Origin of the sequence: Magnetospirillum fulvum (genome assembly GCF_900108475.1) — a bacterium.
Classification (GTDB): Bacteria; Pseudomonadota; Alphaproteobacteria; order Rhodospirillales; family Magnetospirillaceae; genus Phaeospirillum; species Phaeospirillum fulvum_A.
Genome location: NZ_FNWO01000005.1, coordinates 111,859 through 166,878 on the forward strand (window position 1 = coordinate 111,859; position 55,020 = coordinate 166,878).

Below are 55,020 nucleotides of genomic sequence, written 5' to 3' on the forward strand. Positions count from 1 at the left end.
GTCAAGCAGGGCGGGAAATGCTTCCTCGCCCTCGCCCCGGATCACGTAATCGACGCTGGGATGGGCGATCACGCTCTCGGGGTCGAGGGTGGGGTGAACTCCGCCCAGAACGGTGCGGGCGGTGGGCAGGACTGCCTTGGTCAGATCGGCAACCCGCAACGCCTCGGGCAGGGTCGGGGTCATCGCGGTAATGCCGACCACGTCGGGCGTCTCGGCTGCCAAGATCGTCGCCAGCGCTTCGGAATCCATCATCAGACCCTGCATGTCGAGCAAGATCACCTGATGTCCCAGGCTTTTGACGGTGGCGGTCAGGTAGGCCAGTCCCAGCGGCGGCTCGAACGGAGCGACGTACAGATTGCCGCCCCTGATCCAGTCGACATAATCGGTGAAGCGGTTGCGAAAGGCGTTGCCGTCGAAAAAAGCGGGGTTGATCAGCAAGATCTTCATCGCCGCGTTCCTTTCGGATCAGACCGCCAGACGGTCGAGATGGATGAAGGCCGGATGGAGCGCGTCCTCGACCTCCTTGCGGGCGCCGAAACTCTGATCGATCACCGCCTCGGGCTCGATCTCCCACACCGCCGCCAGATCGATGTCGCCGTGGCGGGCGCGCACCTCCTGATAATGCTTCAGGAACAGCGGCCCGGTGATGTGGGTCTTGACCGGCTGTCCCTTGATCTGGACCGAACGGCCGTCGGGCGCGGACAGCAGGATGGCGACGCGGCCGCCGAACCACAGGGCGCGCAGCAGGTTGCGGTTGGACGAGGAGGATTCCAGCAGTTCAAGCGAGTGAATCCGCCCGTTCTCGCCGAGATGAAGCGAGTGCTTGACGACGGCATGGGGGCGGCCCTGCGCGTCGGTGGTGGCGAGGACCTTCACGGTCAGGGAATCGGCGAGGAGGTCGCGGACTTCCGCAGTCAGAATCTCGGTCATGGTGTTCTGGGCTCCGGGGAGGCTATTGCAGGCGGGCGAGGTCGGAATCCGGGTGATTGCCGCAACGGCGGTAATCGTCGAAATCGACCGTCAGGCCATGGCGGGCGCGGATGTCCTGAAGCCCCTGGGCGAGGCGGATGTAGTAATCGAGCGACGGGGCTTTCTGATCGCGGAAATCCGATCCGGGACGGGGAACCCAGACGATGTAGACGGTGGTGACGCCGCGCTCGGCCAGCCACTCGGCCTCGGCCAGCGTCGCGGCCAGGGCGTCGGTCTCGGAGGTGAAGCCGTGGGGCCGGGCCAGTTCGACCCCGCCGACCAGCCCGGTGCCGACATTGCCGCGACCGAAGATGTCGACGGCGCGGACCAGCCGGTTCTTCCATTCCTGATAGCCGACCTGACGCGCCTTGCCGGGGCAGACCCAGTTGAAGATGTCCTCGTTCAGCACTTCAAGGTCGCTGGTATAGCTGGACAGCCCGGTTTCCTCGTACAGCCGGGCGAGCTGGCGTTCGTTGAAGGCCGAGCCGATCAACTGGCTGGGGAATTTGCGGGTCTTGAACAGGGTGCCGATCGATTGCAGCAGTTCGATATAGAACTCGACTTCCTGATCGAAGATTTCCTTGCCCTTGGTCACCGACCCCGCGGTGAAGCAGAAGTTGGTGAAGCGGCCGGGTTCCTTGATCGCCTCGGCGATGGTCTCGCGGACGTCTTCGGGACGAAGCCGGGTCGGAACCCCCATCTCAGTCCGTTGTTGCTTGGTGTGGGTGACGATGTCGCAGAACCGGCAGCCCTCGTTATCGGCCCAGAAATAGCAATAACTCGACTGGAAGACGTTCAGCCGCTGCGGCCGGGCGGTAACCAGCAGGCTCATCTTGATCCCGCTTGAGGTGGTCTTGTCGTAGAAGGCGGGCTTGGGCCACAACTCGACCTCCTCGACCTCGGTTCCGTCATCGAGCAGAACGAACCGCCCGTCGCGGTGATCGACGATATAGGGGTCCTGCTCCAGCGGGGTGGGATCGACCAGGATGGTGGTGCCGTCGCGCAGCAGCAGCGATTCCGGCAGCGGTTTGATCTCGCCGTCGCGCGATCCGAAGATATAAGGGCTGCGCAGTTGATGAATCGCCGGGTCCAGCGCCGCTTCGGCCTGGAGGGTGTAATGGACCCCGCGCCGCTGCACGTCGATCTTGCGGGCGATCAGGCGGGGGAAGCCCGGATGGTTCGCCACCACATCGTCGAACGGGGCTTCGGTACGGAAACGGTCCTTCAATAGGGCAACCACGGCTTCATCCTCCGGACAGGTTCAAGCCACTTATCTAGTAATCTTATTCTTTTCATGATAGCAATTAATTGCCCTGGATTGCCGGGTAGCCCGTCCGCCCTTCCTTTCTGTGCTCCGAGACCACCGATGCCCCTCCCCTCGCCGCTTCCCAGCGCTTTCCTGTCGCCGTCGCTGCACCTCAGCGAGGATATGGCCGCCACCGACGGTTCGAATCTGCTGGCGGCTCTCAGCGAGGAGGAATTGGCCGGGCTGCGCGCGGTGTCCGGCACCCGTCGCATTCCCGCCGGGTCGCTGGTGTTCCGCCAGGGCGACCATCACGAGGGGATCTTCATCATCCTGAGCGGGCGGGTGCGGATCTTCTACACCGGCCCGGTCGGTCGCGAGATCACCCTGGCCTATTGGTCCCCCGGCAATTTCATCGGCGGACCAGAGATGTTCGGCGGCAGCCAGCATATGTGGTCGGGGATCGCGATCCGGCAGACCGAGGTGATGGCGGTGCGCGGGACCGATCTGCGCCGCCTGATCGAGCGCTCGTCCCGCCTGGGGCTGGCGATGGTCGATGCGATGGTCCACAAGGGCAAGTGCATGTCGGCTCTGATCCACATGCTGGGGACGCGCTCTGCGTCGGAACGGCTGGCCCGTCTGCTGGTGCTGATGGGGGAAATGGACGGTCGGCGACACGAAGGCGGCATCGCGATCGGCCGCTCGCTGACCCAGGAGGATCTGGCCCGGATGGTCGGATCGACCCGGCAATGGGTCGGCTCGACCCTCGACAAATTCCGCCGTACCGGGTTGGTCGAGGTCACGCCCAACCGCATCCTGATCCGCGACGAAGTCGGATTGCGTCACTTCACCCAGTGACCGGGTCGTGCTCTCTCGCCGTGACGTGACAGATTCCAGGGCAGACGCTCCGTCAAAGGGCTTGGCCCTGACGTCGCACGTGCGGAAACGTAAAAGCCCCGCACCAGGGTGTGGCGTGCGGGGCTTTGGACTTTGGATCGATCCGATCTTGGGGCGGGGAGTTCAAGTCCGCCGGTCAATCGGGTGGTCATACCTGTCTGGACAAGAGGATGATGCCCCCGCCGGGGTTACGGCAGGATGGCGGGCGGATGATATTTCTGTAATGGTTCAAAGGTGGTGTGTCAGTCTGGAGACTCGTCCGGCCCGGGCAGCAGGTTCCAGGCTCTGACCGCGATAGAGGCGGTCTCGACCATCCGCTGGGGGGCGTGATGGGCATAGCGGGCGGTGGTGGAGAGTTGGCTGTGGCCGAGGATCACGCCTCCCAGCGGATGGTCGGAACCGGGCCGCGGTTTTGCCGCCTGCCCCACAAGCTGGTCCGTTATAGGGCTGCGGACGTCAACGCGTTCGTGGCTGATCGGGTGGTGCCCAGCACCGCCCAGTAGGGTGAATCACGATACCGGGACCGTGGGAACCCGTTCCCGGTATCAATTTTGATCGGCACCGTTTCCAGCCCAAATTCTTGATTTTTGCTTCCTGCCCTTTGGGTCATCTAATCGGATTGCTGCTTTGGCAGGAGGGGGCAATTCCGCTACCCTAATTCCCTTCTTGGTGGGGGGGTGGGAATCATGGGCGACGATAGCGGGATTGGTGCGGCGGCGGTGCGGATCGAGGCGGCGGTGATGCCGCGGCTAAATCTCGCGTTTCACCATAATTCCGTGCCGTTCCTGCATGAATTGGTCATCGTCAACGAGACAGAGGCTCCGCTCCAGGAGGTAGAACTCGTTCTCTCGTCCGACCCCGCCTTTCTCGCGTCGCGCGTCTGGCACATCGACGCGATCGGGCCGGGGGGACGGCACGTCCTTACCGAACTCGACGTCGCCCTTGATCCCGGTTTGCTGACGCGTCTGACCGAGGCCGAACCAGCCGAAATCCATCTTGTTCTGCGTGCCGCCGGTGCCGAGGTGGCGACACTGGCGCGCGCGATCGAACTTCTGCCCCGCACCCAGTGGACCGGACTCGACCACGTTCCCGAGATGGTGACCGCCTTTGTTCAGCCCAACGATCCGGCAATCGACCCGTTGCTCAAACAGACCGCCGAACTGTTGCGCCGCAACGGACGCGATGGCGCGCTTAATGGCTATGAGGGCGAACCGGCGCGGGCCTGGGAATTGGCCTCGGCGCTGTGGAGCGCGGTGGCGGCGCTCGGACTCGATTACAGCCTGCCGCCCGCCGGGTTCGAGAAGAGTGGCCAAAAGGTGCGCGGACCGGGGCAGGTGATCGACGTTCGCCTCGCCACCTGTCTCGACAGCACACTGCTCTTCTGCGCCGCGTTGGAGCAGTTGCATCTGAACCCGCTGCTGGTGTTCACCAAAGGTCATGTCTTCGCCGGGCTGTGGCTGCGGCCGGAAGAATTCACCACCTCGGTGATCGACGACATCACCTCGCTGCGCAAGCGGATCAAGCTCGACGAGATGCTGGTCTTCGAGACGACCCTGGTCGCCCAGCGTCCCGTGGCGACGTTCGGTCAGGCGGTGGAACGGGGAAGCCGCCTCCTGTCCGAAGCCGAGACGGACAATTTCATTCTTGCGGTCGATGTGCGCCGCGCCCGCCTGCAACGCATCCGGCCGTTGGCCTCGGCCGATGGCGTGGCTGGCTCACTCGGCGAGCCCGTTGCCTTTGAGGACCCGCGCGAGGTGCCATTTGAGGCGGCACCGGTTCTTGCCTCCGATCGAAGCTGGGCGGCCGACGTTGTGCCAACCACGCCCCAGGGGCGGTTGGCCCGCTGGCAACGCAAGCTGCTAGACCTGTCGCTGCGCAACAGCCTGCTGAATTTCAAGGTCGGCAAAAAGGCGATCAGGCTGGTTACCCCCGATCCCGGCGGGCTGGAGGATTTGCTCGCCGATAACCGGCGGATACGCTTGCTGCCGCATCCCGATCTAATGGAAGGCAACGATCCGCGCAGCCGAATGATCCATGAGACGCGTCATCACGAGGATGCCCGCCGCGCCCACGCCATCGACGCCCTGTCGCGCGATCAGGTGCTGGTCGAGTTGTCTGCCGACGATCTCGATGGTCGTCTCACCGAATTGTACCGTCAGGCGCGATCGACGCTCCAGGAAGGCGGCGCCAACACCCTGTTCCTCGCCTATGGATTCCTGGTCTGGAACCGCAAGGAGGACGAGACCAAGAGTTACCGCGCGCCCTTGATCCTGTTGCCGGTCAGTTTGGAGCGCAAAAGCGTCCGCAGCGGCTTCAGTCTGGTGTTGCACGAGGACGAACCGCGCTTCAACCCGACCCTGGTCGAGATGCTGCGTGTCGATTTTTCTCTGACCCTGCCGTTTGCCGACGGCGACCTGCCCAAGGACGAGCACGGTCTTGATATCGACGGCATCTGGCGGGCGGTCGAACAGGCGGTGAAGGAAGACCGGGGCTGGGAAGTCGCCGAAGAGGTGGTGCTATCCTCTTTTTCCTTCGCCAAACATCTGATGTGGAAGGATCTGGTCGAACGGACCGATCAGCTTCGCCAGAATCCGGTGGTGCGTCATCTGCTCGACAGCCCGCGCGATCCCTATCCCGGCGATCATCGTTTCGCCGATCCGCGCACCCTCGACCGCACCCATGGGCCAGAGCAGGTGTTCTGCCCACTGCCTGCGGATTCATCGCAATTATCGGCGGTGATGGCGGCGGCAAAGGGGAAAGATTTCGTGCTGATCGGGCCGCCCGGTACCGGCAAGAGCCAGACCATCGCCAACCTGATCGCCCAATGCCTCGCCGAACGCAAAACCGTGCTGTTCGTCTCCGAAAAGATCGCGGCGCTCGATGTGGTCTATCGCCGCCTGCGTGAAGTGGGGTTGGGCGATTTCTGCCTGGAACTCCATTCGAGCAAGGCGCGCAAACTCGATGTTCTCGACCAGTTGCGCACTGCTTGGGAAGCCAAAGGTGTTCTGAATGCCGAGGAATGGGCACGCGAGGCCCGGCGACTCAGGAGTCTGCGCGATGAGTTGAACCTTTATGTCGAGCATCTTCACCGCGACTACCGCAACGGACTGACCCCACGCACGGCTATCGGCCTGGTGCTGGCCGGGCGCGAGCGGCCCCGTCTCGGACTCTCATGGCCGAGCCTCGACGCTCACAACCGCGATCAGCGCGAGGATTTGGCCGCGATGGCCGGACGGCTCGACATCCTTGCCGCCCAGGTCGGCGGGATAAAGGACAGCCCACTCGCCCCGATTGTGCACGGGACATGGTCGCCGCTGTGGCAGCAGCGGTTGCTGGCCGCCGCCGAGGCGGTTCCGCAGGCCGCGACTGCGCTCGATCAGGCTCTGGCGGCGTTCCGCGCGGCAACCTCTTTGCCCGAATTCCCCCTCAACCGAATGGGGCGGGAGGCGATCAGAGCCTTGGCGGACCTCCTGCCGCGGGCCGCAGGGCACGATTGGCGTTTCCTCTTCCGCCCCGATGCCCGTGCCCTGATCGAGTCCCTTCGCGACGGACTTTCCCTGCTCGCACGGCACCGGGAATTCTTCACGACTCTTCCCGTACCGTGGCCGGGCGAGGTGACCGGGGCGGTGCGGCGGGCGGGCGATCTGCTCCGCCGCCATCACGAGATCACGGCCCAGCTTGGTCTGCCGATCGGAACCTCGCTGGTGGACAACGATCCCGAGGCATTGAAGACCGGCTGGGATCAGGCGGCGGGGTCCTGGTGGCTGAAACGCAAGCTCGGGCAGCGCAAGGTCGCCAAGGCGGTCCTCGCCCTCGTGCCGCCGGGGCGTGAGGTGCCGCCGGCCGAGGACCTTGACCGTCTGGTTGCCCTGGTCGGGATCGAACGCGATCTTGCCGCTCTGGTCCCACGGATCGAGGAGAGCGGAATCGCCTGGGCCGGTCTCGCCACCACGCCCGGCATTGTCGATGAGTCCGTGCGGTTCAACGCCGTGCTGGCCGCCGTTCAACAGCGGCAGGGCTGGACCGAGGACGGGCTGGATTCTGTCGCCGAAGGGGCCTGCGGTTTCGCTTTGGCCAAGGGACTGGATCGTCTGCGCCGTCTGCGCACGTTGGAGTCCGAAATCGCCGGGTTCGATGATCTGACCGCCCACACCAACGGGCTATGGTCCGGTCTGCGGTCTCGCCCCGACGAGATCGCGGCAGCGTTGGCGTTCCATACCGATCTTGACACCATCCTCCCCCGCCTCGCGGCCACCGCCGAGGCCCTGGGGACGCTGAAGAGCGGGCTTGAACGGTTGCTGGGCGACGGTAACGCCCTGCTTGCCGCCGCCGGTCCTGCCGCCCAGGCGGGGACGGCGCTGATCCTGGCGCTGGACCGGTTCGAGGAGACGCTGGCCACCTTTGCCACCGAGGCGGGGGCACCGCTGCCCGACGAGAGACCGATGGGTCTGGCCGAACTATGCCGGGCGATCGCGCCGCTTGGCCCCCGGCTCAAGGATTGGTGCGCCTGGCGCGGAGCCAGGGCCGAGGCGATCACCGTCGGCTTGGGGCCACTGGTCGAGGGCATCGAAAGCGGGGCGGTGGCCGAGGGGCAGGTCCGGGCCGCTTTCGAGACCGATTACGCCCGCTGGTGGCTTGATCTGGTGATCGAGGAGGATGCGGTGCTGCGCCAGTTCTCTTCGGCGCTGCACGAAGACCGTATCCAGGCGTTCCGCGACCTAGACGACCACTTTACCACGCTGACCCGCGATTATCTGCGCGCCAACCTGTGCGCGGGGCTGCCCGATATCGACAGTTCCGACGTGCCGTCGGACTGGGGGCTGTTGCGGCGGGAAATGCACAAGCAGCGCAATCACCTGCCACTGCGGATGCTGTTGCAGGGGCTGACCGAGGCTTTGCCCCGGCTGACGCCATGCCTTTTGATGAGCCCGCTGTCGATTGCCCAGTATCTGGCCGCCGACGCGCCGCCCTTCGATGTGGTGGTGTTCGACGAGGCGTCGCAAATCGCGGTGTGGGACGCCATCGGCGCGATTGCACGCGGACGCCAAGTGGTGATGGTCGGCGACCCCAAGCAACTGCCGCCCACCGACTTCTTCGCCCGGGGCCAGTCGGACGAGGAAGAAGACGGCGACACCGATCCCGACATGGAAAGCATTCTCGATGAATGCATGGGGGCCTGCCTACCCACCCTCGACCTCTCCTGGCACTACCGCTCGCGCCATGAAAGCCTGATCGCCTTCTCCAACCATCGTTATTACGGCGGGTCGCTGGTCACCTTCCCCTCGCCGGTCACCGACGACCGGGCCGTCAGTTTCCAGTTCGTCGAGAACGGTGTTTACGAAAAAGGCGGTGCCCGGACCAACCCGGCCGAGGCCAAGGCGCTGGTCGCCGATCTGGTCCGCCATCTGAAAGACCCGGATTTCGTCGCCGCAGAGCGCACCATCGGTGTTGTCACCTTCAATGCCGAGCAGCAGAAACTGATCGAGGATCTGCTCGATCGGGAACGGCGCCTGGATCCCTCGCTCGATCCCTTCTTCGCCGAGGACGCGCTGGAACCGGTGATGGTGAAGAACCTCGAAAACGTCCAGGGCGACGAACGCGACCTGATCTATTTCTCGATCACCTACGGCCCCGACCGCACTGGCGCGGTGTCGATGAATTTCGGGCCGATGAACAAAAGCGGCGGTGGGCGGCGGCTCAACGTCGCGGTGACCCGGGCACGCCATGCGCTGAAGGTATTCTCGACCCTGCATCCCGACCAGATCGACCTCAGCCGCACTCAGGCCGAGGGAGTGCGCGACCTCAAGCACTTCCTCGAATTCGCCCAACGCGGCCCGCGTGCCCTGGGCGAGGCAGTGATGGGCAGCATCGGCGGTTTCGAATCGCCGTTCGAGAAAATGGTGGCCGAGTCCCTCGCGGCGCGGGGTTGGCGGGTCCATTCCCAGATCGGCGTTTCGTCGAACTTCCGCATCGACCTCGGGATCGTCGATCCCGATGCGCCGGGCCGCTACCTCGTCGGGATCGAATGCGACGGGGCCACCTATCACCGTGCCGCGACGGCGCGGGACCGCGACAAGTTGCGCGAATCGGTGCTGCGCGGCCTGGGGTGGGAGATCGTGCGGATCTGGTCGACCGATTGGTGGGTTGATTCCCAAGGGGCGCTGGACAAGGTCGATGCTCGTCTCAACGTCCTATTGGAACAGGCGCGCACCCGTCGGGCCGAGGCGAAAACCGCCGAAGTCGAGCCCACGCCTCAATTGGCCGAAGCCGCTTCCCTGGTCCGCCCCCGTGCCGCCGACGACTTGTTCGTCGGACAGGATTTTGCCCTGACCCCATCGGGCGGCGCGAGACGGGCTGAACCTGACCCCACGTCCGAGGCCGCGTCCCGGTTCTCCGAAGCCGACCCCACCCAAGTCGCTCGTCCCAATCCCGATCTGTTCTTCGACCTGGAGTATGATTCGACCCTGCGTGCGATGATCCGGCTGGTGATCGAGGCTGAAGGCCCGGTGCGCGACGACGTGTTGGCACGGCGCATCGCTCGCGCCCATGGCTGGACCCGCACCGGTTCGAGGATTCAAGAGCGGGTCTCCCGATTGGCCCGGCAAGACGGAGCCTTTGTTGCCGAGGGCGAGGCGACCTTCGTCTGGCCGAAAGACAGCGATCCGTCGTGCTTCCCCGCTTTCCGCCGTCCGTCCGGCGATCAGCTCCGCCCGGTCGACGAGATCGCGTTGCCCGAACTGGTTGCCCTCGCCCGCGAGGTCCAGGCCACAGGGCGGGACGGAGAGGCCGCGCTGACGGCGATGGCCCGTTTGGCTGGCCTGCACCAGCTTCGCCATGCCAGCCGCGAACGGTTAACCCAGGCCTGGACCCGGATGGAGACGGAGGGGTGACGCTGCCGATCCGGTTGCCGACCGAGCTTCTCAGCGCCCACGACAAAGGGCGGCTGGTGTTCTTTTGCGGCGCGGGAATTTCGCGTTACACCGGACTGGGCGATTTCAAGGGGTTGGTTGAAGACATCTTCGCGATGTGCGGCTTGCCGCTATTCCCCGAGGCAAGCTGCGCCACCTGTGGCCAACCTCATCCTTCCGTGATCGGGACGCGGAGCCCGGAGGAAGACGCCTTCCACCGAGGTGCCTATGATCGCGCCCTGCATCTGCTGGAAGCGAAAAGCGACTACATGCGCCCGGCGGCGGTCGAGGTGCTCGGCGCTCCCTCCTCGGATCCGGACCTCAAAACCCACAAGGCGCTGCTCGCCCTCTCGCGCCACCCCGAAGGCGGTCACCGGCTGGTCACCACCAATTTCGACCGGCGGTTCGAGGAGGCCGAACCGAACCTCGAGTTCCAGGCCGGACCGTATTTGACACTGCCGCGACCGGAAAGTTGGCGGCGTCTGACCTACCTTCACGGTCGCCTTGATCCGCTCGATGACCCTGGCGGAAACGGGCTGGTCCTCACCAGCGGCGATTTCAGCCGCGCCTATCTTCAGGACGGTTGGGCTGCGCGCTTCGCCCTGCATTTGTTCGAGACCTACACGATCTTGTTCGTCGGCTACAGCCTGAACGACCCGGTAGTCAGCTATCTGATCGACGGCTTGGCCGCCGACATGCGTCGCCGGGGTGAATCTCTCAATGCCTATATCCTCGCCGACCATGACGGAACGGAAGCGGGGCGTCGAACCGTCGAGATGACGTGGGAATCGCGCGGGCTGATACCGATCCCATTTGACCGAAAGGACGATTTCGTCGCCCTGCATCAGACCCTGCATTGTTGGGCCGAGATCGACACCGCGAAGCGGGACCGACGGTTCGAGACATTGCTGGAGCCTTTCCTCCACCCTTACGATCCGAAAACGACCGGCACAGCGGACCTTGAACTGCTGCTGTGGCTGCTGTCGGCAGACAATGGTGCAATCGCCGACGCCTTCGCCGACGCCGATCCGCCGCCGGACATTTCGTGGCTGAAGCCCATCGCCGAAACAAAGCTGAATCTGCCGATTGCCAAGGGATCGGTGTCACTGCTCAACCTACCGTCGCCCGGCGTTCACGTCGCCCCTCTGGCTGGTCCTGGAGCCGCCAACCTGCCTGGACTGACCTTGTCGCCGGTGACATTGTACTTGGGCCGCTGGCTGGCGAAGCACCGCGACAAAACCGAACTGGTCGATTGGGTAATCGAGCGGGGTGGACGTATCCACCCCCAATGGGCCGATTCTCTCGAACGTGACCTGGACACGGTCGATAAACCGTTTGCCGCGTTCTGGAGACTTGTTATTGATCCGATCATCCCTGTGTTCCAGGAAGAAGGCCGCTATTTCCTGGGGCCGATCTCGGATGGACGATGGCCGGAAAACGGTGACGAATGGCTCTTCCGGGCCTGTCAGCCACGCCTCAAATTATCGAAGACCTTTTCCCGGATATACGGGGAGCCCCGGCCCCCCGAAAAATTGTCGGACATCGTTGCCGTCGGGCTAAAACTGACAGAGCCCTCCTTCCTTGACGATGTCTGGAAGAGCAGGCAATCCCCAGAGATTCGCGCGGCGTTGATTCGGAACGTCGATGTCTTGACGTCGGCGCTTGCTGACGGGGCTCGCTTGATTCGACAAACGGACCACGACTTATTTTTTGACATCAATTGCCGGTCGTTGACACAGGGAAGCGATTTTGACCGGATGAGTTTTCCTCTGCTCGTTCGTCTGTGTGTTGCTGCGTTCGATATGGCACGGGACGACCGTCCTGTTCTCGCCGATGCTTTGCTGCTGCGCTGGCTTATGCTGGGTCGAGTTGAATCCCTGTCGATTTTTCGGCGTATGGCGCTTCATGCGTTGTGCTTCGTCCATCCCGCCCCGCCGGATGAGGAACTTGACCTCCTGCTGGACGATCATGCGACGGTGCTATGGCGCTACGAATACAATTGCGAGGTCGGCCAATATCTCCGCCTCCGCGCCCGCACACTTCCCCAGGAATCATTGGATCGTCTTCTCGCGGTGATCGCCCGGGGACCCTCGCGGGGACTGTTCCCCAATTACTCTACCGAGACCTCACAGCGGGAAGTGGCATTGCGATTGGCAAAACTGCGGATGGGTGGGGTGGCGTTGCCCGCCGAATTGGCGCAGCAAGCGGACAATGCGGTCGGCATTTTGGAAAAGGAACGAAATAGGAGATTCGAATTCGGTTGGAGAAAGCGCGAGACAGCGGACCAGTTGATCGATTTGCCTCCAGACAAAATTGCCGATCACCTCGTCAACGAACCCGACAGTGATAATCGGCGGGATCGCTTGCTAGACCTCTGTCGAAATCACTGTGACTTGGCAATGAAGGTTGTTTCCGAGCTTACCGATCGGATTCACGGTCCCGATCCGTTGTGGTCTGGACTTACAGGTTTTGGTGACGTCGAGGATGAATCCAAGCGGCTTCTGATCCTTCGCACTCTGCACGACCTATTTAGGCCACGTCCGGACAACTTCATCGACGTCCTTTGTTGGACCTTGGCCAGCGTGATCGTGAAGCTCTTCCCATCGCTTCCCGTCGAGGGCGAGGATCGAGCAATGGCCTTGGATTTCTGGCAGATGGTTTGGCAACGCGCGCTACCCTTCGATGCGGGAAAAAAGCAGAACTTTGACACGGCGATCAGCACTGCTAGCGGTGAACTCGCCACGGCCGCGATCGACCTTGCCCTGCGACACGACGGACCGATACCCGTTGATGTGATGCACCTCCTTGACCAGATCGTCGCGGGGGAAACGGATTCGCATCGCTTCGGTCGGATCATCCTGGCCTCGCGTCTGCTCTGGCTCCACCACCGGGATCAAGATTGGGCGAACCGGCACCTGATTGCCCGCATGAAGTGGCCGCATCCCGAGGCCGTGCCGATGTGGCAAGGCTTCTGCTGGTACTGGCGTCTCAGCATTCCTTTGATGAGCGATCTGCGCGACGCGTTGCTGTCCGTCGCGGGTCATATCGAAGATGTCCATGCTCGTGAAGTCTGGAACCATCTGTTCGTCGAAACGCTGATCGAGCTGCCGAAGACCTTCACGTCTGACGAGATCGGCCCAGTGATGCGACAAGCGAACGGGGACGATCTCGCTCAGATGGCGGAGCACCTCGCTCTATGGCTGGGACAGACGGAGGACGAGGCTCCCATTCGGTGGGGGAACACCATCCGGCCAATCATTTGCCAGCACTGGCCTTCAGTCAAAACGCAACGGACCTCCGCAAACATCGAAAGTTTGGTCAAACTGGCAATTTCAGCGGGATCGGCCTTCCCCGACGCCATCGCACTGATGCTTAAACGCAAACTGCTGGGGCCTGTCGATGAGCGGACGAGACTGTTTTATCGCCTCAGCACCCCCAAAGAAAATGCGCCCGATCCCTGCTCCAAATACCCGGACACAGCCTTGTCGTTGCTCGACGCGATCGTCGGCGAGACTCTGCCGCCGTATGAATCTGGTTGGATATCCCAAAGCCTCGACCGTATCGTCGCCGCCGATCCCACGCTTGCCGAAGACACACGGATGAAGCGCCTGCGCCGCCGTCTGTCCTGATGCGGCCCCGGAGAAAACGATGAGCCAGATATTTGTTCTCAGCTCCGAAAATCGTCTGACCCGCTTGGATCAGGCCGACTACGACAGCGAGGACCTGTTGCAGCGGTTGCTCGCCGACCATCCCGACCTGATCGCGGCGGCATTCGGAATCGACTCTCTGTTGCTGGTCCGCCGCGAGGCCGGGGTGCCCGATGGCCAGGGTGGGGTCGATCGCTGGTCGCTCGACCATTTATTCCTCGACACCGCCGGGGTGCCGATTCTGGTCGAGGTAAAGCGCGCCAGCGACACCCGGGCACGGCGCGAGGTGGTGGCGCAGATGCTCGACTATGCCGCCAATGGCGTCGCCTATTGGCCGATCAGCAAGATCGTCGAGGCGTTCAAAGCGACCTGTGCCGAGGCCGGGGAGCCATACGAGGAACGACTTGCCGCATTTCTGCCCGAGGGTGCCGACGAAGAGGGGTTCTGGCGTCAGGTCGAATCCAACCTTACTGCCGGACGGATTCGCATGGTGTTTCTCGCCGACCGCATCCCCAAGGAATTGCGGCGAATCGTCGAGTTTCTGAATGAGCAGATGCGACCGGCCGAAGTACTGGCAATCGAGATCGAGCAGTACCTGTCGCGGGATGGTCTGCGCACCCTGGTGCCGCGCGTGCTGGGCGCCACCGAACGCGCCCAGGCAGTGAAGGCGGTGAACGACCGCCCCGAGGAAACAGAAGAGGAATGGCTGGCGGCGTTGCAGGAACGCCATGGCCCTGAAGCCCGGACAGGGGCGGATCAGGTACTGGCTTGGTTTCGCACGGCGGGCTTCCTGATTGATATCACCCCCAGCCGAGACGCCATCACGTTCTCGCAACAACGCCCCTCGGGGAAACGATCCTGGCCGTTCTTCATCCGCCGTAGTTCGGGCAAGTTCGAGACCTCCCTTCAATACCTGCAATCCGATCCCGCCTTCGCCGCCCCGGAACGCCGCCAAGAGATCCTCGACGAGATCCGCGCCTTGGTTCCCGGAAAGATCACCACGACCAAGCCGACCGGCTGGCCAGCGATTCCCTTGGCCGATCTCGGCCGACTCGAAGTCTGGGATGGGATGCGTGCCGTGGTGCTGCGGATCAAAGAGACGATCGAACGGGAGTGAACACCAGCCGCACTGTTTGGATCGGACTTGAAGCGTGGGCATGAAATGCCTACGTTACATGTAACAGCCCTGTGCAGGAGAACCACCATGGCCACACCGATCGCCCGTCGGGTCGGAAGGCACCGCGAGGGGCTTCGCGCTGCCGGATTGCGCCCTGTCCAGATCTGGGTGCCCGATGCTCGACGCCCCGGCTTTACTGAGGAATGCCGTCGGCAGTCGCATGTCCTGGCGGGTGATCCGCACGAGCGCGAGACGTTGGATTGGATCGAGGCAACCTCCGACACCGAGGGCTGGCGGTGAGGCGTGGCGACTTGGTTCTCATCGCTCTTCAGGGCGATTACGGCAAGCCGCGCCCGGCTCTGGTGATCCAGTCGGACTTGTTCGACGAGCATCCCTCCGTCACCGTACTGCCGATCACCAGCGACCTTCGGCCGACCCCGCTGTTTCGGATCGGTCTCGATCCGACTCCAGAGAATGGCCTTCGCCTGCCGTCTCAGGTGATGGTCGACAAAACGATGACGGTGGCCCGCGACAAGGTCGGCGGGGTGATCGGCCATCTCGACGACGCGACGATGGTCGCGGTCAACCGGGCGTTGGTTCTGTTCCTCGGCTTTGCTTGACGGGAAGCCGCTTTGGCTCGGGCCGCTATGTCGGGGCCTCGGCCTTGATCCGACTCCAGAGACGGGATGGGCGTTGTCATCCGGGCACCGATACGCCCTGGTGCTGTCATGGTTTGGCGCTTGCGCGGCAGATCGGGTCCGGGCATAGTCCGCGGCCCCACGATACCGACGAAAGGTATAGAGCATGAGCGGTTGGCGCACCCACGAGGGCCAACATTCGGACCGGCAGCCGATCAAGCGGTCAAAGGACGAAAAGTTGCGCCTGTTGCAGCGTTTAAAAGAAGAGCAGGCCGCGTTCAAGCCCTGGGCCGCCGCCTCGGTCAAGGCCGCGCTGGCCAAGCGTATCGCCGATCTCGAATTCGAACTGGCCGCCGCGCGCTGAAAGACTGCCGCTAGTCCGGATGGCATTCCCGGTCGTTGAGGCGGGTTTGGATCAGTTCGGAATAATCGGGCAGCATCACCCCCGTATGCTGGTAGATCGTCGCGGCAGTTCCGCCCTCGCTGCGGACAAGGTCGGTGACGAGGAACACTTCGGCATGAAACACCGCCTCTAGCGTTCCAGTCAGAACGGCGCGGCTGTTATCCGCCGCGATCACGCAGCGGTAATGATAATTGGGGCCGTTGGCGCACCAAGACATGACCCGAGCCAGCCGGGGGCAAGCGGCGGCGGGCGACAGGCCGAGGTGGATCGTCTTGATCGCCTCGGCGTTGGCCCGGAGCGCATCGGGACTGTGATCGGGACTAACCACCGAGCAGCCCGACAGAACCAGCGCAAGGGCGACCAGAGCAAACGGAGCCCGCCCCGGCGCGGCCCGCTCCAACAAAACGACAGACACAGCGTTTCCCCATCCCAACAGGCGACAGATTCGGGTCAGACCCGAACGCAGTTCAGCAGATCATCGACGGTGCGGCACAGCCGCTCCAGATCCTCGGGCCGCGACAGGCGATGGTCGCCATCCTTGACCAGACAGATCTCGACCGTGTCCGACGCCAGCATCTCGGCGAAATGCAGCGAGGTCCGCCACGGCACATCGCTGTCGCGTTGACCGTGGATCAGCCGCACCGGGCAATACAGATTGACGAAGTCGCGCAGCAGCAGGTGGTTGCGTCCGTCATCAATCAAGGCGCGGCGGAAGCGCCAGTGCGGCTCGTCCCCGCCGCTGTCGTCGGCCAGGGTGATCTCGCCGGTTTCAAGCAAGGTCCGCCGCTGATCGACATCGAGATCGGCCCAGATCAGATCCTCGGTGAAATCGAGCGCGGCGGCGATGGCGACCAGCCCGACCACCCGCGACCGCAAGTCCAGCGCCGCCAAGGTCGCGATCCAGCCGCCAAAGCTGGAGCCGACCAGGATTTGCGGCCCCGATGTCAGCGCCTCGATCACCGCGACCGCGTCGGCGGCCCAACGGCCAATCGTGCCGTCGAAGACGTCGCCCGAGGATTCGCCATGGCCGAAGGCATCGAAGCGCAGGAACGCCTGCCCCCGGGCACGGCACAGTTCTTCGAGCGCCAGCGCCTTGCCGCCGCTCATGTCCGAGCGATAGCCATGCAGAAAGACCACCCCCGGGTTTTTTCCCTCTAGCCTGCTGTAGGAGATTGTCGCGCCGTCGGGGCGTGATAATATCCCGCGCCCGGTGAGACCAACCTCGCCGTCCCTGATCGCCGTCATGGCTTTTGCTCTCGTTTCCGGATGTCCATGGACCACGCAGTCCCCTTTGTCGCGCCCCCGTCGGGCTCCCGTCCGCCCGTGGTGTTGCAGGTGCTGCCCGCTTTGGTCACTGGCGGCGTCGAACGCGGCACCATTGATGTCGCTGCCGCTTTGGCCGAAGCCGGGTGGACCCCCATCGTCGCCTCGGAAGGGGGGCCGATGGCGCGCGAACTGTCCCGCGTCGGGGCAGAGCATATCACCCTGCCGCTCGCCAGCAAGAACCCGTTGACGATCAGGCGCAATGTCGATCGCCTGTCCGATCTGATCGAACAGCGCGGAGTCGATCTCGTCCACGCCCGCTCGCGCGCTCCGGCCTGGAGCGCCTGGATGGCGGCGGCCCGTACCAACCGTCATTTCGTCACCACGTTCCACGGCACCTACAATCTGGGCTGGTTCGGGCTGAAGAACCGTTACAATTCGGTGATGACGCGCGGCGAGCGGGTGATCGCGATTTCCGAATTCATCGCCGAGCATGTCTGGCGCGTCTATGGGGTCGATCCCGACCGCATCCGGGTGGTGCCGCGCGGCATCGACCTCAGCCGGTTCGACCCGGCCCGGGTCAGCCCCGAGCGGATCATTCAATTGGCGCAGAAATGGCGGCTGCCCGATGGGTACAAAGTCATCATGCTGCCGGGCCGCCTCACCCGCTGGAAGGGTCAGGCGGTGCTGATCGAGGCGATGGCCCTGCTCGACCGTCGCGACTTGCGCTGCCTGCTGGTCGGCTCGGACCAGGGACGCACCGATTACAGCGAGTATCTGGTCGATCTGGTCCGCCGCCGCCGTCTGGGCGACATCGTCCATCTCGCCGGGGAATGCAACGACATGCCAGCGGCCTACATGCTGACCGACGTCGTGGTGTCGGCCTCGACCGATCCCGAGGCGTTCGGCCGGGTCGCCGTCGAGGGCCAGGCGATGGGCCGCGCCGTGATCGCCACCGAGCACGGTGCCAGCGCCGAAACTGTGCTACCGGGCCAGACCGGATGGTTGACGCCCCCCGGCGATGCCGAGGCGCTGGCCAAAGCGCTCGACCGCGTCCTGGCGCTGGGATCCGAGGAGCGCGAGGTGATGGCCCGTCAGGCGATGGACCATGTCCGCGCCAATTTCACCAAGGAAACGATGTGTTCCCGCACCTTGGCCGTCTATGACGAGGTGTTGAGCCAGCCCGTACCCCCGCCCCTGCCGTGACGCCCCGGCGCATCCTGGTCATCAAGCTGGGAGCGCTGGGCGACTTCGTCCAGGCGTTGGGGCCGTTCGCGGCGATCCGCGCCCGCTTTCCCGACGCCTCGATCACCCTGCTGACCACCCGCCCCTTCGTCGGGCTGGCCCGGGCCTGTCCGTGGTTCGACGAGGTGTGGATCGACGACAAACCCCGGTTCTGGCAGGTCCGCCGCCTGCTCTCGCTTCGGCGACGGCTGCGCGGCGGCGGCTTCGACCGGGTCTACGATCTCCAGACCTCCGACCGGTCGTCCAGCTATTTCCGCCTGCTCGGCGGCGGGGTCGAATGGTCGGGAATCGCCCGCTGCTGCTCGCACCCCCACGCCAACCCCCACCGCGACCGGATGCACACGATCGAGCGCCAGCGCGAGCAACTGGCGATGGCCGACATTCCCGAGGTTCCGCCGCCCGATTTGTCGTGGGTTGCAGGCGGAACCGCAGCCGAGTTCGGCCTGTCGGCGCCGTTCGTGCTGATCTGCCCCGGCGGAGCCCCCCACCGGCCGGGCAAGCGCTGGCCCGCCGAACGGTTCGGCGCGGTCGCGGCACGGCTGGCCAAACGCGGGCTTATTCCGGTTTTGCTCGGCACCGAGGCCGAGGCCGAGGCAATCGCCGCGATCCGCGCCGCTTGCCCCGAGGCGATCGACCTCGCCGGGCGCACCGGGTTCCTTGATATCCTTAGCCTCGGCCGCGACGCCGTCGCCGCGATCGGCAACGATACCGGGCCGATGCACCTGATCGCCGCCACCGGGTGCCCCTCGGTGGTGCTGTTCTCGGCGGAGTCCAATCCCGATCTGTGCGCCCCGCGCGGTCGGGTAACGATTCTGCGTCGCCCGGTCCTCGCCGATCTCGGCGAGGCGGAAGCCTCGGCGGCGCTGATCCGGCTGCTGCCGAACTGACACGCCCCATTCCTCACAAAAAACCCTCTCCCACGGTGGTGGAAGAGGGTGATCTGCGACATTGAGCGTCGGAGCGGGCGTGTTACAGCACCCGGCCAGCGACCGCGTCGAGGTTGGCGACCAGCGACGGATCGCGGCCTTCGCCATGGGTGATGATCGCGTTGTCGAGGGCGGTGTGACAGCCCTTGGCGCACGGAGCCGACCGACCGGTGACCTTGGGAGCCACGGTCTTGACCAGCAGGCGGGCGCGGTCGGCGTTTTCCAGCAACACCTTGACGATCGCATCGACGGTGACGGCATCGTGATCGGGATGCCAGCAATCGTAATCGGTGACCATCGCGACGCTGGCGTAGCAGATCTCGGCCTCACGGGCGAGCTTGGCCTCGGGCATGTTGGTCATGCCAATGACGTCGCAACCCCACTGCCGATACATCTCGCTTTCGGCCTTGGTCGAGAATTGCGGACCTTCCATCACCAGATAGGTGCCGCCGCGCACGGCGATGATTCCGGCTTCGGCCGCCGCCTGCTCGACGAGGTCGGACAGACGCTCGCAGGTCGGATGGGCCATGCTGACATGGGCGACCAGACCGGTTCCGAAGAAGCTCTTGGCGCGGGCGAAGGTGCGGTCGATGAACTGATCGACGATGACGAAGGTGCCGGGCGGCAGATCTTCCTTCAGCGAGCCGACCGCCGACACCGACAAAATCTCGGTGACGCCCGCCCGCTTCATCGCGTCGATATTGGCGCGGAAGTTCAGTTCAGAGGGGGGAATGCGGTGGCCACGGCCATGGCGCGGCAGGAACACCAGCTTTTGCCCGTCGAGATCGCCGAACAGCAACTGGTCGGAGACCGCGCCGAACGGGCTTTCGACCGTGCGCCATTCCTTGTTGGTCAGTCCGTCGATGTCGTAAACGCCGCTGCCGCCGATAATGCCGAGCACCGGCGTCGAAGTACCGTCCGCCATGAAACCACCCTTTCCGAAACGAAGAACGATCGAGGCGGTGTTAGGACAAAACCGCCGCCGATGCAACCCACCCCGCGCGGCATTGATCCACAGCCGCGCGCACCACGCTCCACAGACTTATCCACAGCCACAGCCGGTCTGTGGAGCAAACATCACAAAACCGTCACTTTTCGTTCAATGCGTGCCGGGCCTCGGCGACGAGACGGTCGCTGGCGGTCTCGATCCGGTTCTCCAGTTCGGCCATGAAGGTCTTGCGGTCGAGACCGGGCGGAATCACGGGAAGAACCTCGATCACGATCTTACCCGGCCGCTTCAAAAAGCCGCCGCGCGGCCAGAAAACCCCTGAATTCAAAGCGATCGGCACCACCGGAAGATTCTGCGAGCCGTACAGCATCGCCACCCCGGAATGATAGGGCAGCTTCGTCCCCGGCGCGGCGCGGGTGCCTTCGGGGAAGATGATGATCTGGCGCCGCTTCGTCGCGGCGACCGAGGCCCCCTTCACCATCTCTTTCAACGCCCGCGTGCCAGCCGAGCGGTCGATCGCGATCACCCCGGACTTGAACAGATACCAGCCGAAAAAAGGTATCCACAGCAATTCCTTCTTCAAAATGAAGGCAGGATCGGGAAAGACCCGGCGAAACGCGAAGGTTTCAAAGGTCGATTGGTGCTTCGACGCGACGATGATCGCACCCTCGGGGATGGTTTCGGCCCCGCGCAACTCCCAGGTCAGCCCGATCAGCACCCGCAGACCCACCATGACACCCGACAGCCAGAATCGCGCCGCGACCACCGTCCAATGCCGCGGCATCACCAGCAGCGGGATGTAGAGGGTCGAGAGCAGCACCGTCCAGCTACACAGATAGACGAAAAACAGGGCGGACCGAACAACGCTCACGGTTTCTTCTCCGGGATAAGGGAGGTGACCAGGGGGCGAACCATCGCCACCAGATATTTACTATATTCCAGCGCCAGCAGATGGATCGTACCGGGCCAGCGCCACCACTGATCCTGCTTGAACGCATCGGGAAAGACCGGATGCGGCACGATCGCCAGCCCCGGCATCGCGCGGTGGAATTCCAGCAACGAGCGCGGCATGTGATAGGCCGCCGTCACCAGACGCAACGAGCCGAACCCGCCCGCCCGCATCCAGGCGGCAGTCTCGACCGCATTGCCGACAGTGTCGTCGGCAGCATGACCAAGCGCGATACAGCGCCCGCCGCAGGACGGCGGCGACGACAGCGGATGAGTCTGGCGCAGCAGATCAGAGAGATCGACACCGCGATGGACGCCCGACACGAACAGCATCCGCGCCTTGCCCGCTTCGAGCAGGGCCAACCCGCCCGCGACCCGCTCGGCCCCGCCGGTCAGCACCACAATGGCATCGGTGACGGTGTCGGGATCCTCGACAGTATCGGGCAACGCGGCGGCGAACCACAGCAGGCCGCCCAGCCACAACGCCGCCACAACCGCCGCCAGCGCGGCGGCGCGGCCGATCGCGGCGAAAATGCCTCGCCCCGTCATCATGGCATCCGCGCCAAGGCGCCGTGGACGGTCAGCCGGGCCGTCAGCATCGCCAGCCCCGCCGCCAGCACCGGCAGCAAACCAAGCACGACATAACCGGCGATCGGCATCCCGATGCTGGGAAGGAAGCCGCCTTCCAGCCGCCGCGCCGCCCAACCCAGCGCCGACAGCGCCGGAACCGCCATCGCCAACCCGAACAGCCCGCCGCCCAGACCCAGGACGAAGGCGCGGTCGGCGAACTGGCGGGCGATATAATCGTCATGCGCGCCGATCAGGTGAAGAACCTCGATGATATCGTGATGGACTGCCATCCCGGTTCGGGTGGCATAGACCACCGTTGCCGAGGTGACAAGGCCGATCAGACCGACCACGACGATCGCCAGCCATTCCATCGTCCGCGACAGGTTGACCAGCCGCGACAGCCACACCCGGTGATCGTCGAGCGAGGCGCCGGGAACGGTGCGCGACAATCGGTCGGCGATTTCGGCCAGATCGATGCGGGCGTCGGGATCAATGGTGACGTCGATCAGGCGCGGTAGCGGCAGATCGCGAACGACGTCGGTGCCGCCCAGCCAGGGTTCGAGCAGGGCCAGGGTCCGGGCCTTGTCCATCGCCCGCACCGCCAGCACGCCGGGAACCAGACGCATCAGATCGACCGCCTGGCGGACCCTGTCCTCGGTGGCGGCCTCGGCCCGATCACCGCCCGCGGGCAGCACCTGGACCGTCACCGTCCCCGAGACATCGTGGTCCCAGCGGCTCATCACCTCATCGACGGCAAAGGCTCCCGACACCGCCATCGCGGCCAGGAACACCATCAGCGCCACCAGCCAGGGCAAAAAGCGGCTGGTCGCGTCTCCCGCCAGGGGAAGATCGGAATGTCGCCCGAACATCGGCTCAGTTCACCCTGGTCACCTGGCCGTGCTCCAGATGCAGGCGCGGATTGTGGGAGAAGCGCGAGACCAGCGATTCGTTATGGGTGGCGACGACGATGGTGGTTCCCAGCTTGTTCAACTCCTCGAACAGATACATCAGCCGCATCGCGATATGGTCATCGACATTGCCGGTCGGTTCGTCGGCCAGCAGAAGATCGGGCCGCCCGATCACCGCCCGGGCGATCGCCACCCGCTGCTTCTGCCCCCCCGACAGGGTCGAGGGCTTGGCCCCCAATTGATCAGCCAGCCCGACCCAGGACAGCAATTCGGGAACGTGCTTCCTGATCTCGGACTCGCGCACGCCGCGGACGCGGAGCGGCAGCGCGACATTGTCGAGCGCGGTGAGGTGGTCGAGCAGGCGGAATTCCTGGAACACGACCCCGATCCGCCGCCGCAGCGCGGGCAATTCATAGCGCCGGGTGGTGGCGATGTCGCGGTCGAACAGCACCACCCGCCCCCGCGTCGGCCGCAGCCCCAGATACATCAGGCGCAGCAACGAGGATTTGCCGGCACCCGAGGGGCCGGTCAGAAAATGGAACGATCCCGACGGCAGGGCGAAGGTGACGTCGCGCAACACTTCCGGCCCCAGGCCGTAGCGCAGCCCCACGCTGTCGAAGCGAATGATGTTTTCCCCACGAGGGCGATGCCGCACGGCGTCTTACTCCCGGTCGGGCCAAAGGATGACACGGCGGGCGGGCGATGGTCCAGAGAGTCGCACGCCGTCCCTGCTCTTTCGGCCGGAACTTATAACTTCTTGCTCAAGAGCAGCAAATCGCGCCACGCCTCGCGCTTGGCTTCGGGCGTGCGCAGCAGATAGGCCGGGTGAAAGGTGGCCAGGGTCGGCACCGGGCGCTGCAATCCGGGCGAGCCGACTTCGAACCAATGCCCGCGCAGCCGGTTGATCCCCTCGGCCCGCGCCAGCAGCGCCGAGGCGGCGGCCCCCCCCAGCAGCAGCAGCAGCGGCGGATCGACCAGTTCGATATGACGAACGACGAAGGGCAGACACACCGCGACTTCGTCATGGGTCGGCTTGCGATTGGCGGGCGGCCGCCACGGCAGAATATTGGTGATGTAGACCTCGGAGCGGTCGAGCCCGATCGAGGCCAGCATCCGGTCGAGCAGCTTTCCGCTCGCCCCGACGAACGGCACCCCCTGACGGTCCTCCTCGTGACCGGGGGCCTCGCCGATGCACATCAGCCGGGGCTGGGCGGCTCCGTCGGCGAACACCGTCGAGGTCGCCGCCTGTTTCAGCGGCAACCCCTCGAACGCTTCCAAGGCCCGGTGCAGTTCGGTCAGGCTGGCGCAGGCGCTGGCGATCTGGCTCGCGGTCCCCGAAGCGGGCGGCGGGCTCCCCGCCCGCCCCGGCGCGACGGATCGCGGGGCAGCGGGAGCATAAGCCGACGCGGACGGAGCGACCGCCGGACGCGGGACCGGTGGCGGCACGGCATAGCGGTCGATCGCGATGTCGCCGATGCATTCATCGACCCCGGCATCGAGATACCAGCGCAGCAGATCGAGCGGATGGGGCAGACCGGACGACCGGTCCGCCGCCTCGCCAGCGAGGCTCATCCCTTACGGCCGGGGATCGACGGGCCGATCCACCGGCGGCGCCTTGGGATCGACCTCGTGAAAGTCGCCGTCGATGATGACCGGACCGGAACCGGACCGCGCACCGCCGCCTGGTCCCGCGCCTGTCCCCGCCCCGCCCTGAGCAACGACGATGGTCGAGGCATTGCGCTCGATCCACAGCCACAACGCGGCACGGACCGGAGCGAGCAGCAGCGCCACCGCCAGGATGTCGGTGAGAAAGCCGGGCAGCACCAGCAGGAAGCCCGCCGCCGACAGACACAATCCCTCGAACGCCGCAGCGACCGGCATTTCGCCCAGCTCCAGCCGCGAGCGGGCGTCCAGCAGCACCGCCAGCCCCTGGCGGCGCAAAATCGAGAGACCAACGAGAACGGCCAACACGGACAGCAGGATCGTCGCGCCGGCGCCAATCACCGCCGACATCTTGACCCACACCATGATCTCGGCGACCGGCAGGGCGATTAGGCCCGCGAACAGCATCCAACCCATGCTTGCTCTTTCCCCCTTCACGGCTTATGTCTTGGACTAAGCCGGTGTTGCACTTCGCCGCATCCCCCCCGTCCCATCTGGGCCGGAAACAGCGGATCACCCCCAGCCTATCCCGGACTCGCTCAATGAACGACGGATTCCATTACCTCGATATCATTTTTTTCGCGATGGTCGCCGCCTTCCTGGTTTTGCGCCTGCGCAGTGTGTTGGGCCGCCGCACCGGGGCCGAACAGCCGCCAGAGCGCTGGGGCGCGGGAGAGGCCGCCAGCAATGTCGTTGACCTCGCCTCGGCCCGCCGTTCGGTGGCCGAACCGGCGCCGGGCAGCCCGGCATCGCGCGGTCTGGCCGACATCCGCGCGCTTGACCGCAGCTTTGACCTCGACGGATTCCTGGCCGGGGCGCGCAGCGCCTTCACGATGGTCGTCACCGCCTTTGCCGCAGGCGACCGCGAGACGTTGCGCCAGTTGCTCTCGCCCGAGGTCTTCGCCAATTTTGTCGCCGTGATTGATGCCCACGCCGCCCGGGGCGATACGCTGACCACCGAACTGGTCTCGATCCGCACCGTCGAGCCGATCGAGGCCGAGGTTCGTGGCGCGTTCTCGGAAATCACCGTCCGCTTCGTCAGCGAGCAGGTCAATCTGCTGCGCGATGCCGAAGGCCGGGTGATCGAGGGCAGCCCCGACCGCATCGTCAACGTCACCGACGAATGGACCTTCCGCCGCGATCCCCGCGCCGCCGATCCCAACTGGCTGCTGGTCGCCACCCGCACCCCCGAAGAATAGGTCGGCGACAATGCGCGCGCTGTGCGGGCTGGCCCTGCTTCTCCTTGTCGCCGCCTGCGCTCCGCTCGCGCCGCCCGAACCGCCCGCCGCCCCCGTCACCGGGGCGCGGATGGGGCTGGCCCCGCTCGGCTATGGCGATTTGCCCGGCTGGTCCGAGGACAGCGCCGCCGACGTGCTGCCCGCCTTGCTGCGGACCTGCGACCGGGTGCTGCGGCTGCCGACCGACCGTTCGATCGGTCATGACGGCATCGCCGGAACCGCCGCCGACTGGTATGCCCCCTGCGCCGCCGCCCGCCGCATCGCCCCCGGCGACCACGACGCGGCCCGGGCGATGTTCGAAACCTTCTTCCTGCCCTGGCAGGTCAGCGCCGACGGTAACCCCGAGGGGCTGTTCACCGGCTATTTCGAGCCCGAGATTGCCGGGTCGAAACAGCGGCGCGGCCGCTTTGCCATTCCGGTCTTGGGCAAGCCCACCGACCTCGTCAGCGTCGATCTCAGCCGCTTCCGCCCCGAGATGCGGGGCGAACAGATCGTCGGCCGGGTCGAGGCCGGGCGGCTGCTCCCCTACCCCGCCCGCAAGGAGATCGAAAGCGGAGCGATCGACGGGCGCGCCCCGGTGCTGGCCTGGACCGACGATCCGGTCGATTTCGCGATCATGCAGATTCAGGGCTCGGGGCGGGTCCGCCTCGATGACGGTTCAGTGCTGCGTCTTGGCGTCGCGGGCAGCAATGGCCATAAATTCGTCGGCATCGGCAAGGTGATGCGAGACGAGGGGCTGCTATCGGGCGATTCCTCGATGCCCGCGATCCGCGCCTGGCTGAAGGAGCACCCCGCCGAAGCCACCGACCTGCTCGCCCGCAATCCCCGCTATATCTTTTACGCCGTCAATACCGGCGACGGTCCGCTCGGCACCGAGGGTGTGGCGCTGACCCCGGAACGCTCGATGGCGGTCGATCCGCGCCATATCCCGCTCGGCGCGCCGGTGTGGGTCGAGACCACCACTCCCGACGGCAAGCCGCTGCGTCGCCTGATGATGGCCCAAGATACCGGCGCGGCGATCAAGGGACCGGTGCGCGGCGACCTGTTCTGGGGCAGCGGCCCCGCCGCCTTCGCCCAGGCGGGGCGGATGAAAAGTCCGGGACGGCTGGTCCTGTTCCTGCCGCAGGCGCGCTCGCCGCGTCTGGCCCTGCTGCCCTAACGCCCGCTCTGTTTGCCTTCGGGACATCGGTCGGGCACCGCCCGTCCGGTGTGCCTCCGCGCGCGCCCTCTCGGCTGGGGGAGAAATTCTGCTTGTCGCGCTTTTCCCGCCGGGCGAAATGAGTTAGTGTATATAAAATCGTTTTTACATTTTTCGCCTGGAGTTTAGAGATGAGCGCAGAGCAGGGTAGCCCGGCCACTTTCCGCGGCAAGATCTACGACAGCATCATCGACACGGTCGGGGCCACCCCGCTGGTGCGCTTCAAGCGTCTGGCCGCCGAAGCCGGGGTCAAGGCCGACATCGTCGGCAAGCTCGAATTCTTCAACCCGCTCGCCTCGGTCAAGGACCGGATCGGCGTCGCGTTGATCGAAGCGGCGGAAGCTTCGGGCGCCTTGCTGCCGGGCGGCACCATCATCGAGCCGACCTCGGGCAATACCGGGATCGCGCTGGCCTTCGTCGCGGCGGCCAAGGGCTACAAGCTGATCCTGACCATGCCGGAAAGCATGTCGCTGGAGCGGCGCAAGATGCTGCAATTGCTGGGCGCGGAAATCGTGCTGACCCCGGCGTCGAAGGGAATGACCGGCGCGGTGCGTCAGGCCGAGGAACTGGCGGCGGCGACCCCCGGCGCGATCATCCCGCAGCAATTCAAGAACGCCGCCAACCCGGCGATCCATTCCCGCACCACCGCCGAGGAAATCTGGGCCGACACCAACGGGCAGATCGACATTCTGGTGTCTGGCGTCGGCACCGGCGGCACCGTCACCGGTATCGGGCGGGTGCTGAAGGCGCGCAAGCCCGACGTCCGGATCGTCGCGGTCGAACCCGAAGACAGCCCGGTCCTGTCGGGTGGCGCGCCCGGCCCGCACAAGATTCAGGGGATCGGAGCGGGCTTCGTCCCCGATATCCTCGACCGTTCGGTTCTGGACGAAATCCTCCAGATCGGCAACGAAACCGCTCTGTCCACCGCGCGCAAGGCGGCGAAGATCGAAGGGATTCCGGTCGGCATTTCGTCGGGGGCCGCTCTTGCCGCCGCGCTGGAACTGGGAGCCCGTCCCGAAAACGAAGGCAAGCTGATCGTCGCGATCATCCCCTCCTTCGCCGAGCGCTACCTGTCGACCGCCTTGTTCGATCAGGCGTGAGACCAAGCTGCGATGAGAATAACTCATTGCAGCGCAGGTTTAGGCCCAAAGGGCCGCGCTCCATGGCGCGGGTGGCAAGGGGTTCGGAGAACCCCGCCCGCCGAATGAGGGCCAGCACGGATCGGTTTCGATCCGTGCTGCTTAGGATAAGTCCCCCACAAACGGGAAGAGCGCGGACGGGATCGTCCACGCTCTTCCCAGGGGGATATCGAAAAAAGGCTCAGGCGGCTTCGAGCAGGCTTTCCAAGCGCGCGGTCGCGGCAATGGTGTCGATCCGCTCGACGGCGGCCAGTTCCGAGGCCAGACGCTCCAGCGCGGCTTCGTAAATCTGACGCTCGCTATAGGATTGGTCGGGCTGATTGGCGTTGCGGTGCAGATCGCGGACGACTTCGGCGATCGAGACCGGATCGCCGGAATTGATCTTGGCTTCGTATTCCTGGGCGCGGCGGCTCCACATCGTCCGCTTGACCTTGGCGCGGCCCTTCAGCGTGGTCAGCGCCGTTTCCATCACGGAACAGGGAGACAGCTTGCGCAAACCGGACTTATGGGCTTTCGTCACCGGAACGCGAAGGGTCATGCGGTCGCGGTCAAAGGTGATGACAAAAAGCTGTAGCTTCATCCCACCGATTTCCTGCGTCTCGATGGCAACAACCTGACCGACACCATGAGTGGGATAAACCACGTAATCGCCCTGGGCAAAAGAAACGACCGTCATCTCTTCGGATTCCCTAGAATGAGGACCAGTGGCGCCGAAGACATCGTCCTCGCGCTCCATCCGGAACGCGATACCATAGCCCGCGTTATTTAACGCGAGGTGGTCTCGATATCGCGGCTAATTTAGGTGAGCGAACTCCCGCTCGGAAGGCCTTACGGCAACCCGTCCGCCAATATAGTTCGGCTGACTTGCCCTTATACCATAGGCAGCTTCCGTTAAGAACAGAAAAATACCGCCGCAGCCTTTAGCCGACCGAAACCCGGCTTTGGTCAAGGAATTCCATACCAAGGGCGAGGCAATATGGACTTAAGCCATGGTCGCCGATGAAGTCGGCGAAGTACTGCCGCTCTGCACATCCTAAAGTCGCAGAGACTCTCGATTCCAATTCATGACAGCATTGAGCGGGCGCAATATCGTCGGAAATCATAACAATATCGAGACGACCCGCATCATTCCAAGGCGCCCGTCACTCAAGCGGCGGCCCGCAGCCACCGTCCGGTCCCGCCCCTGCGGCGACCCCACCGCCCCCACCCCCAATCAGCATGGTCAATTGGGGGGACTGTCGGCCGGGCATCCGCCCGGTCCCGACGCACCTTTCCGTTTCGGACCGTCCAAAACGAACTACACTTCTGTCCCGGCCGGAGCCCGGCAGAAGAAATCCGGATCGGCCAACGTCGAGGCCGAAACGGTAATCATCGTCTTGGGGTGGGTCTTGTTGTAGAGACGAGCATGCAGAATACCATCGACATGCTCGAATATCTTCTCGACCACCCACACGGTCTTTTTATTATCATGGGCCTTGACGAACATGTCACCGACCTGTGCGTCGAACGACTTGCGCTTGAACATTCCTGATCTCACCACTCTGGACAGACACAAACGAAGGTGCCGGGGATGCCCGGCCCCGGCCAGTCAGAGCCTATATGAGGCATGGCACACGGTGAAGTAAAGCCCGACCCATACTCAAACCCGGAATCGGCCTTCAACAGCACCCCAGGACCGGATAACGGGGGTCAAACCCACCCCATCCAGCCCTTGCCGCGTGACCGGGAACTTGTCCAAGCCGAACCGCCAGGCCTTCGTGGGGCGGCCCCATCCCCGCCCTTGCACGGGGGCGGGGCGGAGATGGTGCCCCGCCCCCGCAAGCCCCGGCGATCGAGCCCCCTGCGGACGAGCGGAGAACGGGCCGCAGCAGGGCGTCGCCACCGCTCTGCGTCGATTGACCATCGACTGGCGTGGATTCGGGTCGGAACGGAGACGTGCCGTAAAAACCGAAGCCCCGCGGGAGACATTGCTCGGCGCGGGGCTGGTTGTTTTCAATGGGCCTTTTGGCCCTGGAAATTCGGCGTAACAGCCGACACGGTAAGTATCTGTGATGTATTAAAGGTCGGTGCCGGAGTTTTCGACACCTCAAACATGACCCGGTGGAGTCATTTCCTTGATGATTTCCTCCTCCTCAGTCGTGGAGAACCACGAAAACGGTGAAGTCGTCGACCTTATAAATACCACTTACTTCGTGAAGCTGAATTCCTTTCTTCCTCGTTACAGTCATGAGTATTGCTCCGCTTCAACAGCGTGTCAAGACCCTTACGCACAGATGACAACGCCCGCCGGTGCGAGGCGCACCACGGGGCGGAGTGGATCGGATTTCGAAGGAAAGACACGAAAACGGGGAGAAGCCGGACCGGCCTCTCCCCGCAACGCGGAGGTCCGACACGGCCTAAGCCGCATCGGACCGAAGCGGACTAGTCTTCCGACTCGTCTTCGGCGCGATCGGCGGTCGGGCCGGAATCGGCACCCTTGGCGGCCGGATTGCGATCGACCAGCTCGATGATCGCCATCGGGGCGCAATCGCCATAGCGGAAGCCGGCCTTCAGAACGCGGGTGTAGCCGCCGTTGCGGGCCTTGTAGCGCGGGCCGATCTCGGCGAACAGCTTGGCCACCACCTTGTCGTCGCGCAGGAAGGCATAAGCCTGACGGCGGGCGTGCAAATCGCCACGCTTGCCAAGGGTGATCAGACGCTCGACCACCGGACGGAGATCCTTGGCCTTCGGCAGGGTGGTCTTGATCTGCTCGTGCTTGAGCAGGGCGTTCGACAGGCTGACGAACAGGGCCTTACGGGCGGAACTGTCGCGGTTCAGCTTACGGCCGGACATACCATGACGCATGAAAAACTCTCCTCGTCGCCTAGGCCTCGCCGGGCGAGACCGATCGTCGGACCGTCACCGCCAAATCACCCGGGGGTGAAAAGTACGGCACGGGCGGGTCGGGATGACCCTCTGGGCAAAACAAACGGCGCGAGCGATCCAATATCCCGCAGGATGGCTCACTCGCGCCGGTCGGTCGATCAGTACGGCTCTTCCAGCTTCTTGGCCAGTTCCTCGATATTCTCGGGCGGCCAGTTCGGAATTTCCATACCCAGGTGCAGACCCATCTGCGCCAGCACTTCCTTGATTTCGTTCAGCGACTTGCGCCCGAAATTGGGAGTGCGGAGCATCTCGGCCTCGGTCTTCTGGACCAGATCGCCGATATAGATGATGTTGTCGTTCTTCAGGCAGTTCGCCGAACGGACCGACAGCTCCAACTCATCGACCTTGCGCAGCAGGTTCTTGTTGAAGGGGAGTTCGTCCCGCTTCTCTTCTTCGACGACCTGGGTCGGCTCTTCGAAGTTGATGAACAGCTGCAACTGGTCCTGGAGGATGCGGGCGGCCAGGGCCACCGAATCCTCAGGGGTAACGGCGCCGTTGGTCTCGATCGTCATCGACAGCTTGTCGTAATCGGTGACTTGGCCGACGCGGGTGTTTTCGACCTTGTAGGCGACGCGGCGGATCGGCGAGAAGATCGCGTCGATCGGAATAAGACCGATCGGCGAATCTTCGGGACGGTTCTGCGACGCCGGGACATAGCCCTTGCCGGTCTCGACGGTGAATTCGATGTTGAGCGTGGCGCCCTCGTCGAGGGTGCACAACACCAAATCCTGGTCCATGATCTCGATGTCGTGACCGACCTCGATCATGCCCGCCTTGACTTCACCGGGGCCGATAGCGCGCAGATGCATCCGCTTCGGACCTTCGCCGTGCATACGCAGGCCCATCGTCTTGATGTTGAGGATGATGTCGGTGACATCTTCCCGCACACCGGGGATGGACGAGAATTCGTGCAGCACGCCGTCGATCTGGATGGCGGTCACCGCCGCGCCCTGCAACGAGGACAGCAAAATCCGGCGCAGGCTGTTGCCCAGCGTCATGCCGAAGCCACGCTCCAGCGGCTCGGCAACAACGACGGCAACCCGCTGCGGGTCGGCGCCGGGCTCGACATTGAGCTTGCCGGGCTTAATCAATTCCTGCCAGTTTTTCTGAATCACGGGCGTGACCTCATGCTGGGATCAGGGGGAGGGAAACCGCAACGGACGAACCGCCGACTCCTCTCCCGTGTGGGAGAGAGGAGCGGCGGCCCAAGTCCGGTAGGAGACCCGATCAGACGCGACGACGCTTCCGCGGCCGGCAGCCGTTGTGCGGGATCGGCGTGACGTCGCGGATCGACGTGATCTGGAAGCCAACAGCCTGCAACGCGCGCAGCGCGGATTCGCGACCGGCACCCGGTCCCTTCACCTCGACTTCCAGGGTCCGCATGCCATGCTCGGACGCCTTGCGGCCGGCATCTTCGGCGGCCACCTGGGCGGCATACGGCGTCGACTTGCGCGAGCCCTTGAAGCCCTGCATCCCGGCCGACGACCACGAAATGGTGTTGCCCTGGGCGTCGGTGATCGTGATCATGGTGTTGTTGAACGTCGCGTTGACATGCGCTACGCCCGAAGTGATGTTTTTGCGCTCGCGACGGCGGGGACGCGCGGCAGCAGCAGGCTTGGCCATCTGAGGTGTTCCTTACTTCGTCACTTTCTTCTTGCCGGCAATCGGCTTCGCCGGACCCTTGCGGGTACGGGCGTTCGTGTGAGTGCGCTGGCCGTGGACCGGAAGGCCACGACGATGGCGCAGGCCGCGATAGCAGCCGAGGTCCATCAACCGCTTGATGTTCATCGCCACGGCACGACGCAGGTCACCTTCGACCTGGTAATCGTGATCGATCAGTTCGCGGATCTTCAGCACTTCGTCGTCGGTGAGCTGATTGACGCGCCGATCTTCGGGGATGCCCAGCGAAAGGGTGATTTCCCTGGCCTTGGTGCGGCCGATGCCGTGAATGTAGGTCAACGCGATCATGACGCGCTTGTTCGTCGGAATATTGACGCCAGCGATACGAGCCAAAGCTGGTTACTCCTTCACCAGATAAATCCGCGCCAGGGAACACCCGGAGCTGTTAGCGACAAACGCACTCCAAGGCTTCTCCCAGGCCGGGGAAACCGAAGGTGCGGGATTATAGGGCGATCCGGCCAAGAGTCAACCGTTTCGCGGACCAGACCGGACCGGCGTCAGCCGATCCCGCCCAAAATGTCTTCCAGAGCCCGGGTGACCTCGGCGATCTCCTGGGTTCCATCGACCACCTTCAACGTGCCCTTGCCCTCATAGTAAGGAAGCAGCGGCGCGGTCTGGGCGTGGTAGGTTTCCAGACGCTTGGTCACCGTTTCGACGCGATCATCGGGGCGGCGAACGAACTCGGTGCCGCCGCAGGAATCGCAGGTGCCCTCGACCTTGGGCTTCTGGAATGTGTCGTGATAGCCCGCGCCGCACTTGGCGCAGGTGTAGCGGCCGGTGATCCGCTCGACGATGAACTCGTCGGGAACGCGGACCTCGATCGCCAGATCGAGCTTTTTGCCCTTGAGGGCCAGCATCGCGTCCAGAGCCTCGGCCTGGGCCACGGTGCGGGGGAAGCCGTCGAAGATCGCGCCCTTCGCCACGTCGGGCTGATCGAGACGTTCGTCGATGATGGCGATGACGATCTCGTCCGAAACCAGCTGACCGGCATCCATCACCGCCTTGGCGCGGCGGCCGACCTCGGAGCCGGACGCCACGGCGGCGCGCAGCATGTCACCGGTCGAAAGCTGGACCAGACCGTGCGTCTCCTGGAGCCGCTTGGCCTGGGTTCCCTTGCCGCCACCAGGCGGCCCGAGCAGAACGAGATACATCATGCCTCCCCTATTTTCTTAACGACGGCCGCGCAGCCGGGACTTCTTGATGAGCCCCTCATACTGGTGGGCCAGAAGATGCGACTGAATCTGCGACACCGTGTCCATCGTGACCGACACGACGATCAGCAGGCTGGTGCCGCCGAAGTAGAACGGCAGAGAGAATTTCGAGATCAGCACTTCCGGCAGCACCGACAGCGCGGCCAGATAGATCGCGCCGACCACGGTCAGACGGGTCAGGACGTAATCGAGATAGTCGGCGGTGTTCTTACCGGGACGGATACCGGGGATGAAGCCGCCATACTTCTTCAGGTTCTCCGACGTCTCGGTCGGATTGAACACCACCGAGGTATAGAAGAAGGCGAAGAACATGATCAGGGCGACGTACATGCCGATATACAGCGGCTGACCATGCCCCATCAACGCGGCGGCGGTCGATAGCCATTCCGGGCCGCCCTGGGCGCTCAACTGCGCCACGGTGGCCGGCATCAGCAGGACCGAGCTGGCGAAGATCGGCGGGATCACGCCGGCCGTGTTGACCTTCAGCGGCAGATGCGACGAATCGCCGCCGAACATCTTGTTGCCGACTTGCCGCTTCGGATACTGGACGATGATCCGACGCTGGGCGCGCTCGAGGAACACGATGAAGGCGATCACCAGGATCGACATCAGCAGAATGCCGATGATGACCAGGACCGGCAGGGCGCCGGTGCGGCCGAGTTCCAACGTGCTGCCAATCGCGGCGGGCAATTCGGCGACGATACCGGCCATGATGATCAGCGAGGTGCCCTGACCGATGCCGCGCGCGGTGATCTGCTCACCCAGCCACATCAGGAACAAGGTGCCACCGACCAGGGTGCACACCGCCGAGAAGCGGAACACCAGATGGTTGTCCATATACACCGCCGCCCCGGCCGGTCCGCTCATGCTTTCCAGCCCCATGGCCATGCCATAGGCCTGGACGGTCGCGATCGCCAGCGTCAGGTAGCGGGTGTACTGGTTGATTTTCTTCCGCCCGGACTCGCCTTCCTTCTTGGTGGCTTCCAGGCTGGGAATGACCGACGTCATCAGCTGAATGATAATCGACGCCGTGATGTACGGCATGATGTTCAGCGCAAAGATCGTCATGCGGTGGAGCGCGCCACCGGCCAGCATGTCGAACATGCCGAGGATGCCGCCGCCGTTCTGTTTGAACAGCTCGCCCAACACCTGCGGATCGACGCCCGGCAGTGGAATCCAGGTTCCCAGGCGGTACACCACCAGGGCGGCCAGGGTGAACCAGATCCTTTTTTTGAGGTCGGTCGCCTTGGCGAACACGCCAAAATTCAAGTTCGAGGCGAGCTGCTCGGCAGCGGAGGCCATGCCTTACTCCCGGTTCCAGTGAGACGTATAGTCGATCGTCGCAATCGTTTACGACATCCGCGCCCCGACCACCACCCCCAAATTCCGTCCGCCCCCGCCGCGACGAAGCGGACGGAGGCGGTTGCGGAGAGCGTGGCGCGAGGTCGAAAGCGGTGAGGTCAAGCGTCGGACGGCGGGGCCGCCCGACGAAGGCTCACGCCTCGACGGCGGCCGCGGGAGCCTTCGGAGCCTTGATCTCCACCACGCCACCAGCCTTTTCGACGGCGGCGAGAGCGGCGGCCGAAGCCCCCACGACGGAGAGGGTCACCTTGGAGGTCAGCTCGCCACGGGCCAGCACCCGGACGCCATCCATGATCTTGCCGATCAGACCGGCGGCCTGAAGAGCGGCGGCGTCGATCGTCTTGGTGGCGTCGATGCGGCCGGCGTCGATCGCGGCCTGGAGACGGCCCAGATTGACCTCGGCGAACTCAAGGCGGAACGGGGTCTTGAACCCACGCTTGGGCAGACGCCGGTAAATCGGCATCTGACCGCCTTCGAAGCCATTGATGGCCACGCCGGTGCGGGAGCTCTGACCTTTGACACCCGAACCGGAGGTCTTGCCCTTGCCCGAGCCGATACCGCGGCCGACGCGCTTCGCCTTGTAGCGAGCGCCCGGATTGTCGCGAAGTTCGTTCAGCTTCATTGTCTTTAGTCCTCGTGACCGGATCGCCGGGCAGCTTTACAGCCGCCCGGCGCCGGAGATCCTATTCTTCGACCCGCACCAGATGGCGGACCTTGGCGATCATGCCGCGAACAGAGGGGGTATCCTCCAGTTCATTGGTCCGGTTCATCTTGTTGAGGCCCAGGCCCACCAGAGTGGCCCGCTGATCGGCCGGACGGCCGATCGGGCTGTGGATCTGGGTGACTTTCACGGTCTTGGCGGCCATGGTTCGTCTCTCCCGTTCAAGCAGCGGTGGCGGCGGCGGCGGTGCCGTCGCGGCGGCCGATGATGTCACCGACCTTCTTGCCGCGCTTGGCGGCGACCGAACGCGGCGAAGCCATCGCTGTCAGAGCGGCGAACGTCGCCTTGATCATGTTGTGCGGGTTCGAGGTGCCCAGGCACTTGGCCACCACGTCCTGCACGCCCATGGTCTCGAACACGGCGCGCATCGGGCCACCGGCGATGATGCCGGTACCGGCCGGAGCCGCCCGTAGCACGACGCGACCGGCACCGAAATGCCCGAACGAATCGTGGTGAAGGGTACGACCCTCACGCAGCGCGATCTTGATCATGTTGCGCTTGGCCTGTTCAGTGGCCTTGCGGATCGCTTCCGGAACTTCACGGGCCTTGCCCGATCCGTAGCCGACGCGGCCCTTGGCGTCACCGACCACCACCAGAGCGGCGAAGGCGAAGCGACGGCCGCCCTTGACCACCTTGGCGACGCGATTGATGTGGACCAGCTTGTCGACGAATTCAGATTCCTCGCGCTCGCGCGGGGACTGCTCGCCGCCACGGCCGCGGGGAGCCCGCTCGCCGCGCTCGCCGCCGCGGCCCCGCTCGGGCCGGTCAGTATTGGGAGTACGTGCCATTGCTCATCATCCTCAGAAAGACAGGCCGCCTTCGCGGGCCGCATCGGCCAGGGCTTTGACCCGACCGTGGTAGATATAACCGCCACGGTCGAACACCACCTCGGTGATGCCGGCCGCGACAGCCCGCTCGGCGAGCAACTTGCCGACGGCAGCAGCCGCCTGCTTGTCGGCACCGGTCTTCAGCGAGTCCTTCAACGACTTGTCCAGGCTCGACGCAGCGGCGAGGGTAACCCCTTGCAGGTCGTCGATGACCTGGGCGTAAATGTTCTGACCAGAGCGGAAGACCGACAGCCGCAAACGACCGTGGCTCTTCGCTTTGAGGCTCTGCCGGGCGCGCCGCTTGCGGCGCTCGAAAAGATCCTTCGGCGTCATCATGGCGGTGCCCCTTACTTCTTCTTACCTTCCTTACGCAGGATGGTCTCGGTTTGATATTTGATACCCTTGCCCTTGTAGGGCTCGGGACCACGGAAGGCGCGGATTTCCGCCGCGATCTGACCGACGCGCTGACTGTCGCGGCCCGAGATCGTGATGGCGGTCGGCTTCTCGCACTTCATGGTGACATCAGCCGGGATCGGGAAATTGATGTCATGCGAATAGCCGAGCTGGAGCTTCAGCACGGACCCTTCGACCGCGGCGCGATAACCGACGCCGTTGATCTCGAGGTTGACGGTAAAGCCTTCGGAGACGCCCTTGACCATGTTGTTGATGAGGGCACGGGTGGTGCCCCACATCATACGCGCATGCTTGGACTCGTCCTTGGGCTTCACCCAAACGAGGTTGCCGTCGAGGGTGACCTCGACATTGTCCCGCAGGGCCAGCTGGGATTCACCCAGCTTCCCCGAAACGGTCAGGTTCGGGCCGGTGATCTTGACGGAGACCCCCGACGGCACCGAGACCGGATATTTGCCGACTCGCGACATTGTGAGAGCCTCCGTTAGAACACTTCGCAGAGGACTTCGCCGCCGACGTTCTGGGCGCGAGCCTCAGCGTCGGACATCACGCCGCTCGGGGTCGAGAGGATCGAAATCCCCAGCCCGTTGGCGACGCGGCGAAGGTCGGCGATCTTGGAATAAACGCGACGGCCCGGCTTGGACACGCGCGAGATTTCCCGGATCACCGGCTGACCCTCGTGATACTTCAGTTCGATCGAAAGCTCGGACACACCCTTACGGACGTCGACGCGGCTGTAGCCGCGGATGTAACCCTCGCGAACCAGGACCTCGAGCACGTTGGAGCGCAACGCAGAGGCAGGAGCAGTGACGGCGGTCTTATGCGCACGCTGTCCGTTACGGATGCGGGTGAGCATATCGCCGAGAGGATCGGACATGGACATGGCGAGTCCTCCCTTACCAGCTGGACTTGACCATGCCGGGAATCTGGCCCTGCGAGGCGAGCTCGCGCAGCTTGTTCCGGCACAGTTTGAATTTGCGATAATTGCCGCGCGAACGGCCGGTGACTTCGCAGCGCAAACGCACGCGAGTCTTCGACGAGTTGCGGGGCAGTTGCGCCAGCTTCAGGGAGGCCTCAAAGCGCTCCTCGGGGCTGGTCTCGCGATCGTTGGCGATCGCCTTCAGACGCGCGCGGCGGGTCGCGAACTGCTTCGCCATCCGCTCGCGCTTCTTGTTGCGCTCGACAGAGCTGACCTTAGACATTACCCAAACCTCCCTCAGGCCACGAACGGCATGTCGAAGCCTTTGAGGAGAGCCTTGGCTTCCTCATTGGTATCGGCCGTGGTGACGAAGATGATGTCCATGCCTCGGATGGTGTCGACCCGGTCATAATTGATTTCCGGGAAAACGAGCTGTTCCTTCAACCCGAGAGCATAATTGCCGCGCCCGTCAAAGCTCTTGGCCGGGACGCCGCGGAAGTCGCGGACGCGAGGCAGGGCGATGTTGATCAACCGGTCGAGGAATTCGTACATCCGCTCAGCACGCAAGGTGACCTTGCAGCCGACCACCTGACCTTCGCGCAGCTTGAACTGCGCGATCGAGGTCTTGGCCTTGGTCACGACCGGCTTCTGACCGGCGATCAAGGTCAATTCGGCGATGGCCGATTCGATCTTCTTGGCGTCCTGGGCAGCCTCACCGACGCCCATGTTGATGACGATCTTCTCGAGCTTCGGCACCTGCATCGGGTTCTTGTAGGAGAACTCCTTCTGCAGGGCCGGGCGGACGACCGTATCGTAGTGATTGCGCAAACGTGCCATCTGTCTCGTCCTTCCCTTACCGGTCGATGACTTCGCCGGAGCGGCGCGCGACGCGCACCTTTCGGCCGTCCTCGAGGACCTTGTGACCGACGCGGGTCGGCTTGCCGTCTTTCGGATCGACATGCGCGACGTTGGAGACGTGAATCGCGGCCTCCTTCTCGACGATGCCGCCCGGATTGGACGGGGTCTGGCGCTGGTGGCGCTTCACAAGGTTGATGCCGGAGACGATGACGCGGTTGTCCTTCGGCAGGGCGGCGATGACTTCGCCTTTCTTACCCTTGTCCTTGCCGGTGATGACAACGACCTGGTCACCCTTCTTCACATTGAGCGAGGTCATGTTAGAGCACCTCCGGAGCCAGCGAGATGATCTTCATGAACTTCTTACCGCGAAGCTCACGGGTGACCGGCCCGAAAATACGGGTCCCGATCGGCTCGCCCTGCTTATTGATCAGCACGGCGGCATTGGTGTCGAACCGGATCGCCGAACCGTCGGCCCGCCGGATTTCCTTGGCGGTACGAACGATGACGGCGCGGTGCACGTCGCCCTTCTTAACGCGACCCCGGGGGATCGCCTCCTTGATGGAAACGACGATGACGTCGCCCACCGTGGCGATGGTGCGGTGCGAACCGCCCAACACCTTGATGCACTGCACCCGGCGGGCTCCCGAATTATCGGCGACGTCCAGGTTGGTTTGCATCTGGATCATGTCACGGGTTCCTTATTCCCAGATTCGCAACCGTCAAGCCTGCGGCTCGACGATCACTTCCCAGCACTTGGTCTTGGAGATCGGGCGGCACTCGCGGATGCGGATGGTATCGCCGGTCTTGAAGACGTTGTTCTCGTCGTGGGCGTGGTACTTCTTCGAGCGTCGGATGAACTTCTTGTAGATCGGGTGCATCACGCGCCGTTCGACGCTGACGACCACGGTCTTCTCCATCTTGTCGCTGACCACGACCCCTTGAAGAATGCGCTTCGGCATTTCGATGGGTCTCCTCTTACGACGCGCTGCGGGCGCGTTCGCCAAGCAGCGTCTTGATGGTCGCGATCTCGCGACGCACGGCACGCACCTGGGCGGTGTTCTCCAACTGGCCAGAGGCCCGCTGGAAGCGAAGATTGAACTGCGTCTTCTTCAGATCGACGACCAGCTCCTTGAGCTGATCCGAAGTCTTCTGGCGCAGATCGGCAGCCTTGTCGGCCATGGCTTAGATCCCTCCGATGCGGCTGACGAACTTGGTCTTGATCGGCAGCTTGGCCGCCGCAAGGGTGAAGCCGTGACGCGCGATTTCCTCGGACACCCCATCGACCTCGAACAGGATACGACCGGGAGCAACGCGGGCCACCCAGAATTCCGGCGCACCCTTACCCGAGCCCATGCGGACTTCGGCAGGCTTGCTGGAGACCGGCAGATCCGGGAAAATCCGAATCCACACCCGGCCCTGACGCTTCATGTGGCGGGTCAGCGCGCGGCGGGCCGCTTCGATCTGACGGGCGGTGATCCGCTCGGGCTCAAGAGCCTTCAGGCCATAAGCACCGAAATTCAGCGCCGCACCACCCTTGGTCAGGCCCTTAATCCGGCCCTTGTGGGCCTTGCGGTATTTAGTACGCTTGGGCGAAAGCATCGTCTAACCCTCTTCAGATCAGCGCGAAGCCGGGGCGTTTTCGCCCGCGGCCCGCTTGTCCTGGGCCATCGGGTCATGGGCGAGAATCTCACCCTTGAACACCCAGACCTTGACGCCGCAGGTGCCGTAGGTGGTCTTCGCGGTGGCAACACCGTAATCGACCTCGGCGCGGAGCGTGTGCAGCGGCACCCGTCCCTCGCGGTACCATTCCATGCGGGCGATTTCCGCTCCACCCAGACGACCGGAGCAATTGATCCGGATGCCCTGGGCACCCAAGCGCATCGCCGACTGAACCGCGCGCTTCATGGCACGACGGAAGGCGACGCGGCGCTCGAGCTGCTGAGCGATGCTTTCGGCCACCAGCTGGGCGTCCAGCTCGGGCTTGCGGATCTCGACGATGTTGAGATGCACTTCGCTGCCGGTCATCCGCGACAGCTCTTTGCGCAACACCTCGATGTCAGCACCCTTCTTACCGATCACCACGCCCGGACGGGCGGTGTGAATGGTAATGCGGGCCTTCTTCGCCGGGCGCTCGATCACCACCCGCGACACGCCGGCCTGAGCCAGCTTCTCGCGGAGATAGGCGCGCAGCTTCAGATCCTCGTGAAGCAGCCGGGCGTAGGTCTCGTCCGCGAACCAACGGGAATCCCAGGTGCGGTTGATGCCGACGCGCAGGCCGATCGGATTGACTTTCTGACCCATCTGGTTACTCCCCCGCCGCTTCGGCGCGTTCGCGCACGATGACGGTCAGATTGCTGAACGGCTTCTCCACCCGGCCGACGCGGCCGCGGGCACGCGCCTTCCAACGCTTCATGACCATCGCCTTGCCGACGTGGGCTTCGGCAACGAAGAGCCGATCAACGTCGAGCTGGTGATTGTTCTCGGCATTGGCGATCGCGGACTGGAGGACCTTGCGGACCTCCACTGCGACACGCCGCTTCGAGAAGGAGAGGGCGTTGAGCGCCACATCGGCCTTCAGGCCGCGGATGCTCTCGGCCACCAGGTTCAGCTTGCGCGGGCTGGTGCGGATCGTGGCGGCGAAGGCCTTGGCCTCGGTCTCCGCCAGAACCCTATCTGCGGGTTTCTTGCCCATGGCTACTTCCTCTTCGCCTTCTTGTCGACGGCGTGGCCGTAGAACGTGCGGGTCGGCGAGAACTCACCGAACTTATGTCCGATCATGTTCTCGGTCACCAGCACCGGGATGAACTTCTGGCCGTTATACACGCCGAAAGTCAATCCAACGAACTGCGGCAGGATGGTCGACCGACGCGACCAGATCTTAATCACCTCGTTGCGACCGCTGGCACGGGCCTTATCGGCCTTTCCCAGCAGATAGCCGTCGAGGAAGGGGCCTTTCCAAACGGAACGAGCCATTCTCGTCGCTCCTACTGGTTCTGATGACGGCGGCGCATAATCAGCCGATCCGTCTTCTTGTTGCTGCGAGTCTTCTTGCCCTTGGTCGGCTTGCCCCACGGAGTAACCGGGTGACGGCCGCCCGAGGTGCGGCCTTCGCCGCCGCCGTGCGGGTGATCGATCGGGTTCATGGCGACACCGCGAACGCTGGGACGACGTCCCAACCACACGTTGCGGCCAGCCTTGCCGAGCGACACGTTCTGCTGGTCGGGGTTCGACACCGCGCCGATAGTGGCGATGCATTCGCCCCGGACCATGCGCAGCTCACCGGACGACAGACGGAGCTGGGCGTAGCCCTGATCCTTGCCGACGAGCTGAACATACGTACCGGCGGAGCGGGCCAACTGTCCACCCTTGCCGGCCTTAAGCTCGACATTGTGGACGATGGTGCCGACCGGGATATTCTTCAACGGCATCGCGTTGCCGGGCTTGATGTCGACCTTCTCGCCGGCCACCACCTGATCACCGACCGCCAGACGCTGCGGGGCGATGATGTAGCTCTTCTCGCCGTCGGCATAGGAGAGCAAAGCGATGAACGCGGTACGGTTCGGATCGTACTCGAGCCGCTCGACCGTCGCGGCGACGTCGAACTTGGTGCGCTTGAAGTCGATGATGCGGTAGCGGCGCTTGTGCCCGCCGCCACGCCAACGGACGGTGATACGACCGGTGTTGTTACGGCCGCCCTTCGAGCGCAGACCTTCGGTCAGGCTCTTTTCGGGCTTGCCCTTCCACAAATCGGAGCGATCGACCAGGACCAGCTGGCGGCGGCCCGGAGTCGTCGGCTTGAACGTCTTCAGTGCCATGGCGTCAGACTCCCGTGGTCACGTCGATGGAGTGGCCCTCGGCCAGCGTGACGATCGCCTTTTTGACGTCGCTACGCACGCCGACGCGGCCGCGGAACCGCTTGACCTTGCCCTTGGCGATCAGGGTGTTCACGGCCGAGACCTTGACACCGAAGATGCCTTCGACCGCCGCCCGAATCTCGGGCTTGGTCGCGTCCAGAGGCACCTTGAAGGTCACCTGGCGGAATTCGGAACCCATGGTCGCCTTTTCGGTGATCACAGGAGCGCGGACCAGATCGAACATCCGCTCCTTGCTGATGACGAGCTTGCTCATTTCAGGCGGGCCTCCAGGGCTTCCACCGCGTCCTTGGTCAGGACCAGGGTGTCGTGGCGGAGGATGTCATAGACGTTCGCGCCCGCCTGCGGCAGCACATCCACATAGGGGATGTTGCGGCTGGCCAGAGCGAAGTTATCGTCCACGGCGGCCCCGTCGATCACCAGCACCGAAGACCAGCCCAGAGCGTTCAGCCGGGCGGCCAACTCGCGGGTCTTGGGGGTGGCGACGTTGGCGGCGTCGAGCACGAACAGCTTGCCGTCGCCGGCCTTGGCCGACAGCGCGGTCTTCAGCGCCAGCTTGCGGACCTTCTTGGGCAGATCGTGGGCATGGGAGCGCACGACCGGGCCGAAGATGGTGGCGCCGCCACGGAACTGCGGGCTCCGCAGCGAACCCTGACGGGCACGCCCGCCGCCCTTCTGGGCGAACGGCTTCTTGGTGGTGCCGGAGATCTCTTTGATCCCCTTGGTCTTGTGATTGCCCGAGCGGCGCTTGGCCAACTGCCAGTTGACCATGCGGGCCAGAATGTCGGTCCGGACCGGCAAACCGAACACGGTTTCGGCCAGTTCGATCTCACCGACAGTCTGATTTTCGAGGCTGATTACGTTCGTCTTCATCGCCGTTCTTCCTCAACTCTCGCCGGCTTCAACCGGGGCGGACGGGGCGTCGGCAGCGCTCTTGACGCCGGCCGGGAACGGCACGCCGTCGGGAAGCTTGCGCTTCACCGCGTCGCGGATCAGCACCCACGAACCCTCGTGACCGGGAACCGAGCCCTTGACCAGGATCAGGCCGCGCTCGGAATCGGTCGAAACGATCTTGAGGTTCTGGGTGGTCACCTGGACGTCGCCGAGATGGCCAGCCATCTTCTTGCCCTTGAACACCTTGCCCGGATCCTGGCGCTGACCGGTCGAACCGTGCGAACGGTGCGAGACCGAGACGCCGTGGGTCGCTTCCAGGCCGCGGAAGTTCCAGCGCTTCATCACGCCGGCAAAGCCTTTGCCGATCGTGGTGCCGGTGATGTCGACGAACTGACCGACGATGAAATGCGCCGCCGAGAGTTCGGTGCCGACCTCAAGGAGGTTTTCCGCGGAAACGCGGAATTCAGCGAGCTTCTTTTTCGGTTCGACTTTGGCCTTGGCGAAGTTGGCGCGAGCAGGCTTGCTCACATTCTTCACCTTGGCCGTGCCGGCGCCGAGCTGAACGGCAATATAGCCGTCCGTTTCCTCAGAGCGGGTCGAGACCACCTGGCAGGTGTCGACCTTCAGCACGGTGACGGGCAGATGAGTGCCGTCCTCGGCGAAGATCCTCGTCATGCCGACCTTCTGGGCGATGAGACCGGATCGCATCGTTGTTGGTTCCTTAGAGCTTGATCTCGACGTCGACACCGGCGGCCAGGTCGAGCTTCATCAACGCATCAACGGTCTGCGGCGTCGGATCGACGATGTCCAGCAGGCGCTTGTGCGTGCGAATTTCGAACTGTTCGCGCGATTTCTTGTCGATATGCGGGCTACGGTTGACGGTGAACTTCTCGATCCGGCTGGGGAGCGGGATCGGTCCGCGCACCTGCGCTCCGGTTCTCTTGGCGGTGTTGACGATTTCGCGGGTGCTCTGATCGAGAACGCGATGGTCGAACGCCTTGAGGCGGATGCGGATGTTTTGGCTTTCCATGATCAAGTCATCCGTCAAATCAGATCGGCGCCCCATCGGGGCGCCGATCGGTGAAGCAGGTTCAGTTCAAAGAGCCTCCCGCAGTAAGCCGCTCCCACCTCAGGGGGCGACTCTTACGGAAAAGGCCGAAGCCGAAGGCCAGCCTTATACAGGGCTTGTTGACCCAAGGCAAGCGTCGCGTGGACATCAAACCGACACGAACGCGATGTTTTTCGGGCAAAACGAGATATGCGACGGATCGCGCGATTCGGCAACATATCTTGGCGTCATGGCCTCCTTCGGGCTAGTGTGCCGCCCATGTCTTCCCCCTCCGCCGCGCCCGAAACCGGGCCGGAACGCCCCCTCCCCCTCGATCCCGATCAGCGTCTGGCCGCCGAGGCCATCGCCGCGTCGGTGCTGGTGCTGGCCGGTCCCGGCACCGGCAAGACCACCACCCTGGTCGGGCGCTATCGCCATCTGGTTGAGAGCGGCACCCCGCCCGCGCGGATCTTCGTATCGACCTTTACCGTCCGCGCCGCCGCCGAACTGCACCGGCGGATCGGCGACAGTGGCGGCGAGACGGTGCGGCGGCTGCCGATCGGGACCCTGCACAGCCTCGCGGCGCGGCTGCTGACCCGCTTCCCCCCGCCCGGCTGTCCGCCGGTGCGGATCTTCGACGATCAGGCCTGCGGTCGCCTGATCGCCCGCCACCGTCTTTATCATAGTGACGAGACCAAGCGGCCGCAGGATCTGTTCGGCGCCTACAAGGACCGTCTGCTTGACCCGGCGGCGGCGATGGCCGAAGCGAAGGCCAAGAACGAGCCGGACCTGATCGAGGCCGCCACCCTCTACGCCCGCTATCAGGAGGTGCTGAGTGCCGAGGGCGGGTTCGATTTCGGCGATCTGATCGTCGCCCTGGTGCGAGGGATGGAGAGCGATCCCGCCTACCGCGCCCGGATCGCCGGATTCTTCGACCATTTGCTGATCGACGAGTTCCAGGACATCAACCCGGCGCAGGAGCGGATGCTGCGCCTGCTGCGCGACCAGGGAGCGTTCCTGTGGGCGGTCGGCGACGACGACCAATGTCTCTATGCCTGGCGCTCGGCCGACCCCGCCTTCATCCTGGGGTTCGAAAAGGAATGGCCCGACCCGGCCCTGTTCCGGCTGTCGCGCAATTACCGCTCGACCGCCACCATCGTCGATGCCGCCCAGGCGCTGATCGGCGGCAACCGCAACCGCCACGCCAAGTCCCTGGCGGCGCAGAATCCGTCGCGGCTGCCGGTGACCGTCACCGGGCTGGAGGATGACGAGGACGAGGCCGCCTATGTGCTGCGCGTCGTCCGCGGGCTGGCGGGCAAGGGGGTTCCCTGGCACGAGATGGCGGTGCTCTACCGCGCCGGTCATGTCGGCTCGCGGCTTCAGATCGCTTTGGCCGAGGCTGGAGTGCCGGTGGTGGTGCGCGGCGCGGGCGAGTTCTGGCAACTGACCCCGGTGCGGTTGACCGCCGCGCTGATCCGGCTGATCGCCAATCCCGGCGACATGGAAGCCCGCGCCCTGCTCGGCCACGGCAAGCGGGTCGAGCGGTTGCTCGAACAGGCCCCGGACAAAATCGACGAGTCCGCCCCCTGGCCCGCTTTGTGCCGTCAGGTCGGGCGACTGGTGTCTTCGACGGCGCGGCCGCCCGGCGAAGAGGGGGTGCAGTGGCGCGACCTCTGCTACGCCGCCGCCGACCTTGCCGCCGAGACCGGCGGACTCGACCAATTCATCGCCTCGGTCGAAGAGCAGCGCCGCTCGCTCCGCGCCGCCGAGGCGGGCGGCGACGCCGTCGTGCTGTCAACGATCCACGGCGCCAAGGGGCTGGAATGGGCGGCGGTGGTGGTCGCGGGCTGCGAGGACGAGTTGCTGCCCCACGAATCCGCCCCCGATATCGAGGAAGAGCGGCGGCTGATGTATGTCGCGGTGACGCGGGCGCGGCGCTGGCTGGTGCTGAGCTTCGTCGCCGAACGGCGCAAGCGGGCGTTGCCCTCGCCCTTTCTGCGCGAATTGCTCGCCGGGCTGGACCCGGACCAGATCCGCTGGAACGACGACGACACAAGACGACGGGTTCAAGGCGCGCTCCGCTCCGCCGATACGCCGAAGCGCGCCGCGTTCGGCGACCGGACCAAGCCCCCGCCCAAGCCGCGCAAGTCCGGCGGCGGAACCAAGCCACGCGGGACGCGTGCCGGGCGGGTTTGATTTTCCTTGTTAAACAAGGCATCCTCGACAATGTGCGTCCGGGCGGGCCGGGTGGCGGGGATCTCACAGTCAGGGCTTGAAACGATGGGCGAGACGACGAACGGCGGCGACGACAACGCAGGACTCGACCTTTCGCCCGACCGGGAGGGCTCTTCCGTTCCCGCGCTGACTCCGCCGCCGCTGGGGCTGGCCCGCGTCGCCACGCCCGAGCCGCGCCCGGCCCCGTTGCCACAGCGTCCGGCCGGGCTGTCGCCCACCGTGGCGGCGGTGGCGGCCACCGCCGCCTGGCTGGCGGTCTGCGCCTATTACACCGCCAATTCGATCGGTTTCGCCAACCTGCTCGACATGCAGCCGCAGGAAATCGGCGGCATCGTCGGCGCCGCGTTCGTCCCCCTCGCCTTCCTGTGGCTGGTGGTGACCTCGCTCGATCGCGGCCGTGAGTTGCGCGACCTCACCCTCGATCTGCGCGAGCAACTGGAACGGCTGACCTCGCCGTCCGAGGGGATCGAGCGCCGGACCGGGGCCATCGCCGACACTCTAAAGCTTCAGGCCCGGATGCTGACCGACGCCTCGACCGAGGCCGCTCGCAGCGGCGAAGCGGTGCGCGACACCCTGTCCGGCCAGATCGACGCCCTGCGTTCGCTGTCCGGCCGGGTCGAGGGCGAAGCCCGCGCCGCCGTCGAAGCGCTGCGGGCCGAGGTGGCCCGGCTGTCCGACGCCACCGAGGCGGCGACCCAGCGCGCCCGCGAGATCGAAGGGGTGCTGCGGGTCCAGACTCACGATCTGTCCGGCGCGACCGAGGGCGCGGCGGCGAAGGTGCGTGACTTCGCCACCTTGCTGCAAGACCAGATCGACGGGATCGAGACGGTGTCGGCCCGCGCCGTTGCCCGCGCTGAACAAGCAGGCGGTCAGGTGCGCCAGCAGGCCGAAGCGCTCGATCAGGTGTCGCAATCGGCGGTGGTCCGGGCCGAGCAGGTGGTCGGGATGTTCGAACGTCAGACCGCCCAATTGGGCGACACCGTCGAATCCGCCGCCATCCGCACCGAAGGCGTCGCCACCGCCCTGGCCGAACGGATCGACGCCCTGCGCGGCCTGTTCACCCGTCAGAACACCGATCTCGATCAGGCGGCGGAACGACTGGCCGAACAGACCGGGCGGATTTCCGCCTCGTTGCAGCAGCAGGCCACCGGGCTTGACCAGATCACCGAGCGGGTGCTGTCACGGGTCCGCATCGTCGAGGAAGGACTGGGGGTCCAGTCGCGCGAACTGGTCTCGGCCTCGGATCAGGCGATGGCCCGCTTCCGCGAAATCGAGGACGTGCTGGCCCGCCACTCCGACTCCCTGCGCGGCGTCGCCGACAGCGCGGTGACCCAGATCGCCGGGATCGGCGAGGTGTTCGCCCAGCGCCGCGACGAGGTCGACAGTGCGGTCGATCGCGGCGTCACCCGCATCCGCGACCTTGGCGAATCGTTCCAGGCGCAAAGCCGCGCCCTGGTTGCCGCCTCGGATCAGATGACCGCGCGCGGCCGTGAAATTTCCGAGACGCTGCGCCTGCATATCGAGGATCTTGCCAAGGGGGCCGAGCGCGCCAGCGCCCAGGCCGAGGCGATCCGCCAGTCGCTGCGCAAGCAGGCCGACGAGCTGGCCGACGCCGCCAACGTCGTCTCGACCCAATCCAAGCTGTCCGAAGCCTCGCTCAACCAGCAGGCCCGCCATCTGATCGCCACCTCGGATCAGGTGATGGGACGGATCAAGACGATCACCGACACCTTGCGCCAGAACACCAACGATCTGGTCGGGATGTCGAGCCGGGTCGGCGGCGAACTGGAAGGCGTGGGCGAAACCCTGCGCCAGCGGGCGACCGATGTCGGTGTCGCCGCCAGCCGCGCCAACGCCGATACCGTCTCTGTCGCCGAAACGCTGGAGAAGCGGGCCGAGGCGCTGACCCAGACCACCGAGGCGTTGGGCCTGCGTCTGCGCGGCGCGGGCGACGCCCTGCGCCGCCAGACCGAACAGGTGGTCGCCACCGCCGATCAGGCCGAAGCCTCGGTCAGCGGCGTCGCCGAGGCGGTGCGGGTGCAGGGACAGGCCCTGGCCCGGGTCGCCGACGATTCGACCGAGGTGCTGCGCGCCTTCGGGGCCGCGATCCAGCAGAACGCGATCGAACTGAGCGAGGCCGCCCAGCAGGTGTTCGCCCAGTCCCAGACCGCAGGCGACGCGCTGCGCGCCATCAGCCGCGATTTCGAGGAAGGCTCGAACAAGACCGCGATCCAGGTCACCTCGGCCGGGGACATGCTGCGGGCGGGCATCCGCGAACTGACCGCCGCCGCCGAACGGATCACCGGGCAGGTCCGCGGTGCCGGAGACGGGCTGCGCCGCCACGCCGTCGAGCTTCAGGAAACCACCGACCGCACCGGGGCCAAGCTGGAAGCCGCCTTCGAAATGGTGCGGGCCAAATCGAACGATCTCGGCATCACCGGCGACCGGCTGGCCCAACAGGCCGAATCCTTCACCACCGGCTTCTCGCGCCAGATCGAGCAATTGGTCAGCGCCTCGAAGCTGGCCGAAATCCGCACCCAGCAATTGGAAGAAAAGCGCGCGCTGGCCTCGGTCGAGAACTTCCTGCAAAGCGCCGCCTTCATCGTCGAGAAGCTGCAATCGCTGTCGGTCGATATCGCCCGCATCTTCAACGCCAATATCGACGAGAAGGCGTGGCGCGACTTCCATGCCGGCGACCAGAGCATCTTCGTCCGCAAGATCCTGAAGAATCTCGACCGCCACCAGATCGCCTCGATCCGTTCGCGCTTTGAAGAGGACGGCGAGTTCCGCGATTACGCCACGCGCTATCTGGCCGAGTTCGAGGCCCTGCTCAATCAGGCCCGCAACTCCGACCATATGGATGTTCTGACCGGAACCTTCACCTCGTCCGAGGTCGGCAAATTGTATCTGGTCCTCGCCCGCGCCCTGGGCCGTTTGGAGTAGAACCGCCACCCGCATTTACAAGCCGTTTACATTCGGACAGCGGCGCGGTTCCGTTCTTTTTGTTGGCAGTCTTTCGCGCCGGGCGGTACGGTTCTCTGGCCCGGCGCGGGCGAGACTTAGCGACGAAAGGGAGACCCATGCACGTCGAATTGCTGCGATTCGTGTCCGCCGCCACCGACCGCGTCCGGTTCACCGGAACGGGCCGCGCGCGATGAGTACGCCTGACATCCTGGCGTCGGTCGATGCCTTGTTGGCGGAGAAGGACTCGCTCGATTGCCGCCTTGACGAGGCTCTCCACGCCTTCGCCGAATATGAAGAGCAGATGAACCAGCTCTGGCACAAAGCCGACGGCGACGAACGTCTGCGCCTGATGGCCGAACGCGCCAAGGTCGAGGAAACCCTGGGCATCGTCGCCATCGTCGAACGCCTCGACCAGATCCGCGCCCTGCTGGCCCATCTCCGCTCGGTCTGAGGGCTGCGGCTCCTTACCCCGCAGACGGCAGGGTCGCGGCGGCGCGGACGGCGAAATCGCCCGCGAAACTTTGCGGCCCGGTGTGGGTCAGGCGGCTGTCGAGATCGAGCCAGATCTCGCCGCCCAGATCGCGCCAGCGGCGACAGAAGGCATAATCCTCGCTGATATAGGCCCCGGTGTCGGGGTCGATCAGGCTTTCGAACAAGGCGTAGAGGTGGGGACTGGCCGTCGCCGGAGCCGGATAGGTGTGGGTGGCGCGGAAACGGGTGGCGGGATAGGCGGCGAACATCCGCTCAAGCGCGCCACGGCGGACCATCTGGAAGCCGCCCCCGGCATAGATCGCGGTGGCAAAGCGGCCGTCGCGGCGCAAATCCTCGCCCTGGCACAGGGTGCCGACATAAGACAGCCCCGCCGTCTGCAACGGCTCGCCGCCTTCGACGCAGCGCCGTGGCACCTGCGCCCAATCGACCGTCTTGACCGGATAAAACGCGCCGCAGAACTCCTTGTCGGCATCGAGCAGACGGCGGACCTGATCGGGCTCGAACGAGATGTCGGCATCGACGAACAGCAGGTGGGTGGCCTCGGGCGCATCCATGAACGCCGCCACCAGGGTCGCCCGCGCCCGCGACACCAGCGCGTCGCCGCCCAGCAGCGACAGGCTGACGTCGAAGCCAAGCTCCGGCCCCTCGCGCAGCAGGCGGATCACCGACAACATATAAAGCTGAGTAACCAGCCCGCCATAGCAGGGGGTGGCGATCTTGACGTGAGGCCTCATCAGCATGTCCCGTGGCAGAAAGGGGCGATGGCCGCATCATCGCCCGAGCCGGGCCGGAGCGGCACATTCTTTTTCCCCGACCCGACATGACCCGCGCCGTCCCTTATAAGGAAAACCACGTAAAGATCGACGATCCATGACGTTTGGGATAGGGTTGGCAAATCCAACCCGACCCGGGCAAGCTCTCCCATCCCCCTGGAGGTCTTATGAAGCTCAACCGCCTTTCCCTGACGGCCATGGCCGTCGCCGCCGGTCTGTTCGCCGGACGCGCCATCGCCGACGATCACGCCGCCCCGCATTGGAGCTATGAAGGCCATGGCAACCCGGCCGAATGGGGCCAGCTTTCCAACAGCTACGAAGCCTGCGGCGTCGGCAAGGACCAGTCGCCGATCGATCTGCGCGACGCCCGTCCGGCTCAACTGGCCCCGATCGAAATCCATTACCACCCGTTGCCTCTGGCCATCGTCAATAACGGCCATACCATCCAGGTCAACCTGCCCCCCGGCAATTACATCACCTTCGAAGGCGAGCGTTACGACCTGCTCCAGTACCATTTCCACACCCCCAGCGAACACACCTTCAACGGAAAGCCCGCGCCGCTCGAGCTTCATCTCGTCCACAAGGGCGCCCAATCCGGCAAGCTGACGGTGCTGGGGGTGGCCCTGGTCGCGGGCGAAGCCAACCCGGTGGTCCAGGCGGTGTGGAATATCGCGCCGACCGCCGCCGGTCCGGTCAAGGAAGCGCCGCTTACTCTGGTCGATCCGACCGCCCTGCTGCCGGCCCAGCGCGCCTATTACCGCTATGAGGGCTCGCTGACCACCCCGCCCTGCACGGAAATCGTCCATTGGGTGGTGTTCAAGCAGCCGGTGACGATCTCGCTGCCGCAGATCGACACCTTTGCCAAGCTGTTCCCCCACAATGCGCGGCCGGTCCAGCCGATCAACCGCCGCTTCATTCTCGAATCCCAACCGTCGCATTGATCCCCCGCTCCCAGCCCCGGTTCCGCCGCCCCGTGCGCGTCGGGACCGGGGTCTGCCGGAATAACATGCGCTTTAGACTTGCCTCTCGCTGCCGAAGCGACGACTTTCCCGCGGGCTTGCACCAGGATAGGGAGGACGGCGCGGCATGAGCGTTTCTCGCCGAATGGCGATGATGGGTCTGGCGGCCACGGTGGGGGGATGCGCCGCGCCGCCGCAACTGGCGCGCCGCCCGGCGCCGCCCTCTTCCGCCACGACCGCCACCGCCGCCCTGCCCGGCGACGATCTGGTGCTGCTGACCCCGCCCTCGAGGCGGCCCTCGGCGGTTCCCGGCGGTGTCGATGATCCGTCGCGGATCGGGCTCGACGCGGTGATCGACATCAGCCATTTCAATCGGGTCGGCGACATCGCGCGGGCACGGGCTGGCAGCAATATCCTGGGGGTGATCCACAAGGCCAGCGAAGGCTATGACTGGATCGACCCGCTTTACACCGAGCGCCGCGCCGCCTGCGAAGCCGCCGGATTGCTGTGGGGAGCCTATCATTTCGGCACCTTTGAGCGTCCCGGCGCCGAACAGGCCCGGTCGTTCCTGGCGGCGGCCCAGCCCTCGTCCGACACCCTGCTGGCGCTCGACCTCGAACTGAACGAGCGCAATCAGGCCAATTCGATGGATATCGTCCGCGCCGAGGATTTCGTCCGCGCCATCTTGATGGCGACCGGGCGGTTGCCTTTGCTCTACGTCCATCCCGCCTGGGCCGATGGCGAGGCGATGGGAGGCCGGGGCCGTACCCTGGGCGGCGCGATCCGCCCCGGCTCGATGCTGGCCGCCTGCGATCTGTGGCTGGCCGATTACCGGGCCCAGCCGGAATTGCCGACCGCCTGGGTCGGCCGGGGCTGGCGGCTGTGGCAATATGCGGGCGACGGCACCAGCGGCGGGCCGTTCAAGACCCGCACCCGTCAGGTTGCCGGAATCGAGAAATGCGACCGCAATCTGTTCGCGGCGGATCAGACGACTCTGACCCGCTATTGGCGGCGGGGGGCCAGATCCGGCTGACCCCCCTCCTTATTCCAATCCGCACGGATCGGAACCGATCCGTTTCGGCCGGTCAGACGATTTCGGAATACTTCTCGGCGCGAGCGTTGCAGACCGGACAGTGATCGGGAACGTCGCCGATCACGGTATGGCCGCACAGGGCGCAGACCGAGATTTTGGCGTCGGCGAGGTCCGCCCCGGCAACAACCGCGTCCAGCGCCGCAGTGAACAGACCGTGATGGATCTTTTCGACCGCCATCGCGTTTTTCAGCGAGATCGTCGCCGCCTTGGCCCCTTCGGCTTCGGCAGTGGCGACGAAGCCGGGATACATCTCCTCGAACTCGTGCTTTTCGCCCTCGATCGCCGCCGTCAGATTCTCGACGGTGCCGCCGACCCCGCCCATCGCGCGGAAATGAGCCAGGGCGTGAACGGTCTCGGCCGCCGCGACGGCACGGAACAGCTTCGCCACATGGGGAAAGCCATCCTTCGCCGCCGCTTCGCCATAAGCGAGATATTTGCGGTTGGCCTGGCTTTCGCCCGCAAACGCCTCGGCAAGATTCTCTTTGGTGGTCATCGCGTGTTCCCTTGACATGAGCCGGTCAATACTTTTGACAGAAGGCGGCATCCTACCCGAAACCAACCCGAGGGGAAAATGCGGATTGAAACGGGGATGGCAGGTCTACACCTGTGAAGGACCGCCCGCTTTGCGGGCCTCGCGGAGATCATTGCCATGACCAGATCCGCTTCCGCAGCCGTTGCCTTCGGACTCTGCCTTGCCGCCGGAACCGCCTTCGCCGACAGCCTCAGCATCCCGATCAACCGGGTCAATCCCGCCGGAGCGGGCGCGCCGGTGGGCGTGATTGTGGCCAGCGATGGCCCCGGCGGATTGGTGCTGGTTCCCCGCCTGCTCGGCTTGCCGCCCGGACCGCACGGCTTCCACCTGCACGAATTCCCCTCCTGCGCCGCCCGCGAGGTCGATGGCAAGACCATTCCGGCTCATACCGCGGGAGGACATTACGACCCCGACCGGACCGGAGCCCATCAGGGTCCGCACGGATCGGGCCATCGCGGCGACCTGCCCGCGCTGATCGTCGCCGAGGATGGCACCGCTGGAGCTCCGTTACTGGCCCCGCATCTGACCCTGGCCGACCTGCCCGGACATTCCCTGATGATCCATGTCGGCGGCGACAATTATGGCGATCAGCCTCTGCCGCTGGGCGGCGGCGGAGCCCGCCTCGCCTGCGGGGTGATCCCGGCCGCGAAATAGCGACCGGACCCCGGCAGTCGGGAACGCAAGTGTAGGTGTCCTTGGCCTTGTCGGGGCCAAGGGTGCCCGACCTGCGCCCTATTCCCGGATGCGGGCCAGCAACGCGCCGACGGCTTGATTCAACCCGGCCGCCTCGACGGTGACGCGACCGGCCCCACCGCGCAAAGCGGCGGCGGCTTGGTCGGTTTCCTCGGCATCGTGGCGCAGGTTAACGACATTGGCGGTCACCGCCTCGGTGCTGCGCGAGGCGGTCTGAACCGCCCGGGCGATTTCAGCGGCGGCGGCGCCTTGCTGCTCGACCGCGGCGGCGATCGCCGTCGCGATATCGTTGACCGAATCGATCGTCCCCAGGATCGTCTGGATCGAGGCGGCGGCGTGTTTGGCCTCGGCCTGGATCGTCGCAATCTGGCCGGAAATTTCTTCGGTGGCCTTGGCGGTCTGGGTGGCAAGCTGCTTGACCTCGCCCGCGACGACGGCAAAGCCCTTGCCCGCTTCGCCAGCGCGGGCCGCCTCAATCGTCGCATTCAGCGCCAACAGATTGGTCTGGGCGGCAATGTCGTTGATCAGGCTGACGACGGTGCCGATCCGATCGACCGAACCGGACAGACCGGCAACGAGATCGCTGCTGGTACGGGCCTCATCGACCGCCTGGCCCGACACGTCGGTCGCACGGGTCACCTGACGGCCGATCTCGCCGATCGAGGCCGACAATTGCTCGGCCG

63 protein-coding genes (2 of these 63 cut by a window edge) are annotated in these 55,020 nt (G+C 64.8%); 18 read left to right on the forward strand and 45 right to left on the reverse strand.

Annotated features, from left to right (window positions below; all coding sequences use genetic code 11):
• The 3 genes in view from BLW40_RS07380 to BLW40_RS07390 are tightly spaced (at most 22 nt apart) and all read right to left on the reverse strand, a layout consistent with a single transcriptional unit that may run on beyond the window.
• Positions 1-447 carry the beginning of a B12-binding domain-containing radical SAM protein gene (locus tag BLW40_RS07380; protein ID WP_074767072.1) on the reverse strand. 915 nt of this gene lie to the left of the window's left edge, so the window shows 447 of its 1,362 coding nt (coding positions 1-447); the start codon lies at positions 445-447; its stop codon lies beyond the left edge, outside the window.
• Positions 448-465: 18 nt separating this feature from the next.
• Entirely contained in the window at positions 466-930 is a 465-nt protein-coding gene (locus BLW40_RS07385; protein WP_074767074.1) for a pyridoxamine 5'-phosphate oxidase family protein, read from the reverse strand.
• Positions 931-952: 22 nt separating this feature from the next.
• Positions 953-2,209, reverse strand: coding sequence for a radical SAM protein (locus BLW40_RS07390; RefSeq protein ID WP_074767076.1), 1,257 nt, complete (start codon positions 2,207-2,209; stop codon positions 953-955).
• 126 nt (positions 2,210-2,335) lie between these two features.
• On the opposite strand from BLW40_RS07390, the gene BLW40_RS07395 reads away from it, so the two are divergent.
• Positions 2,336-3,070 carry a Crp/Fnr family transcriptional regulator gene (locus BLW40_RS07395; RefSeq protein WP_074767078.1) on the forward strand — a complete coding sequence of 245 codons (735 nt, stop codon included), beginning with the start codon at positions 2,336-2,338 and terminating at the stop codon, positions 3,068-3,070.
• A 281-nt stretch (positions 3,071-3,351) separates the two neighbouring features.
• Here BLW40_RS07395 and BLW40_RS07400 read toward each other — a convergent pair whose 3' ends face one another.
• Positions 3,352-3,537, reverse strand: a complete 186-nt coding sequence (locus tag BLW40_RS07400; RefSeq protein WP_074767080.1) for a hypothetical protein — start codon at positions 3,535-3,537, stop codon at positions 3,352-3,354.
• Between the two features lie 258 nt (positions 3,538-3,795).
• On the opposite strand from BLW40_RS07400, the gene BLW40_RS07405 reads away from it, so the two are divergent.
• The 6 genes from BLW40_RS07405 (at position 3,796) to BLW40_RS07430 (ending at position 15,783) form a co-directional block, all read left to right on the forward strand.
• Positions 3,796-9,999: a DUF3320 domain-containing protein gene (locus BLW40_RS07405; RefSeq protein ID WP_074767082.1), complete on the forward strand. Its 6,204-nt coding sequence runs from the start codon at positions 3,796-3,798 to the stop codon at positions 9,997-9,999.
• Positions 9,996-13,646, forward strand: coding sequence for an SIR2 family protein (locus tag BLW40_RS07410; RefSeq protein WP_074767084.1), 3,651 nt, complete (start codon positions 9,996-9,998; stop codon positions 13,644-13,646). Before BLW40_RS07405 ends, BLW40_RS07410 begins: the two co-directional genes overlap by 4 nt.
• A 19-nt stretch (positions 13,647-13,665) precedes the next feature.
• Positions 13,666-14,781, forward strand: coding sequence for a PDDEXK family nuclease (locus tag BLW40_RS07415; protein WP_074767086.1), 1,116 nt, complete (start codon positions 13,666-13,668; stop codon positions 14,779-14,781).
• Positions 14,782-14,868: 87 nt separating this feature from the next.
• Positions 14,869-15,081: an antitoxin MazE family protein gene (locus BLW40_RS07420; RefSeq protein WP_074767471.1), complete on the forward strand. Its 213-nt coding sequence runs from the start codon at positions 14,869-14,871 to the stop codon at positions 15,079-15,081.
• An 11-nt stretch (positions 15,082-15,092) separates the two neighbouring features.
• A complete protein-coding gene (locus BLW40_RS07425; protein ID WP_342027655.1) occupies positions 15,093-15,401 on the forward strand; it encodes a type II toxin-antitoxin system PemK/MazF family toxin in 309 nt (102 codons plus the stop codon).
• 184 nt (positions 15,402-15,585) lie between these two features.
• The gene (locus BLW40_RS07430; protein WP_074767090.1) at positions 15,586-15,783 is read left to right on the forward strand and encodes a hypothetical protein; all 198 of its coding nucleotides are present in this window, start codon (positions 15,586-15,588) and stop codon (positions 15,781-15,783) included.
• 10 nt (positions 15,784-15,793) lie between these two features.
• On the opposite strand, the gene BLW40_RS07435 is transcribed toward BLW40_RS07430, so the two are convergent.
• Both BLW40_RS07435 and BLW40_RS07440 read right to left on the reverse strand, forming a co-directional pair.
• Positions 15,794-16,237 carry a hypothetical protein gene (locus BLW40_RS07435; RefSeq protein WP_139305533.1) on the reverse strand — a complete coding sequence of 148 codons (444 nt, stop codon included), beginning with the start codon at positions 16,235-16,237 and terminating at the stop codon, positions 15,794-15,796.
• Between the two features lie 35 nt (positions 16,238-16,272).
• Positions 16,273-17,067, reverse strand: a complete 795-nt coding sequence (locus tag BLW40_RS07440; protein WP_074767095.1) for an alpha/beta hydrolase — start codon at positions 17,065-17,067, stop codon at positions 16,273-16,275.
• A 27-nt stretch (positions 17,068-17,094) separates the two neighbouring features.
• On the opposite strand from BLW40_RS07440, the gene BLW40_RS07445 reads away from it, so the two are divergent.
• Positions 17,095-18,291 carry a glycosyltransferase family 4 protein gene (locus tag BLW40_RS07445; RefSeq protein ID WP_074767097.1) on the forward strand — a complete coding sequence of 399 codons (1,197 nt, stop codon included), beginning with the start codon at positions 17,095-17,097 and terminating at the stop codon, positions 18,289-18,291.
• The gene (locus tag BLW40_RS07450; protein ID WP_074767099.1) at positions 18,288-19,217 is read left to right on the forward strand and encodes a glycosyltransferase family 9 protein; all 930 of its coding nucleotides are present in this window, start codon (positions 18,288-18,290) and stop codon (positions 19,215-19,217) included. The genes BLW40_RS07445 and BLW40_RS07450 overlap by 4 nt, the downstream gene beginning before the upstream one ends.
• 82 nt (positions 19,218-19,299) lie before the next feature.
• Here the strand turns inward: BLW40_RS07450 and BLW40_RS07455 are convergent, their stop codons facing one another.
• From BLW40_RS07455 to BLW40_RS07485, 7 genes are all read right to left on the reverse strand, one after another.
• Complete coding sequence (locus BLW40_RS07455) at positions 19,300-20,181, reverse strand: S-methyl-5'-thioadenosine phosphorylase (protein ID WP_074767101.1); 882 nt, start codon at positions 20,179-20,181, stop codon at positions 19,300-19,302.
• Between the two features lie 163 nt (positions 20,182-20,344).
• Complete coding sequence (locus BLW40_RS07460; protein ID WP_074767103.1) at positions 20,345-21,076, reverse strand: lysophospholipid acyltransferase family protein; 732 nt, start codon at positions 21,074-21,076, stop codon at positions 20,345-20,347.
• Positions 21,073-21,705, reverse strand: a complete 633-nt coding sequence (locus tag BLW40_RS07465) for a YdcF family protein (protein ID WP_074767105.1) — start codon at positions 21,703-21,705, stop codon at positions 21,073-21,075. The genes BLW40_RS07460 and BLW40_RS07465 overlap by 4 nt, the downstream gene beginning before the upstream one ends.
• Positions 21,702-22,592 carry a cell division protein FtsX gene (locus tag BLW40_RS07470; RefSeq protein WP_074767108.1) on the reverse strand — a complete coding sequence of 297 codons (891 nt, stop codon included), beginning with the start codon at positions 22,590-22,592 and terminating at the stop codon, positions 21,702-21,704. Before BLW40_RS07470 ends, BLW40_RS07465 begins: the two co-directional genes overlap by 4 nt.
• A gap of 4 nt (positions 22,593-22,596) precedes the next feature.
• Complete coding sequence (ftsE, locus tag BLW40_RS07475) at positions 22,597-23,286, reverse strand: cell division ATP-binding protein FtsE (RefSeq protein WP_074767110.1); 690 nt, start codon at positions 23,284-23,286, stop codon at positions 22,597-22,599.
• Between the two features lie 92 nt (positions 23,287-23,378).
• Complete coding sequence (locus tag BLW40_RS07480; RefSeq protein ID WP_074767112.1) at positions 23,379-24,203, reverse strand: uracil-DNA glycosylase; 825 nt, start codon at positions 24,201-24,203, stop codon at positions 23,379-23,381.
• A gap of 3 nt (positions 24,204-24,206) precedes the next feature.
• A complete protein-coding gene (locus BLW40_RS07485; protein ID WP_074767114.1) occupies positions 24,207-24,710 on the reverse strand; it encodes an FxsA family protein in 504 nt (167 codons plus the stop codon).
• Positions 24,711-24,835: 125 nt separating this feature from the next.
• On the opposite strand from BLW40_RS07485, the gene BLW40_RS07490 reads away from it, so the two are divergent.
• The 3 genes from BLW40_RS07490 to cysK all read left to right on the forward strand — a co-directional run bounded on the left by BLW40_RS07490 (position 24,836) and on the right by cysK (position 27,829).
• Positions 24,836-25,492: a Tim44/TimA family putative adaptor protein gene (locus tag BLW40_RS07490; RefSeq protein ID WP_074767116.1), complete on the forward strand. Its 657-nt coding sequence runs from the start codon at positions 24,836-24,838 to the stop codon at positions 25,490-25,492.
• A gap of 10 nt (positions 25,493-25,502) precedes the next feature.
• Positions 25,503-26,690, forward strand: coding sequence for a murein transglycosylase A (gene mltA, locus BLW40_RS07495; RefSeq protein ID WP_074767118.1), 1,188 nt, complete (start codon positions 25,503-25,505; stop codon positions 26,688-26,690).
• A 170-nt stretch (positions 26,691-26,860) separates the two neighbouring features.
• Positions 26,861-27,829 (forward strand): cysteine synthase A, encoded by a 969-nt coding sequence (gene cysK, locus BLW40_RS07500; protein WP_074767119.1) that lies wholly within the window; start codon positions 26,861-26,863, stop codon positions 27,827-27,829.
• A 220-nt stretch (positions 27,830-28,049) separates the two neighbouring features.
• Here cysK and BLW40_RS07505 read toward each other — a convergent pair whose 3' ends face one another.
• The 29 genes from BLW40_RS07505 to rpsJ form a co-directional block, all read right to left on the reverse strand.
• The gene (locus BLW40_RS07505; protein WP_074767121.1) at positions 28,050-28,544 is read right to left on the reverse strand and encodes a CarD family transcriptional regulator; all 495 of its coding nucleotides are present in this window, start codon (positions 28,542-28,544) and stop codon (positions 28,050-28,052) included.
• Between the two features lie 621 nt (positions 28,545-29,165).
• Positions 29,166-29,393 (reverse strand): hypothetical protein, encoded by a 228-nt coding sequence (locus BLW40_RS07510; RefSeq protein ID WP_074767122.1) that lies wholly within the window; start codon positions 29,391-29,393, stop codon positions 29,166-29,168.
• A gap of 896 nt (positions 29,394-30,289) precedes the next feature.
• Complete coding sequence (gene rplQ / locus BLW40_RS07515) at positions 30,290-30,712, reverse strand: 50S ribosomal protein L17 (protein WP_074767124.1); 423 nt, start codon at positions 30,710-30,712, stop codon at positions 30,290-30,292.
• A 179-nt stretch (positions 30,713-30,891) separates the two neighbouring features.
• Complete coding sequence (locus tag BLW40_RS07520; protein ID WP_074767126.1) at positions 30,892-31,908, reverse strand: DNA-directed RNA polymerase subunit alpha; 1,017 nt, start codon at positions 31,906-31,908, stop codon at positions 30,892-30,894.
• A gap of 112 nt (positions 31,909-32,020) precedes the next feature.
• On the reverse strand, positions 32,021-32,416 hold the full coding sequence (gene rpsK, locus BLW40_RS07525) for a 30S ribosomal protein S11 (protein WP_002725469.1): 396 nt from the start codon (positions 32,414-32,416) through the stop codon (positions 32,021-32,023).
• Positions 32,417-32,428: 12 nt separating this feature from the next.
• A complete protein-coding gene (gene rpsM / locus BLW40_RS07530) occupies positions 32,429-32,806 on the reverse strand; it encodes a 30S ribosomal protein S13 (RefSeq protein ID WP_021132387.1) in 378 nt (125 codons plus the stop codon).
• A 164-nt stretch (positions 32,807-32,970) separates the two neighbouring features.
• Positions 32,971-33,624: an adenylate kinase gene (locus BLW40_RS07535; RefSeq protein ID WP_074767128.1), complete on the reverse strand. Its 654-nt coding sequence runs from the start codon at positions 33,622-33,624 to the stop codon at positions 32,971-32,973.
• 18 nt (positions 33,625-33,642) lie between these two features.
• The gene (gene secY / locus BLW40_RS07540) at positions 33,643-34,986 is read right to left on the reverse strand and encodes a preprotein translocase subunit SecY (RefSeq protein ID WP_074767130.1); all 1,344 of its coding nucleotides are present in this window, start codon (positions 34,984-34,986) and stop codon (positions 33,643-33,645) included.
• Between the two features lie 193 nt (positions 34,987-35,179).
• Positions 35,180-35,668, reverse strand: coding sequence for a 50S ribosomal protein L15 (gene rplO / locus BLW40_RS07545; RefSeq protein WP_074767132.1), 489 nt, complete (start codon positions 35,666-35,668; stop codon positions 35,180-35,182).
• A gap of 61 nt (positions 35,669-35,729) precedes the next feature.
• Positions 35,730-35,912, reverse strand: a complete 183-nt coding sequence (rpmD, locus tag BLW40_RS07550) for a 50S ribosomal protein L30 (RefSeq protein WP_002725460.1) — start codon at positions 35,910-35,912, stop codon at positions 35,730-35,732.
• Between the two features lie 16 nt (positions 35,913-35,928).
• Positions 35,929-36,555 carry a 30S ribosomal protein S5 gene (gene rpsE, locus BLW40_RS07555; RefSeq protein WP_021132391.1) on the reverse strand — a complete coding sequence of 209 codons (627 nt, stop codon included), beginning with the start codon at positions 36,553-36,555 and terminating at the stop codon, positions 35,929-35,931.
• 12 nt (positions 36,556-36,567) lie between these two features.
• Positions 36,568-36,930, reverse strand: coding sequence for a 50S ribosomal protein L18 (rplR, locus tag BLW40_RS07560; protein WP_074767134.1), 363 nt, complete (start codon positions 36,928-36,930; stop codon positions 36,568-36,570).
• Between the two features lie 11 nt (positions 36,931-36,941).
• Complete coding sequence (rplF, locus tag BLW40_RS07565) at positions 36,942-37,475, reverse strand: 50S ribosomal protein L6 (RefSeq protein WP_021132393.1); 534 nt, start codon at positions 37,473-37,475, stop codon at positions 36,942-36,944.
• 14 nt (positions 37,476-37,489) lie between these two features.
• Positions 37,490-37,888 (reverse strand): 30S ribosomal protein S8, encoded by a 399-nt coding sequence (gene rpsH, locus BLW40_RS07570; protein ID WP_002725452.1) that lies wholly within the window; start codon positions 37,886-37,888, stop codon positions 37,490-37,492.
• A gap of 13 nt (positions 37,889-37,901) precedes the next feature.
• Positions 37,902-38,207, reverse strand: a complete 306-nt coding sequence (rpsN, locus tag BLW40_RS07575; protein ID WP_074767136.1) for a 30S ribosomal protein S14 — start codon at positions 38,205-38,207, stop codon at positions 37,902-37,904.
• A 14-nt stretch (positions 38,208-38,221) separates the two neighbouring features.
• Positions 38,222-38,761, reverse strand: a complete 540-nt coding sequence (rplE, locus tag BLW40_RS07580) for a 50S ribosomal protein L5 (protein WP_002725448.1) — start codon at positions 38,759-38,761, stop codon at positions 38,222-38,224.
• A 16-nt stretch (positions 38,762-38,777) separates the two neighbouring features.
• A complete protein-coding gene (rplX, locus tag BLW40_RS07585) occupies positions 38,778-39,098 on the reverse strand; it encodes a 50S ribosomal protein L24 (RefSeq protein WP_021132397.1) in 321 nt (106 codons plus the stop codon).
• Position 39,099: 1 nt separating this feature from the next.
• Complete coding sequence (gene rplN / locus BLW40_RS07590; protein WP_002725445.1) at positions 39,100-39,468, reverse strand: 50S ribosomal protein L14; 369 nt, start codon at positions 39,466-39,468, stop codon at positions 39,100-39,102.
• Positions 39,469-39,501: 33 nt separating this feature from the next.
• On the reverse strand, positions 39,502-39,741 hold the full coding sequence (rpsQ, locus tag BLW40_RS07595; RefSeq protein WP_074767138.1) for a 30S ribosomal protein S17: 240 nt from the start codon (positions 39,739-39,741) through the stop codon (positions 39,502-39,504).
• A 16-nt stretch (positions 39,742-39,757) separates the two neighbouring features.
• The gene (gene rpmC, locus BLW40_RS07600) at positions 39,758-39,961 is read right to left on the reverse strand and encodes a 50S ribosomal protein L29 (protein ID WP_021132399.1); all 204 of its coding nucleotides are present in this window, start codon (positions 39,959-39,961) and stop codon (positions 39,758-39,760) included.
• A gap of 3 nt (positions 39,962-39,964) precedes the next feature.
• The gene (gene rplP, locus BLW40_RS07605; protein WP_074767140.1) at positions 39,965-40,381 is read right to left on the reverse strand and encodes a 50S ribosomal protein L16; all 417 of its coding nucleotides are present in this window, start codon (positions 40,379-40,381) and stop codon (positions 39,965-39,967) included.
• A gap of 18 nt (positions 40,382-40,399) precedes the next feature.
• Complete coding sequence (gene rpsC / locus BLW40_RS07610) at positions 40,400-41,083, reverse strand: 30S ribosomal protein S3 (RefSeq protein WP_002725436.1); 684 nt, start codon at positions 41,081-41,083, stop codon at positions 40,400-40,402.
• Positions 41,084-41,087: 4 nt separating this feature from the next.
• Positions 41,088-41,474 (reverse strand): 50S ribosomal protein L22, encoded by a 387-nt coding sequence (gene rplV, locus BLW40_RS07615; protein ID WP_002725434.1) that lies wholly within the window; start codon positions 41,472-41,474, stop codon positions 41,088-41,090.
• 2 nt (positions 41,475-41,476) lie between these two features.
• Positions 41,477-41,755: a 30S ribosomal protein S19 gene (gene rpsS / locus BLW40_RS07620; RefSeq protein WP_002725433.1), complete on the reverse strand. Its 279-nt coding sequence runs from the start codon at positions 41,753-41,755 to the stop codon at positions 41,477-41,479.
• Positions 41,756-41,766: 11 nt separating this feature from the next.
• Positions 41,767-42,597: a 50S ribosomal protein L2 gene (rplB, locus tag BLW40_RS07625; RefSeq protein WP_074767143.1), complete on the reverse strand. Its 831-nt coding sequence runs from the start codon at positions 42,595-42,597 to the stop codon at positions 41,767-41,769.
• A gap of 4 nt (positions 42,598-42,601) precedes the next feature.
• Positions 42,602-42,910 carry a 50S ribosomal protein L23 gene (locus BLW40_RS07630; protein ID WP_074767145.1) on the reverse strand — a complete coding sequence of 103 codons (309 nt, stop codon included), beginning with the start codon at positions 42,908-42,910 and terminating at the stop codon, positions 42,602-42,604.
• The gene (gene rplD / locus BLW40_RS07635) at positions 42,907-43,527 is read right to left on the reverse strand and encodes a 50S ribosomal protein L4 (protein ID WP_002725426.1); all 621 of its coding nucleotides are present in this window, start codon (positions 43,525-43,527) and stop codon (positions 42,907-42,909) included. The genes BLW40_RS07630 and rplD overlap by 4 nt, the downstream gene beginning before the upstream one ends.
• A gap of 12 nt (positions 43,528-43,539) precedes the next feature.
• Complete coding sequence (gene rplC / locus BLW40_RS07640; RefSeq protein ID WP_074767147.1) at positions 43,540-44,256, reverse strand: 50S ribosomal protein L3; 717 nt, start codon at positions 44,254-44,256, stop codon at positions 43,540-43,542.
• A gap of 13 nt (positions 44,257-44,269) precedes the next feature.
• Positions 44,270-44,578: a 30S ribosomal protein S10 gene (rpsJ, locus tag BLW40_RS07645; protein ID WP_002725423.1), complete on the reverse strand. Its 309-nt coding sequence runs from the start codon at positions 44,576-44,578 to the stop codon at positions 44,270-44,272.
• A gap of 297 nt (positions 44,579-44,875) precedes the next feature.
• On the opposite strand from rpsJ, the gene BLW40_RS07650 reads away from it, so the two are divergent.
• From BLW40_RS07650 to BLW40_RS07660, 3 genes are all read left to right on the forward strand, one after another.
• A complete protein-coding gene (locus BLW40_RS07650; protein ID WP_074767149.1) occupies positions 44,876-46,792 on the forward strand; it encodes an ATP-dependent helicase in 1,917 nt (638 codons plus the stop codon).
• A gap of 84 nt (positions 46,793-46,876) precedes the next feature.
• Positions 46,877-49,774 (forward strand): coiled-coil domain-containing protein, encoded by a 2,898-nt coding sequence (locus tag BLW40_RS07655; protein ID WP_074767151.1) that lies wholly within the window; start codon positions 46,877-46,879, stop codon positions 49,772-49,774.
• 211 nt (positions 49,775-49,985) lie between these two features.
• Positions 49,986-50,246 (forward strand): hypothetical protein, encoded by a 261-nt coding sequence (locus tag BLW40_RS07660; RefSeq protein ID WP_074767153.1) that lies wholly within the window; start codon positions 49,986-49,988, stop codon positions 50,244-50,246.
• A 13-nt stretch (positions 50,247-50,259) separates the two neighbouring features.
• On the opposite strand, the gene BLW40_RS07665 is transcribed toward BLW40_RS07660, so the two are convergent.
• Positions 50,260-51,021 carry a hypothetical protein gene (locus tag BLW40_RS07665; protein WP_083386696.1) on the reverse strand — a complete coding sequence of 254 codons (762 nt, stop codon included), beginning with the start codon at positions 51,019-51,021 and terminating at the stop codon, positions 50,260-50,262.
• Positions 51,022-51,227: 206 nt separating this feature from the next.
• Between BLW40_RS07665 and BLW40_RS07670 the strand changes: the two genes are divergently transcribed.
• Entirely contained in the window at positions 51,228-52,001 is a 774-nt protein-coding gene (locus BLW40_RS07670; RefSeq protein ID WP_074767155.1) for a carbonic anhydrase, read from the forward strand.
• Between the two features lie 145 nt (positions 52,002-52,146).
• Positions 52,147-53,052 (forward strand): glycoside hydrolase family 25 protein, encoded by a 906-nt coding sequence (locus BLW40_RS07675; RefSeq protein ID WP_074767157.1) that lies wholly within the window; start codon positions 52,147-52,149, stop codon positions 53,050-53,052.
• Between the two features lie 52 nt (positions 53,053-53,104).
• Here BLW40_RS07675 and BLW40_RS07680 read toward each other — a convergent pair whose 3' ends face one another.
• A complete protein-coding gene (locus BLW40_RS07680; RefSeq protein WP_074767160.1) occupies positions 53,105-53,605 on the reverse strand; it encodes a rubrerythrin family protein in 501 nt (166 codons plus the stop codon).
• Between the two features lie 156 nt (positions 53,606-53,761).
• Between BLW40_RS07680 and sodC the strand changes: the two genes are divergently transcribed.
• Positions 53,762-54,298, forward strand: coding sequence for a superoxide dismutase family protein (gene sodC, locus BLW40_RS07685; RefSeq protein WP_074767162.1), 537 nt, complete (start codon positions 53,762-53,764; stop codon positions 54,296-54,298).
• 78 nt (positions 54,299-54,376) lie between these two features.
• Here the strand turns inward: sodC and BLW40_RS07690 are convergent, their stop codons facing one another.
• Positions 54,377-55,020: the end of a methyl-accepting chemotaxis protein gene (locus tag BLW40_RS07690; protein ID WP_074767167.1), read on the reverse strand. 1,027 nt of this gene lie beyond the right edge of the window; the window shows 644 of its 1,671 coding nt (coding positions 1,028-1,671); its start codon lies off the right edge, out of view; its stop codon occupies positions 54,377-54,379.

Bases quoted from the DNA above. Each gene is read 5' to 3' on its own strand.
- BLW40_RS07680 (WP_074767160.1), bottom strand. From the start codon at position 53,605: ATGACCACCAAAGAGAATCTTGCCGAGGCGTTTGCGGGCGAAAGCCAG.
- BLW40_RS07440 (WP_074767095.1), bottom strand. From the start codon at position 17,067: ATGACGGCGATCAGGGACGGCGAGGTTGGTCTCACCGGGCGCGGGATA.
- rplB (WP_074767143.1), bottom strand. From the start codon at position 42,597: ATGGCACTGAAGACGTTCAAGCCGACGACTCCGGGCCGCCGCCAGCTG.
- BLW40_RS07670 (WP_074767155.1), top strand. From the start codon at position 51,228: ATGAAGCTCAACCGCCTTTCCCTGACGGCCATGGCCGTCGCCGCCGGT.
- BLW40_RS07510 (WP_074767122.1), bottom strand. From the start codon at position 29,393: ATGTTCAAGCGCAAGTCGTTCGACGCACAGGTCGGTGACATGTTCGTC.
- rpsQ (WP_074767138.1), bottom strand. From the start codon at position 39,741: ATGCCGAAGCGCATTCTTCAAGGGGTCGTGGTCAGCGACAAGATGGAG.
- rplQ (WP_074767124.1), bottom strand. From the start codon at position 30,712: ATGCGTCATGGTATGTCCGGCCGTAAGCTGAACCGCGACAGTTCCGCC.
- BLW40_RS07470 (WP_074767108.1), bottom strand. From the start codon at position 22,592: ATGTTCGGGCGACATTCCGATCTTCCCCTGGCGGGAGACGCGACCAGC.
- BLW40_RS07485 (WP_074767114.1), bottom strand. From the start codon at position 24,710: ATGGGTTGGATGCTGTTCGCGGGCCTAATCGCCCTGCCGGTCGCCGAG.
- rplN (WP_002725445.1), bottom strand. From the start codon at position 39,468: ATGATCCAGATGCAAACCAACCTGGACGTCGCCGATAATTCGGGAGCC.
- BLW40_RS07535 (WP_074767128.1), bottom strand. From the start codon at position 33,624: ATGTATCTCGTTCTGCTCGGGCCGCCTGGTGGCGGCAAGGGAACCCAG.
- rpsJ (WP_002725423.1), bottom strand. From the start codon at position 44,578: ATGGAAAGCCAAAACATCCGCATCCGCCTCAAGGCGTTCGACCATCGC.
- rplX (WP_021132397.1), bottom strand. From the start codon at position 39,098: ATGACCTCGCTCAATGTGAAGAAGGGTGACCAGGTCGTTGTCATCACC.
- BLW40_RS07505 (WP_074767121.1), bottom strand. From the start codon at position 28,544: ATGACGGTCGTTTCTTTTGCCCAGGGCGATTACGTGGTTTATCCCACT.
- BLW40_RS07430 (WP_074767090.1), top strand. From the start codon at position 15,586: ATGAGCGGTTGGCGCACCCACGAGGGCCAACATTCGGACCGGCAGCCG.
- mltA (WP_074767118.1), top strand. From the start codon at position 25,503: ATGCGCGCGCTGTGCGGGCTGGCCCTGCTTCTCCTTGTCGCCGCCTGC.
- rplP (WP_074767140.1), bottom strand. From the start codon at position 40,381: ATGCTTTCGCCCAAGCGTACTAAATACCGCAAGGCCCACAAGGGCCGG.
- BLW40_RS07660 (WP_074767153.1), top strand. From the start codon at position 49,986: ATGAGTACGCCTGACATCCTGGCGTCGGTCGATGCCTTGTTGGCGGAG.
- rpmD (WP_002725460.1), bottom strand. From the start codon at position 35,912: ATGGCCGCCAAGACCGTGAAAGTCACCCAGATCCACAGCCCGATCGGC.
- rplV (WP_002725434.1), bottom strand. From the start codon at position 41,474: ATGGGCAAGAAACCCGCAGATAGGGTTCTGGCGGAGACCGAGGCCAAG.
- BLW40_RS07385 (WP_074767074.1), bottom strand. From the start codon at position 930: ATGACCGAGATTCTGACTGCGGAAGTCCGCGACCTCCTCGCCGATTCC.
- rpsH (WP_002725452.1), bottom strand. From the start codon at position 37,888: ATGTCCATGTCCGATCCTCTCGGCGATATGCTCACCCGCATCCGTAAC.
- rplD (WP_002725426.1), bottom strand. From the start codon at position 43,527: ATGAAGACGAACGTAATCAGCCTCGAAAATCAGACTGTCGGTGAGATC.
- rplC (WP_074767147.1), bottom strand. From the start codon at position 44,256: ATGCGATCCGGTCTCATCGCCCAGAAGGTCGGCATGACGAGGATCTTC.
- BLW40_RS07405 (WP_074767082.1), top strand. From the start codon at position 3,796: ATGGGCGACGATAGCGGGATTGGTGCGGCGGCGGTGCGGATCGAGGCG.
- BLW40_RS07675 (WP_074767157.1), top strand. From the start codon at position 52,147: ATGAGCGTTTCTCGCCGAATGGCGATGATGGGTCTGGCGGCCACGGTG.
- rplO (WP_074767132.1), bottom strand. From the start codon at position 35,668: ATGAAGCTGAACGAACTTCGCGACAATCCGGGCGCTCGCTACAAGGCG.
- BLW40_RS07490 (WP_074767116.1), top strand. From the start codon at position 24,836: ATGAACGACGGATTCCATTACCTCGATATCATTTTTTTCGCGATGGTC.
- cysK (WP_074767119.1), top strand. From the start codon at position 26,861: ATGAGCGCAGAGCAGGGTAGCCCGGCCACTTTCCGCGGCAAGATCTAC.
- BLW40_RS07455 (WP_074767101.1), bottom strand. From the start codon at position 20,181: ATGGCGGACGGTACTTCGACGCCGGTGCTCGGCATTATCGGCGGCAGC.
- rplE (WP_002725448.1), bottom strand. From the start codon at position 38,761: ATGGCACGTTTGCGCAATCACTACGATACGGTCGTCCGCCCGGCCCTG.
- BLW40_RS07445 (WP_074767097.1), top strand. From the start codon at position 17,095: ATGGACCACGCAGTCCCCTTTGTCGCGCCCCCGTCGGGCTCCCGTCCG.
- rpmC (WP_021132399.1), bottom strand. From the start codon at position 39,961: ATGGCCGACAAGGCTGCCGATCTGCGCCAGAAGACTTCGGATCAGCTC.
- BLW40_RS07395 (WP_074767078.1), top strand. From the start codon at position 2,336: ATGCCCCTCCCCTCGCCGCTTCCCAGCGCTTTCCTGTCGCCGTCGCTG.
- rpsE (WP_021132391.1), bottom strand. From the start codon at position 36,555: ATGGCACGTACTCCCAATACTGACCGGCCCGAGCGGGGCCGCGGCGGC.
- sodC (WP_074767162.1), top strand. From the start codon at position 53,762: ATGACCAGATCCGCTTCCGCAGCCGTTGCCTTCGGACTCTGCCTTGCC.
- BLW40_RS07650 (WP_074767149.1), top strand. From the start codon at position 44,876: ATGTCTTCCCCCTCCGCCGCGCCCGAAACCGGGCCGGAACGCCCCCTC.
- rplR (WP_074767134.1), bottom strand. From the start codon at position 36,930: ATGATGACGCCGAAGGATCTTTTCGAGCGCCGCAAGCGGCGCGCCCGG.
- BLW40_RS07415 (WP_074767086.1), top strand. From the start codon at position 13,666: ATGAGCCAGATATTTGTTCTCAGCTCCGAAAATCGTCTGACCCGCTTG.
- rpsN (WP_074767136.1), bottom strand. From the start codon at position 38,207: ATGTCTAAGGTCAGCTCTGTCGAGCGCAACAAGAAGCGCGAGCGGATG.
- BLW40_RS07665 (WP_083386696.1), bottom strand. From the start codon at position 51,021: ATGAGGCCTCACGTCAAGATCGCCACCCCCTGCTATGGCGGGCTGGTT.
- BLW40_RS07655 (WP_074767151.1), top strand. From the start codon at position 46,877: ATGGGCGAGACGACGAACGGCGGCGACGACAACGCAGGACTCGACCTT.
- BLW40_RS07630 (WP_074767145.1), bottom strand. From the start codon at position 42,910: ATGAGCAAGCTCGTCATCAGCAAGGAGCGGATGTTCGATCTGGTCCGC.
- rpsK (WP_002725469.1), bottom strand. From the start codon at position 32,416: ATGGCCAAGCCTGCTGCTGCCGCGCGTCCCCGCCGTCGCGAGCGCAAA.
- BLW40_RS07480 (WP_074767112.1), bottom strand. From the start codon at position 24,203: ATGAGCCTCGCTGGCGAGGCGGCGGACCGGTCGTCCGGTCTGCCCCAT.
- BLW40_RS07420 (WP_074767471.1), top strand. From the start codon at position 14,869: ATGGCCACACCGATCGCCCGTCGGGTCGGAAGGCACCGCGAGGGGCTT.
- BLW40_RS07465 (WP_074767105.1), bottom strand. From the start codon at position 21,705: ATGATGACGGGGCGAGGCATTTTCGCCGCGATCGGCCGCGCCGCCGCG.
- secY (WP_074767130.1), bottom strand. From the start codon at position 34,986: ATGGCCTCCGCTGCCGAGCAGCTCGCCTCGAACTTGAATTTTGGCGTG.
- rplF (WP_021132393.1), bottom strand. From the start codon at position 37,475: ATGTCGCGAGTCGGCAAATATCCGGTCTCGGTGCCGTCGGGGGTCTCC.
- rpsC (WP_002725436.1), bottom strand. From the start codon at position 41,083: ATGGGTCAGAAAGTCAATCCGATCGGCCTGCGCGTCGGCATCAACCGC.
- rpsS (WP_002725433.1), bottom strand. From the start codon at position 41,755: ATGGCTCGTTCCGTTTGGAAAGGCCCCTTCCTCGACGGCTATCTGCTG.